The sequence below is a fragment of the Algibacter pacificus genome (genome assembly GCF_008033385.1).
Classification (GTDB): Bacteria; Bacteroidota; Bacteroidia; order Flavobacteriales; family Flavobacteriaceae; genus Algibacter; species Algibacter pacificus.
In genome coordinates, this window is record NZ_VOGY01000009.1 from 57,672 (window position 1) to 115,342 (window position 57,671).

The 57,671-nt window shown below is 32.2% G+C and carries 56 protein-coding genes and 1 tRNA gene (2 of these 57 cut by a window edge); 43 read left to right on the forward strand and 14 right to left on the reverse strand.

What is annotated here, in order from left to right; all coding sequences use genetic code 11:
- The 4 genes in view from FQU21_RS13685 to FQU21_RS13700 are tightly spaced (at most 46 nt apart) and all read left to right on the forward strand, a layout consistent with a single transcriptional unit that may run on beyond the window.
- On the forward strand, nucleotides 1–422 hold the end of the coding sequence (locus tag FQU21_RS13685) for a DUF6268 family outer membrane beta-barrel protein (RefSeq protein WP_147678575.1). 466 nt of this gene lie to the left of the window's left edge; 422 of the gene's 888 nt are visible here — the last part of the coding sequence; its start codon lies beyond the left edge, outside the window; its stop codon occupies nucleotides 420–422.
- 2 nt (nucleotides 423–424) lie between these two features.
- On the forward strand, nucleotides 425–1,588 hold the full coding sequence (locus tag FQU21_RS13690) for a sigma-54-dependent transcriptional regulator (protein ID WP_147678576.1): 1,164 nt from the start codon (nucleotides 425–427) through the stop codon (nucleotides 1,586–1,588).
- A 46-nt stretch (nucleotides 1,589–1,634) separates the two neighbouring features.
- The gene (locus tag FQU21_RS13695) at nucleotides 1,635–2,501 is read left to right on the forward strand and encodes a PPK2 family polyphosphate kinase (protein WP_147678577.1); all 867 of its coding nucleotides are present in this window, start codon (nucleotides 1,635–1,637) and stop codon (nucleotides 2,499–2,501) included.
- 34 nt (nucleotides 2,502–2,535) lie between these two features.
- Complete coding sequence (locus FQU21_RS13700; protein WP_147678578.1) at nucleotides 2,536–3,084, forward strand: hypothetical protein; 549 nt, start codon at nucleotides 2,536–2,538, stop codon at nucleotides 3,082–3,084.
- Nucleotides 3,085–3,170: 86 nt separating this feature from the next.
- Here FQU21_RS13700 and FQU21_RS13705 read toward each other — a convergent pair whose 3' ends face one another.
- Both FQU21_RS13705 and lysA read right to left on the reverse strand, forming a co-directional pair.
- Entirely contained in the window at nucleotides 3,171–4,109 is a 939-nt protein-coding gene (locus tag FQU21_RS13705; RefSeq protein WP_147678579.1) for a sterol desaturase family protein, read from the reverse strand.
- A 134-nt stretch (nucleotides 4,110–4,243) separates the two neighbouring features.
- Nucleotides 4,244–5,479, reverse strand: a complete 1,236-nt coding sequence (gene lysA, locus FQU21_RS13710; protein ID WP_147678580.1) for a diaminopimelate decarboxylase — start codon at nucleotides 5,477–5,479, stop codon at nucleotides 4,244–4,246.
- A 194-nt stretch (nucleotides 5,480–5,673) separates the two neighbouring features.
- Between lysA and sucC the strand changes: the two genes are divergently transcribed.
- A complete protein-coding gene (gene sucC, locus FQU21_RS13715; protein ID WP_147678581.1) occupies nucleotides 5,674–6,864 on the forward strand; it encodes an ADP-forming succinate--CoA ligase subunit beta in 1,191 nt (396 codons plus the stop codon).
- Nucleotides 6,865–7,094: 230 nt separating this feature from the next.
- Nucleotides 7,095–8,057 carry a D-2-hydroxyacid dehydrogenase gene (locus FQU21_RS13720; protein WP_147678582.1) on the forward strand — a complete coding sequence of 321 codons (963 nt, stop codon included), beginning with the start codon at nucleotides 7,095–7,097 and terminating at the stop codon, nucleotides 8,055–8,057.
- 25 nt (nucleotides 8,058–8,082) lie between these two features.
- Here FQU21_RS13720 and FQU21_RS13725 read toward each other — a convergent pair.
- Together FQU21_RS13725 and FQU21_RS13730 are read right to left on the reverse strand one after the other, a co-directional pair.
- Nucleotides 8,083–8,168 (reverse strand) — tRNA-Leu (locus tag FQU21_RS13725).
- 69 nt (nucleotides 8,169–8,237) lie between these two features.
- Entirely contained in the window at nucleotides 8,238–8,633 is a 396-nt protein-coding gene (locus FQU21_RS13730) for a hypothetical protein (RefSeq protein ID WP_147678583.1), read from the reverse strand.
- 123 nt (nucleotides 8,634–8,756) lie between these two features.
- Here FQU21_RS13730 and FQU21_RS13735 point away from each other — a divergent pair, with 123 nt between their 5' ends.
- The 3 genes from FQU21_RS13735 to FQU21_RS13745 all read left to right on the forward strand — a co-directional run bounded on the left by FQU21_RS13735 (nucleotide 8,757) and on the right by FQU21_RS13745 (nucleotide 10,426).
- Nucleotides 8,757–9,197, forward strand: coding sequence for an Lrp/AsnC family transcriptional regulator (locus FQU21_RS13735; protein WP_147678584.1), 441 nt, complete (start codon nucleotides 8,757–8,759; stop codon nucleotides 9,195–9,197).
- 93 nt (nucleotides 9,198–9,290) lie between these two features.
- A complete protein-coding gene (locus FQU21_RS13740; RefSeq protein ID WP_147678585.1) occupies nucleotides 9,291–9,809 on the forward strand; it encodes a DUF4252 domain-containing protein in 519 nt (172 codons plus the stop codon).
- Between the two features lie 8 nt (nucleotides 9,810–9,817).
- Complete coding sequence (locus FQU21_RS13745) at nucleotides 9,818–10,426, forward strand: DUF1684 domain-containing protein (RefSeq protein WP_147678586.1); 609 nt, start codon at nucleotides 9,818–9,820, stop codon at nucleotides 10,424–10,426.
- 148 nt (nucleotides 10,427–10,574) lie between these two features.
- On the opposite strand, the gene FQU21_RS13750 is transcribed toward FQU21_RS13745, so the two are convergent.
- Nucleotides 10,575–12,440, reverse strand: a complete 1,866-nt coding sequence (locus FQU21_RS13750) for an ABC-F family ATP-binding cassette domain-containing protein (protein ID WP_147678587.1) — start codon at nucleotides 12,438–12,440, stop codon at nucleotides 10,575–10,577.
- Nucleotides 12,441–12,523: 83 nt separating this feature from the next.
- Between FQU21_RS13750 and FQU21_RS13755 the strand changes: the two genes are divergently transcribed.
- The 25 genes from FQU21_RS13755 (at nucleotide 12,524) to FQU21_RS13875 (ending at nucleotide 41,250) form a co-directional block, all read left to right on the forward strand.
- On the forward strand, nucleotides 12,524–13,348 hold the full coding sequence (locus tag FQU21_RS13755; RefSeq protein ID WP_317130667.1) for a polysaccharide biosynthesis/export family protein: 825 nt from the start codon (nucleotides 12,524–12,526) through the stop codon (nucleotides 13,346–13,348).
- A 3-nt stretch (nucleotides 13,349–13,351) separates the two neighbouring features.
- A complete protein-coding gene (locus FQU21_RS13760) occupies nucleotides 13,352–15,739 on the forward strand; it encodes an exopolysaccharide transport family protein (RefSeq protein ID WP_147678588.1) in 2,388 nt (795 codons plus the stop codon).
- Between the two features lie 100 nt (nucleotides 15,740–15,839).
- On the forward strand, nucleotides 15,840–16,712 hold the full coding sequence (locus FQU21_RS13765; RefSeq protein WP_147678589.1) for an ABC transporter permease: 873 nt from the start codon (nucleotides 15,840–15,842) through the stop codon (nucleotides 16,710–16,712).
- A 1-nt stretch (nucleotide 16,713) separates the two neighbouring features.
- Nucleotides 16,714–18,006 (forward strand): ABC transporter ATP-binding protein, encoded by a 1,293-nt coding sequence (locus FQU21_RS13770; protein ID WP_147678590.1) that lies wholly within the window; start codon nucleotides 16,714–16,716, stop codon nucleotides 18,004–18,006.
- Nucleotides 18,003–18,662, forward strand: coding sequence for a class I SAM-dependent methyltransferase (locus FQU21_RS13775; RefSeq protein ID WP_147678591.1), 660 nt, complete (start codon nucleotides 18,003–18,005; stop codon nucleotides 18,660–18,662). Before FQU21_RS13770 ends, FQU21_RS13775 begins: the two co-directional genes overlap by 4 nt.
- A complete protein-coding gene (locus tag FQU21_RS13780; RefSeq protein WP_147678592.1) occupies nucleotides 18,655–19,578 on the forward strand; it encodes a glycosyltransferase family 2 protein in 924 nt (307 codons plus the stop codon). The genes FQU21_RS13775 and FQU21_RS13780 overlap by 8 nt, the downstream gene beginning before the upstream one ends.
- Nucleotides 19,579–19,698: 120 nt before the next feature.
- Nucleotides 19,699–20,643 (forward strand): glycosyltransferase family 2 protein, encoded by a 945-nt coding sequence (locus FQU21_RS13785; RefSeq protein WP_147678593.1) that lies wholly within the window; start codon nucleotides 19,699–19,701, stop codon nucleotides 20,641–20,643.
- Nucleotides 20,644–20,675: 32 nt separating this feature from the next.
- Nucleotides 20,676–21,854: a glycosyltransferase family 4 protein gene (locus tag FQU21_RS13790; RefSeq protein WP_147678594.1), complete on the forward strand. Its 1,179-nt coding sequence runs from the start codon at nucleotides 20,676–20,678 to the stop codon at nucleotides 21,852–21,854.
- Between the two features lie 3 nt (nucleotides 21,855–21,857).
- On the forward strand, nucleotides 21,858–23,012 hold the full coding sequence (locus tag FQU21_RS13795; protein ID WP_147678595.1) for a glycosyltransferase family 4 protein: 1,155 nt from the start codon (nucleotides 21,858–21,860) through the stop codon (nucleotides 23,010–23,012).
- Complete coding sequence (locus FQU21_RS13800; protein ID WP_147678596.1) at nucleotides 23,009–23,887, forward strand: glycosyltransferase family 2 protein; 879 nt, start codon at nucleotides 23,009–23,011, stop codon at nucleotides 23,885–23,887. The genes FQU21_RS13795 and FQU21_RS13800 overlap by 4 nt, the downstream gene beginning before the upstream one ends.
- Nucleotides 23,888–25,324 (forward strand): MBOAT family O-acyltransferase, encoded by a 1,437-nt coding sequence (locus tag FQU21_RS13805; RefSeq protein ID WP_147678597.1) that lies wholly within the window; start codon nucleotides 23,888–23,890, stop codon nucleotides 25,322–25,324. It abuts the gene before it with no gap.
- A 2-nt stretch (nucleotides 25,325–25,326) separates the two neighbouring features.
- Nucleotides 25,327–26,226 (forward strand): hypothetical protein, encoded by a 900-nt coding sequence (locus FQU21_RS13810; RefSeq protein ID WP_147678598.1) that lies wholly within the window; start codon nucleotides 25,327–25,329, stop codon nucleotides 26,224–26,226.
- Nucleotides 26,227–26,312: 86 nt separating this feature from the next.
- On the forward strand, nucleotides 26,313–27,467 hold the full coding sequence (locus tag FQU21_RS13815; RefSeq protein ID WP_147678599.1) for an acylneuraminate cytidylyltransferase: 1,155 nt from the start codon (nucleotides 26,313–26,315) through the stop codon (nucleotides 27,465–27,467).
- Between the two features lie 4 nt (nucleotides 27,468–27,471).
- Nucleotides 27,472–28,356, forward strand: coding sequence for an N-acetylneuraminate synthase family protein (locus tag FQU21_RS13820; protein ID WP_147678600.1), 885 nt, complete (start codon nucleotides 27,472–27,474; stop codon nucleotides 28,354–28,356).
- A gap of 11 nt (nucleotides 28,357–28,367) precedes the next feature.
- Complete coding sequence (locus FQU21_RS13825; RefSeq protein ID WP_147678601.1) at nucleotides 28,368–29,768, forward strand: glycosyltransferase family protein; 1,401 nt, start codon at nucleotides 28,368–28,370, stop codon at nucleotides 29,766–29,768.
- A complete protein-coding gene (locus FQU21_RS13830) occupies nucleotides 29,759–30,904 on the forward strand; it encodes a glycosyltransferase family 4 protein (protein ID WP_147678602.1) in 1,146 nt (381 codons plus the stop codon). The genes FQU21_RS13825 and FQU21_RS13830 overlap by 10 nt, the downstream gene beginning before the upstream one ends.
- The gene (locus FQU21_RS13835; protein WP_147678603.1) at nucleotides 30,901–32,451 is read left to right on the forward strand and encodes a glycosyltransferase family 2 protein; all 1,551 of its coding nucleotides are present in this window, start codon (nucleotides 30,901–30,903) and stop codon (nucleotides 32,449–32,451) included. The genes FQU21_RS13830 and FQU21_RS13835 overlap by 4 nt, the downstream gene beginning before the upstream one ends.
- Nucleotides 32,444–33,475: an exostosin domain-containing protein gene (locus FQU21_RS13840; RefSeq protein WP_147678604.1), complete on the forward strand. Its 1,032-nt coding sequence runs from the start codon at nucleotides 32,444–32,446 to the stop codon at nucleotides 33,473–33,475. Before FQU21_RS13835 ends, FQU21_RS13840 begins: the two co-directional genes overlap by 8 nt.
- On the forward strand, nucleotides 33,475–34,479 hold the full coding sequence (locus FQU21_RS13845) for a glycosyltransferase family 2 protein (protein WP_147678605.1): 1,005 nt from the start codon (nucleotides 33,475–33,477) through the stop codon (nucleotides 34,477–34,479). The genes FQU21_RS13840 and FQU21_RS13845 overlap by 1 nt, the downstream gene beginning before the upstream one ends.
- Nucleotides 34,480–34,489: 10 nt before the next feature.
- The gene (locus FQU21_RS13850; protein WP_147678606.1) at nucleotides 34,490–35,278 is read left to right on the forward strand and encodes a hypothetical protein; all 789 of its coding nucleotides are present in this window, start codon (nucleotides 34,490–34,492) and stop codon (nucleotides 35,276–35,278) included.
- 8 nt (nucleotides 35,279–35,286) lie between these two features.
- The gene (locus tag FQU21_RS13855) at nucleotides 35,287–36,405 is read left to right on the forward strand and encodes a glycosyltransferase family 4 protein (RefSeq protein WP_147678607.1); all 1,119 of its coding nucleotides are present in this window, start codon (nucleotides 35,287–35,289) and stop codon (nucleotides 36,403–36,405) included.
- Nucleotides 36,405–37,481: a glycosyltransferase gene (locus FQU21_RS13860; protein WP_147678608.1), complete on the forward strand. Its 1,077-nt coding sequence runs from the start codon at nucleotides 36,405–36,407 to the stop codon at nucleotides 37,479–37,481. The genes FQU21_RS13855 and FQU21_RS13860 overlap by 1 nt, the downstream gene beginning before the upstream one ends.
- A 2-nt stretch (nucleotides 37,482–37,483) precedes the next feature.
- Entirely contained in the window at nucleotides 37,484–38,839 is a 1,356-nt protein-coding gene (locus FQU21_RS13865; protein WP_147678609.1) for an O-antigen ligase family protein, read from the forward strand.
- A complete protein-coding gene (locus FQU21_RS13870; RefSeq protein ID WP_147678610.1) occupies nucleotides 38,793–39,803 on the forward strand; it encodes a glycosyltransferase family 4 protein in 1,011 nt (336 codons plus the stop codon). Before FQU21_RS13865 ends, FQU21_RS13870 begins: the two co-directional genes overlap by 47 nt.
- Before the next feature lie 55 nt (nucleotides 39,804–39,858).
- On the forward strand, nucleotides 39,859–41,250 hold the full coding sequence (locus tag FQU21_RS13875) for an exopolysaccharide biosynthesis polyprenyl glycosylphosphotransferase (protein WP_147678611.1): 1,392 nt from the start codon (nucleotides 39,859–39,861) through the stop codon (nucleotides 41,248–41,250).
- A gap of 27 nt (nucleotides 41,251–41,277) precedes the next feature.
- On the opposite strand, the gene FQU21_RS13880 is transcribed toward FQU21_RS13875, so the two are convergent.
- Nucleotides 41,278–42,444 carry a lipoprotein N-acyltransferase Lnb domain-containing protein gene (locus FQU21_RS13880; protein WP_147678612.1) on the reverse strand — a complete coding sequence of 389 codons (1,167 nt, stop codon included), beginning with the start codon at nucleotides 42,442–42,444 and terminating at the stop codon, nucleotides 41,278–41,280.
- 12 nt (nucleotides 42,445–42,456) lie between these two features.
- Complete coding sequence (locus tag FQU21_RS13885; RefSeq protein ID WP_456236601.1) at nucleotides 42,457–43,527, reverse strand: putative type IX sorting system protein PorV2; 1,071 nt, start codon at nucleotides 43,525–43,527, stop codon at nucleotides 42,457–42,459.
- A 154-nt stretch (nucleotides 43,528–43,681) separates the two neighbouring features.
- Here FQU21_RS13885 and FQU21_RS13890 point away from each other — a divergent pair, with 154 nt between their 5' ends.
- The 3 genes from FQU21_RS13890 (at nucleotide 43,682) to FQU21_RS13900 (ending at nucleotide 46,196) form a co-directional block, all read left to right on the forward strand.
- Nucleotides 43,682–44,440, forward strand: a complete 759-nt coding sequence (locus FQU21_RS13890) for a CDP-alcohol phosphatidyltransferase family protein (RefSeq protein ID WP_147678613.1) — start codon at nucleotides 43,682–43,684, stop codon at nucleotides 44,438–44,440.
- Between the two features lie 14 nt (nucleotides 44,441–44,454).
- Entirely contained in the window at nucleotides 44,455–45,339 is an 885-nt protein-coding gene (locus FQU21_RS13895) for a DUF808 domain-containing protein (protein WP_147678614.1), read from the forward strand.
- Between the two features lie 122 nt (nucleotides 45,340–45,461).
- Nucleotides 45,462–46,196: a hypothetical protein gene (locus tag FQU21_RS13900; protein WP_147678615.1), complete on the forward strand. Its 735-nt coding sequence runs from the start codon at nucleotides 45,462–45,464 to the stop codon at nucleotides 46,194–46,196.
- 9 nt (nucleotides 46,197–46,205) lie between these two features.
- On the opposite strand, the gene lptB is transcribed toward FQU21_RS13900, so the two are convergent.
- The 4 genes from lptB to FQU21_RS13920 all read right to left on the reverse strand — a co-directional run bounded on the left by lptB (nucleotide 46,206) and on the right by FQU21_RS13920 (nucleotide 49,108).
- Nucleotides 46,206–46,946, reverse strand: a complete 741-nt coding sequence (gene lptB / locus FQU21_RS13905; RefSeq protein WP_147678616.1) for an LPS export ABC transporter ATP-binding protein — start codon at nucleotides 46,944–46,946, stop codon at nucleotides 46,206–46,208.
- Between the two features lie 71 nt (nucleotides 46,947–47,017).
- A complete protein-coding gene (locus tag FQU21_RS13910; RefSeq protein ID WP_147678617.1) occupies nucleotides 47,018–47,374 on the reverse strand; it encodes a carboxymuconolactone decarboxylase family protein in 357 nt (118 codons plus the stop codon).
- Complete coding sequence (gene tatC, locus FQU21_RS13915; protein ID WP_147678618.1) at nucleotides 47,358–48,191, reverse strand: twin-arginine translocase subunit TatC; 834 nt, start codon at nucleotides 48,189–48,191, stop codon at nucleotides 47,358–47,360. Before tatC ends, FQU21_RS13910 begins: the two co-directional genes overlap by 17 nt.
- Entirely contained in the window at nucleotides 48,191–49,108 is a 918-nt protein-coding gene (locus FQU21_RS13920; RefSeq protein WP_147678682.1) for a KpsF/GutQ family sugar-phosphate isomerase, read from the reverse strand. Before FQU21_RS13920 ends, tatC begins: the two co-directional genes overlap by 1 nt.
- Before the next feature lie 257 nt (nucleotides 49,109–49,365).
- On the opposite strand from FQU21_RS13920, the gene FQU21_RS13925 reads away from it, so the two are divergent.
- From FQU21_RS13925 to FQU21_RS13945, 5 genes are all read left to right on the forward strand, one after another.
- Nucleotides 49,366–51,570 (forward strand): ATP-dependent DNA helicase RecQ, encoded by a 2,205-nt coding sequence (locus tag FQU21_RS13925; RefSeq protein ID WP_147678619.1) that lies wholly within the window; start codon nucleotides 49,366–49,368, stop codon nucleotides 51,568–51,570.
- 133 nt (nucleotides 51,571–51,703) lie between these two features.
- Complete coding sequence (locus tag FQU21_RS13930) at nucleotides 51,704–52,636, forward strand: peptidylprolyl isomerase (RefSeq protein WP_147678683.1); 933 nt, start codon at nucleotides 51,704–51,706, stop codon at nucleotides 52,634–52,636.
- Between the two features lie 204 nt (nucleotides 52,637–52,840).
- Nucleotides 52,841–53,260 carry a hypothetical protein gene (locus tag FQU21_RS13935; protein WP_147678620.1) on the forward strand — a complete coding sequence of 140 codons (420 nt, stop codon included), beginning with the start codon at nucleotides 52,841–52,843 and terminating at the stop codon, nucleotides 53,258–53,260.
- 21 nt (nucleotides 53,261–53,281) lie between these two features.
- Complete coding sequence (locus tag FQU21_RS13940) at nucleotides 53,282–53,827, forward strand: YfiT family bacillithiol transferase (RefSeq protein ID WP_147678621.1); 546 nt, start codon at nucleotides 53,282–53,284, stop codon at nucleotides 53,825–53,827.
- Between the two features lies 1 nt (nucleotide 53,828).
- Complete coding sequence (locus FQU21_RS13945; protein ID WP_147678622.1) at nucleotides 53,829–54,314, forward strand: GNAT family N-acetyltransferase; 486 nt, start codon at nucleotides 53,829–53,831, stop codon at nucleotides 54,312–54,314.
- On the opposite strand, the gene FQU21_RS13950 is transcribed toward FQU21_RS13945, so the two are convergent.
- A complete protein-coding gene (locus FQU21_RS13950) occupies nucleotides 54,311–54,871 on the reverse strand; it encodes a thioredoxin family protein (RefSeq protein ID WP_147678623.1) in 561 nt (186 codons plus the stop codon). The genes FQU21_RS13945 and FQU21_RS13950 overlap by 4 nt on opposite strands.
- Nucleotides 54,872–54,918: 47 nt before the next feature.
- Here FQU21_RS13950 and FQU21_RS13955 point away from each other — a divergent pair, with 47 nt between their 5' ends.
- Nucleotides 54,919–55,254, forward strand: a complete 336-nt coding sequence (locus tag FQU21_RS13955) for a tRNA-binding protein (RefSeq protein ID WP_147678624.1) — start codon at nucleotides 54,919–54,921, stop codon at nucleotides 55,252–55,254.
- A 204-nt stretch (nucleotides 55,255–55,458) separates the two neighbouring features.
- Here FQU21_RS13955 and FQU21_RS13960 read toward each other — a convergent pair whose 3' ends face one another.
- Both FQU21_RS13960 and FQU21_RS13965 read right to left on the reverse strand, forming a co-directional pair.
- The gene (locus tag FQU21_RS13960) at nucleotides 55,459–55,854 is read right to left on the reverse strand and encodes a PUR family DNA/RNA-binding protein (protein ID WP_147678625.1); all 396 of its coding nucleotides are present in this window, start codon (nucleotides 55,852–55,854) and stop codon (nucleotides 55,459–55,461) included.
- Between the two features lie 138 nt (nucleotides 55,855–55,992).
- A protein-coding gene (locus tag FQU21_RS13965) for an ABC transporter ATP-binding protein (protein WP_147678626.1) crosses the window boundary here: on the reverse strand, nucleotides 55,993–57,671 show its 3' portion. Its footprint extends 79 nt past the window's final position; the window shows 1,679 of its 1,758 coding nt (coding positions 80–1,758); its start codon lies beyond the right edge, outside the window — the gene reads right to left on this strand; the stop codon is at nucleotides 55,993–55,995.

Consider the following 57,671-nt stretch of genomic DNA (forward strand, 5'->3'; position numbering starts at 1 on the left):
TAATTTTAGGTTTAACTTATAACGCCACCACAGGATTACCTTTTCCGTTACCTTTTATTAGTTATTTCAGGAAAATTGACGCCCATTGGACGTATACGGCTGGAATTCCAAAATCGAATATAAAGTATATTTTCAACGAAAAAAATAATATTCAAGTGTTTACTGGGCTTGATGGGTATTTGGCGCATCTTCAAAAACCATTGGTTATAAAGGGAAAAACAGCCGATCATATTTCGCTATCGGTTGCTGTTAGTGGGCTTGGCTACGAATATTGTTTTACCAAACATTTAGTCGCTTATCTTTACACAGGACATACCGTGCGATTAAATAATGTGATAAGGGATAAAAATAGAGATGAAATTTTTAAATTAGACGATATTAATGCGTTCTATTTAAGAAGTGGACTAAAATTTAAAATATAAAAATGCCAAAAATATTAGTAATTGAGGATGAAGCAGCAATTAGACGAGTGCTTGTAAAAATCCTTTCAGAAGAAAATAATACCTACCAAGTAGATCAAGCTGAAGATGGATTAGTAGGTATTGAAAAGATTAAAAATGAAGATTATGATTTAGTACTTTGCGATATTAAAATGCCTAAAATGGATGGTGTTGAAGTATTAGAAGCGACTAAAAAAATTAAACCCGAAATACCAATGGTGATGATTTCTGGGCATGGCGATTTGGATACCGCCGTAAATACCATGCGTTTAGGGGCTTTCGATTATATCTCGAAACCACCAGATTTAAACCGTTTACTAAATACGGTTCGTAATGCTTTAGATCGAAAAGAACTGGTTGTAGAAAACAAAATTCTAAAGAAAAAAGTAAGCAAGAAATATGAAATGATTGGCGAAAGCGATGAAATTTCACAAATTAAAGCCATAATAGATAAAGTAGCGCCTACCGATGCGCGGGTTTTAATTACAGGGCCAAACGGTACAGGAAAAGAACTTGTGGCGCACTGGTTACACGAAAAAAGCGACCGTGCAAAAGGCAGTTTAATAGAAGTGAATTGTGCAGCTATCCCGAGTGAGTTGATTGAAAGTGAGTTGTTTGGCCACGTAAAAGGGGCGTTTACAAGTGCAAATAAAGATCGTGCTGGTAAATTTGAAGCGGCTAATGGTGGCACTATTTTTTTAGATGAAATAGGCGATATGAGTCTTTCGGCGCAAGCCAAAGTATTACGCGCCTTACAGGAAAGTCGTATTCAACGTGTAGGAAGCGATAAGGATATAAAGGTAAATGTACGGGTAATAGCAGCAACCAATAAAGACTTAAAGAAAGAAATTGAAGATGGTAATTTTAGAGAAGATTTATACCATCGATTAGCGGTTATTTTGGTTAAAGTTCCTGCATTAAATGAGAGACGTGATGATATTCCTTTACTTATTAAACATTTTTCGGCTAAAATATCTAGAGAACAAGGCACTGTAGAAAAAAAGTTTACCGATAAAGCTGTAAAATTATTACAAGAGTACGATTGGACAGGTAATATTCGTGAGTTACGTAATGTGGTGGAACGCCTTATTATTCTTGGTGGATCTGAGGTTAGCGAACAAGATGTTAAGTTATTTGCCAGTAAATAATTTGTAAATTTTTCAGCCAAGACGGTCATTTTAAATATAAAAGCAGATGAAAAAGATAAAGATTTCCGACTATAAAGTCACTTCAGAAATAGACTTAAAAAATTCAGTAACAAAAGAAGTTTATTCCGATGCTAAAAAAGAGCTAAAGGATATTCGAAAAAAACTAGGCGAATGGCAAAACATGATGTATGCCCATGATAAGTACGCCGTTTTAGTATGTTTACAAGGCATGGACACGTCTGGTAAAGATAGTTTGGTGCGCGAAGTTTTTAAGGAATTTAATGTGCGTGGTATAGAATGCCATAGCTTTAAAGTCCCAACAGATTTAGAGCGTGGTCACGATTATTTATGGCGTCATTATTTAGTGTTGCCACCACGTGGTAAGTTTGGCGTGTTTAACCGTACGCATTATGAAAATGTTTTGGTAACCCGAGTGCATCCAGAATATATTTTAGGCGAAAATATACCGGGTATAAATGCTGTTGAGGATGTAAATGAAGCCTTTTGGGATAAACGTTTTGAGGAAATAAATAATTTTGAAAAGCATTTGGCAAATAATGGCACTATCATTTTTAAGTTCTTTTTAAACTTATCTAAAGAAGAACAAAAAAGCAGATTGTTACGCCGATTGGATAAACCTTCCAAAAATTGGAAATTCTCTCCAGACGATTTAAAAGAACGTAAACTTTGGGATCAATATCAAAATTGTTATCAAGAGGCTATTAATAGAACCTCGAAACTGCATGCGCCATGGTTTGTTATTCCGGCGGACGATAAACCCACAGCTAGATTATTGGTGGCAAAAATTTTATATGATAATCTTATGGCACATACGGATATTCAGGAACCAGAACTAAGTGATAAAATTAAATCAAATTTAAAAAGTTATAAAGCACAGCTTGATAACGAGTAACTTATAGTAATATTAATGTTAAACTCTACTAAAAATGAAGAAACTAGTTGTTATTCTTGTACTTGTAATGTCGAATGTAATAGAGGCACAAAAAGAAAATTTGCCATATTATGAGATTCCAAAATTTGCAGAAAATTATACGGCCGGTAGTGTTGCTTCTCGGATGGTTGATGCTTTAGGCTTTAGATATTATTGGGCAACCGAAGGATTAACCAGTACAGATTTGAGTTATAAACCGAGTGAATCTGCTAGAACAAGTGAAGAAACTATTGAGCATATTTATAACTTGTCTCGATCTATTTTAAATGCGGTTTCAAAAGATAATAAAAACGATGGTACTAAACTATCATTTCAAGAGCAAAGGAAACAAACCTTAAATTGCTTAAAAAAAGCGTCAGATATTTTAAGAGCCTGTGAAGATATTTCACAATACGATTCGGGGAATCGATCCTTTTGGTATATGATAAATGGGCCTATTTCTGATGCTATTTGGCATTGTGGTCAACTGGTAACTCTGCGCCGAGCTTCTGGAAACCCTATCCATCCTAATATAAATTTCTTTACCGGAAAGGTGAAAAAATAATTATTAATTTAGAAATTAGGGCATAAAAAACGGCTATTCTTTTGTCAAAATAGCCGTATAAATTCGAGTAAAAATTTAACAATAAGTTAAGCGCTCAAGCCTTGTTTCTTTAATAGTTTTCGTTGTTGTTTTATGGTGAGTGTACTACCATCATGACTCCAACCAGGCGCTGCAAAAGCGTACATGAATTTGTGATACCAGTTTTTAGATTTTTTCATGTCGTTCCAAATATCTTTGTATTCATGTGTTAAAATCACCAAGGGATTGTATGAATTTGGTGCATGAGTTACTCCATATTTAATTTCAATAGTTTCATCGAGTTCTTTCCAAGTTCCAAACATTTTGTCAAAAATATTTAGAAAACCTCCATGGTTTTTATCCATATACTCAAAGTTTTGAGCATGATGAACTTGGTGCATGGTGTGTGTATTCATAAATTTTTCTAGAAACCCTAGTTTTGGTATGTAAACAGAATGTAATTGAAATTGCCAAAGCGCTTCAATACCTAAACAAACCACTAGCATTTCTGGTGGAAACCCAATAGCGACAATCCACATATAAAAAAATGGTTTGTATAAAATAGTAAACCAACCATTTCTTACGGCAGTTCCTAAGTTAAAGTTGTCGGATGAATGATGCACAATATGTGCCGCCCATAAAAAGCGCACATTGTGGTTTTGGCGGTGAAACCAATAGTAACTAAAATCGTCTAATAATTGACAAATTATCCAAACATACCAAGCATATCCAAAAGATTCGTAACCCATAATATTAGTGCGAACACCATCGACTATAGGGTTAAAAACCTCATATACATAATTAAAAAGTACAATAGCTGCAATGGTTTTTGTTAGCGGTGCTAACAAAGCGGAACCAATACCCATAGTTAAGCTGGCTGCTAAATCTTTCCAGTTGTATAATTTCTGACTTCGTTCTTCTTTACGATGCTTGCTGTATGAGAGTTCTAATAATATGAGTCCTAAAAAACAAGGAACGCCATATACTAAAGGGTTTGTAAAATCCATTAAAAATATTTGTTTGTCTCCAAAAATACCTTGATTTTGCTCGAAAACCTTAATAAAAAGAGTTTTTTTGAATAAAAAAATCCGTTTTAAGATAATTTTACCTTAAAACGGATTTAAATTTTATTAAAAGCAGCTTATTTAGTAGCTACAGCTTCTTTTTTTGTTGAAAAATCGACAGCTATTTGATTGTTTAAAATATCATCAAAAGTTTCTCTTTTTCTAATTAAATGGGCTTGGTCGTTATACCATAAAACTTCCGCAGGGCGTAAACGTGAGTTGTAATTACTCGCCATAGAGAAGCAGTAAGCGCCTGCATTTTTAAACGCTAAAACATCCCCTTCATTAATTTCATTTATTCTTCGGTTGTTTCCAAAAGTATCGGTTTCACAAATATAACCTACAACCGTATAAAAACGCTCACGACCTTTTAAGTTAGAAATGTTGATAATATCATGATGCGACCCGTAAAACATCGGGCGAATTAAATGATTAAATCCAGAATCTACCTGTGCAAAAACCGTTGAAGTGGTTTGTTTTACAGCATTGACTTCAGCTAAAAAATATCCAGATTCACTCACTAAAAATTTACCAGGCTCGAAAGCTAAGGTTAATTCTTTTCCGTAATCTTTACAAAAATCGTTAAATCGTTTTGAAAGTTTTTTGCCTAATTCTTCAATATTAGTTTCTATATCACCTGGCTTGTAGGGCACTTTAAAACCAGATCCAAAATCGATAAATTCTAAATTATCAAATTGTTTTGCTGTTTCAAATAAAATTTCACTTGCATAAAGAAACACTTCAATATCTAAAATGTCGCTTCCGGTGTGCATGTGAATGCCGTTAATATTCATTTTAGTATTTTCAACAATACGTAAAATATGAGGGATTTGGTGAATTGAAATTCCGAATTTAGAATCAATATGTCCCACAGAAATATTAGCATTTCCGCCAGCCATCACATGTGGGTTTATACGAATACAAACGGGTGTGTTTGGGTGTTTCGTTCCAAATTGCTCTAAAATAGACAAGTTATCAATATTAATTTTAACACCTAATTGCGCGGCTTCTTCAATTTCATTTAAAGACACACCATTTGGAGTAAAAATAATTTGCTCTGGTTTAAAACCTGCAGCCAACCCTAATTGCACTTCTTGTATAGAAACGGTATCAATACCAGAACCTAAATTATGTAAAAGCTTTAAAATAGAAATATTCGATAATGCTTTTACCGCATAATTAATTTTTAATTTCTTTACATTTTTAAATGCATTTGTAAGACGATGATATTGGTTTTCAATTTTATGACCGTCATAAACATATACAGGGCTGCCAAATTCGTTGGCAATTTTAAGCAATTGACTCTCTTGCATGGTTTTTTAATTTTTGTCAAAGATATTTTTTTTGCTTCAATAAAAAATAAATAAAGCAAAAATTATACACATTAAACATTTTGTTAATTATTTAACACGATCTAAATGTTAATTCATAATTTCAACTTAAAATAAATTAGTGTAATTACTATCGATTATTTACATTTGTAGCACTTAAAATTATCAAGCAGATTATGAATTTACACGAATATCAAGGTAAAGAAATATTAAGCAGTTTTGGCGTGCGTATCCAACGTGGTATTGTTGCTCAAAATGCACAGGAGGCAGTTGCTGCCGCAAAACAATTAACTTCTGAAACAGGAACTAGCTGGCACGTGATTAAAGCACAGGTTCATGCAGGTGGTCGTGGAAAAGGTGGCGGCGTAAAATTGGCTAAAAATCTTCAAGAAGTTGAAGATATTGCAGGACAAATTATTGGGATGGACTTAGTAACACCTCAAACTTCTGCTGCTGGTAAAAGAGTACACCAAGTTTTAGTTGCCGAGGATGTTTACTATCCAGGTGAAACTGAAACTAGCGAGTTTTATATGTCCGTTTTATTAAATAGAGGAACAGGACGTAACATGATTATGTATTCTACCGAAGGAGGAATGGATATTGAAACGGTTGCTGAAAAAACACCTCATTTAATTTTTACTGAAGAAGTAGATCCTACAACTGGATTATTACCTTTTCAAGCGCGTCGTGTAGCTTTTAATTTGGGATTATCAGGATTGGCATTTAAAGAAATGACAAAATTTGTTACAGCTTTATATACGGCTTACGTAAAATCTGATTCTTCTTTATTTGAAATTAATCCCGTTTTAAAAACGAGTGATAATTTAATTATGGCGGTTGATGCTAAAGTGACTATCGATGATAATGCCCTTTACAGACATAAAGATTACTTAGCTTTACGTGATACTCGTGAAGAAAGTGCCATTGAAGTAGAAGCTGGAGAACTTGGCTTAAACTATGTTGATCTTGACGGAAACGTTGGTTGTATGGTTAATGGTGCTGGTTTAGCAATGGCAACTATGGATTTAATTAAGCAAGCCGGAGGAGAACCTGCTAACTTTTTAGATGTTGGTGGTACGGCCGATGCAGCTCGTGTTGAAGCGGCTTTTAAAATTATATTGAAAGATCCAGCGGTAAAAGCGATTTTAATTAACATTTTTGGGGGTATCGTGCGTTGCGATCGTGTTGCTCAAGGTGTTATTGATGCTTATAAAAACATGGGAACTATTAACGTGCCAATTATTGTACGTTTACAAGGAACCAATGCGGATATTGCAAAAGAATTAATTGATAATTCTGGTTTAGCGGTAATGAGTGCTACAGAATTCCAAGAGGCTGCAGATAAAGTTCAAGAAGTTTTAGCTTAAGCTTTTTCTAAAATATATATTGAAAAGAGCAGCACGAAAGTGTTGCTCTTTTTTTTGTGATTTATTTAGAATTTACATAGCTTTATAGTTGAAGGTCTTTAGGGAATTGTTTTTTTTGATATTGATATATTTTAGAAAAAATGTGTCGATTTAAAACACAAAACAGAAGCTAATTAATATTCCTAATGTCACGCTGAGCTTGTCGAAGCACCATAAAAAAACATAAGAAAATGAAAATAGTAGTTCTAGACGGATACACATTAAACCCAGGAGATTTAAGTTGGAAGGGAGTTGAAGCTTTCGGAGTATTAAAAGTACACGAAAGAACCGCTTTTGATAACGACACCATTATTAAGAATATTGGTGATGCTGAAATGGTTTTAACCAACAAAACACCATTACCAAAGGCCGTTTTGGAAAACGTACCTAATCTTAAATATATAGGTGTTTTAGCTACGGGTTACAATATTATCGATGTTGATACTGCAAAAGATTTAGGAATTGTTGTAAGTAACGTTCCTATTTATGGCACACAGGCCGTTGGGCAATTCACCATGGCGCTTCTTTTAGAATTGTGTCATCATGTTGGGGATCATAATACAGCGGTTAAAAATGGCGATTGGACTAATTCTAAAGATTTTTGTTTTTGGAATTCCCCGCTCATCGAGCTATCTGGGAAAACCCTTGGCATTATTGGTTTTGGACGAATAGGGCAGGCGACAGCAAAAATAGCAAAGGCTTTCGGGTTACATATTTTAGCTTATAACCGAAGTCAAGATTTAAGATTAGAATCTGAAACTTTAAAGTATGTGGCGTTGGATGAACTTCTTGAGCAATCAGATTTTGTGAGTTTACATTGTCCGCTAACGGAAAGTACCGAAGGATTGATAAACAGTAAATCTATAGCCAAAATGAAGGACGGCGCTTTTCTGATAAACACATCAAGAGGCGGATTAATAGTTGAAGACGATTTAAAAAAGGCACTTAACTCTGGAAAACTAGCTGGAGCAGCAGTGGATGTGGTGTCTACCGAGCCTATAAAAAGAGATAACCCATTATTAGAAGCCGATAATATCATTATCACGCCGCATATTGCTTGGGCATCAAGAGAAGCTAGAGCGCGATTAATGCAAACAACTGTGGAAAATATTGAAGCCTTTTTGGAAGGGCAACCCATCCATGTAGTAAATTAAAAAGGTTGGTAGAAAAATTATAAAGTGCGCACGAGAAGATTCGAACTTCCACATCCTAAAACGGATACTGGCCCCTCAAGCCAGCGCGTCTACCAATTCCGCCACGTGCGCATTTAAGGTTTTAAATCGGGCGTAAATATAATGATGTCTTTGTGAACTAAAAATATAAAAAGCAAATAATTACAAGGTAAGCAACCAACTGCGTTGCAATTTTTTAAATTTTCTTAATTCGCTACGCAGAATAGGTAAAAAATCTTTCCCGTTGCTGTTCGATTTTTCTAAGCGGTAGGCGTTTTTATAAAGTCTATTTGTTAATCGTTTTAAAGAAGCAATATGTTTGTGTTTTCTTTCGGAATAACGCTCTAATTCTGCATTTACAATTTCAGGAACTAGTGATACAGATTGTTGGATAATATCGCCAGAAAAATAAATATCAGCATCTTCTGTACCATCAGCTTTTAAACCCGATAAATCATGATTTAAATAGGTAGAAATCCTTTGAGATAGTGATAAAATCTCAATGGCTTTTTTATAAATCGGTAATTCCGATAGGTTTGGTGGGGTATTTGGGTTCATTATTTTTTTTCTCTAGCAATTTGATCAAATTTAGCGACAAGAAATTATATTTCGCTTTAGATTTTAAAGTAAAAACGTATATTTGCTTTAAATGTTATGTTTTTGTGCTTAAAATTCTTTTAAATGAAACTAGATGTACTTAATTCTAAGATTTTGAAATGTTTACAGGAAAATGCGCGTATGTCTAATGCGGAAATTGGTAGGCAAGTTGGTATAACATCGCCTGCAGTTTCCGAGCGGATAAAAAAAATGGAAGACTTAGGTATTATTGAAGCATACAAGGCTATTGTTTCTCCTTTTGAAATTGGCTATCAGCTAAAAGCCATCATTACACTTCGTGCTTTTATGGGCAAGCTAAAACCCTTTTTAGACAAAGTTAAAACTTATGATGAGGTGGTAAACTGCTACCGTATTACTGGCGATGAAAATATTGTTATGGAAGTGGTTTTAAAAAACCACAAGCATTTAGAAACCTTTATCGATCAGTTGATTAGTTACGGAGAATCTAAAACAAATATTGTGCTTTCTCGTGTTGTAAAACAGAAGGGAATTAAGCCCATTTAATGGTCTTAGGTAATTAATAAAGCTTTAGTTTTTCCGTTTTTATTTGATCTAAAATTTTCTTAAGTTGTATTTTTGAAATGAAATAATTTACGGATGAAGAAAATATATATAAGTTTTAGTTTGTGTTTTTTGCTGTTATCTTGCGGCAGTAGTTTTCAAGGGTTTTATAACAATCATAAAGCAGATATGGGGACAACCTCTTTTCAAGTCCCTAATTTTATGAAAGCGCTTTTAAGTCAAATTTCACCTGAAGTAAAATATACTATAGGTAATATTTCGGATTTAAAATATATTAAGTTTGATGCGCTTAGTAAATTTAAGCAAGAAAGTTTAATAGCCGAAATGAACGCGGTTACTAAAAATGGTTATACCGATATTTTTAGAAAGAATGATGTGGATAATACCCGGATAATTTCGGTTAAAGAATTAGGAGCATTGGTAACCGATGCTATTATATTTAACAGTAGTAAAAACGAAACAACGGCTTATTATTTACAAGGCCGCTTTGATCCAGAAAAAATTAAATCATTTTCAGACGAAGATGTTTTTAATCAGTTTTCAAGTAGTTTAATGCAATCCTATCAATCCAATACTAATCCATCTTTTAATTGAGAAAAGTAATGAAACATTTTATTTTAATAACCATTCTATTGGTTTCCGTTTTAAGTTGCCAACAAAAGAAACGTCCCATAAAAGGAGAAACTGCATTTCAGAAAACGATAAATGCAGAATATAAAGATGCTTCTACCTCGCCATTAAAAGATGAAGACAGAAAGGTGTTTGAAGGCTTAGAGTTCTTTAAATTCGATTCTACTTATGTGGTTACAGCAGAATTAAAACGTGTTGAAAATTCTAAATGGTTTAATATGAAAACAACCACAGATAGAGTTTCCAAAGAGCGTGTTTTTGGTGTTTTAAGTTTTGAATTAAAAGGAGAAAAGTACAGTTTACAAGTATATCAAGGTGAAGAATTAATGCAGAAAGCGGGTTTTGAAGATTATTTGTTTTTACCTTTTTTAGATGAAACGAATGGTTTAGAAAGTTATGGCGGTGGACGCTATATCGATTTAAGAATACCCGATGCCGATACTTTAATAATTGATTTTAATAAAGCGTATAATCCGTACTGTGCTTATAATAGTAAATATTCTTGCCCTATTGTGCCACGACGAAATTATATAAAAACACGAGTAGAAGCTGGAGTAAAAGCTTTTGGAAAGCATGAGTAGTCACTAATTTATAATGCCGCCTAAAAAGTATTTATTTTATGCTCTATTGGGCTTGTTAGAATGTTTTAATTTACAGATAATCTATATCGGTTTCGACAAACTCAACCGAATAAATAAAATATAATAGATTTTTAGGCAGCCTTTAAGTTTAATCCTCAAGTTTTGCTGAAAGTTCAAGCCAGCGCTCTTCTTTTTCATCAATAGTATCAATAATAACTTGAAGTTGTTCCGATAGTGTGTTTATTTCCTCGGGTGTTAAATCGGGATTATTAAATTTTTCTTCTAATTCCTTTTTATCAAAATTTAAAGATTTTATCTTGCTTTCAATGTTATTTAATTCTTTTTCTTCATTGTAAGAAAGTTTTTTAGCATCGTTTTTTTTCCAAGCATTTTTGTCTTTTTTATCTTCAGTATCAACTTCAGAAATCACGTCTTGACTATCTTCATAAATACGATAATCGGTGTAGTTTCCAGGGAAATCCTCAATTACACCTTCACCTTTAAAAACAAATAAGTGGTCGATAACTTTATCCATAAAATACCTATCGTGTGTTACCACAATAACGCAGCCAGGGAAATCTAAAAGGAAACTTTCTAGTACGTTTAGAGTTACAATATCTAAATCGTTAGTCGGCTCATCGAGGATTAAAAAGTTTGGATTCTGAATTAAAACGGTACATAAATACAATCGTTTTCGTTCGCCACCACTTAGTTTTTCAACAAAATCATATTGTTTTTTTCTACTGAATAAAAAGCGTTCTAATAACTGTTGAGCGGATATTTGACGTCCTTTTTTAAGAGGGATATAATCGCCAAACTCACGAATAACATCGATAACTTTTTGTTCGGGTTTTATCGTAATGCCGTTTTGAGTGTAATAACCAAATTTAACAGTTTCCCCTTTGGTGACTTTACCAGAATCGGGAGCTGCTGTTTGGGTTAAAATATTTAAAAATGTGGTTTTTCCGGTTCCGTTTTTTCCAATAATACCTACACGTTCTCCTTTTTGGAACATGTAACTGAAATTATCGAGAATGGTTTTGTCTTTAAAGCGTTTTGAAACTTTATGAAATTCTAAAATTTTACTTCCCAAACGTTCCATATTCAATTCTAATTGAACTTCATGGTCGTTACGGCGTTGGTGAGCACGATGTTTTATATCGGCAAAATCGTTAATTCTAGATTTCGATTTGGTAGTTCTTGCCTTGGGTTGACGGCGCATCCAAGTTAGTTCTTTTTTAAAAAGTTGCTTGGCTTTATTGGTTTCTATAGCCTCATTTTCTATACGCGCTTCTCTTTTTTCTAAGTAATACGAGTAATTTCCTTTATAATTATAGATTTGTCCTTCATCGAGTTCTATAATTTCGTTACACACACGTTCTAAAAAATACCGGTCGTGAGTCACCATAAAAAGTGTAATGTTTTCTTTGGCAAAAAAGGACTCTAACCATTCTATCATTTCTAAATCTAAATGATTGGTTGGCTCATCTAAAATAAGTAAATCCGGTTTGTTTATAAGCGCGTTAGCTAATGCTAAACGTTTTATTTGTCCGCCAGAAAGGGCGCTTACTTTTTGAGATAAATCTTCCAGTTTTAATTTGAAAAGTATCTGTTTGTAAAGCGTTTCAAAATCCCAAGCATGATGACGTTCCATAGCATCAAAAGCAGTTTGGTAAGCATCTGTATCATCCGGGTTTAAAAGCGATTTTTCATAATTTGAAATGACTTTTAAAATGGGGTTTTCACTGGCTAAAATGGTTTCTTCAATAGTTAAACTATTATCAAAATTAGGGTCTTGAGATAAAAAGGAAATAGCAATGCCTTTTCGGAAAATTACGCTGCCTGAATTGGGTTCGTCTTTTCCTGAAAGAATGTTTAAAATTGAGGTTTTTCCTGTACCATTTTTAGCAACGAACGCTATTTTTTGGTCTTTGTGGACACTAAAAGAGATGTCGCTAAAAAGTTCAAGTTCTCCGTAAGATTTTGATAAGTTTTCTACTGTTAAATAATTCAAGGTGATTTCTTTTTTACAAAGAACGGATAAAAAACCAAAAAAACAGGTATAAGTTTTATTCTTCATAACGAAAACTTATATTTGTGGCTAATCTACTGACCTATATGTTAAAACAATTTGTCATTTTAATATTTGCCCTAGTTTCTATTTGTAATATTTCTTGTATTACAAATAAAGATGTGGTTTATTTACAAGATAAAGGCACGGCTGTTAGCGATTCGTTGCAAATACAGGCCTTAGCTAAGCCATACCGGGTTCAAATTAACGATATTTTAAGTATAAATGTTAAGGCATTAGATAAAGAATTAGTCGATATTTTCAACCCAACATCTGGTGGTACAAATGGAAATAATCAAAGAAATCAAGAATCACTTTATTTTACAGGATTTACTGTCGATTTACATGGCAATATCAAGTTTCCTATTTTAGGAGATATAAATGTACTTGGTTTTACCGTTAAAGAAATAGAGGCTAAGGTGAAACGCGAACTTTTACAGCAATATTTTAAAGAAACGGCTCAAATATTTGTAACGGTTAAACTGGCAGGATTAAAGTATACCACTGTTGGTGAAATTTCGACTAAAGGTGTACAGGTTATATATCAAGACCGCGTTAATATTATTGAAGCCATAGCCAATGCTGGAGATATTATGCAAACAGGAGACCGTGCCGATGTTTTAATTGTTAGGCAATATCCTAATGGGCAAAAAATTCATCATATAGATTTAACCGATATTGCTGCAATGAAATCTGAGTTTTATTATATTCAGCCCAACGATATTATTATGGTAAAACCATTAAAACGTAAGGCATTAGGAGCCGGAGAAACAGCTACCGAAACCTTAACCACAATTGCTAGTATATTTTCAGTGCTAGTTAGTACTTATTTTTTAGTTAAGAATTTGTAGAATATGGAAGATGAGTTGGGTTTACAAAATAGTCAAAATTTTGATTTTAAGGACTTTCTTTTTCGTGCTTTAAGTTATTGGAAGTGGATCGTGTTAGGTTTGTGTATTGCATTTTATGTGGTTTACCATCAAAACATTAGGCGTGAATTTCCTTATACTTTAGGGGCGTCGATTACAGTTCAAGATGATAAAAACCCGTTGTTTACTTCAAATACGAGTTTAGTTTTTAACTATGGGGGTATTTCAGGGAAAGTTCAAGAAGTTTTATTAAATCTAACATCTAGAAAACACCATGAGAAAGTTGTAGATAGTTTAAATTTATATCTAACTTATTTAAAACAAGGACGTTTTTATAAAACAGATATATACAAGCAAGCCCCATTTGAATTTGAAATTAATCATGATGGTTATCAAATAATAGGTCACCCTTTAAAAATTACACTTTTAAATGAAAATACGTTTCAATTAACTTACACTTTTGGAGAAGAAAAAGAAATTGCAGTACAAAATTTTAAGGATAAAGATGTTAAGTCGTTGATTGTTAGCGAAAAAAAGCTATCCAGAATTTACCAATTTGAGGAAGCGATAGATTTACCATTTTTAAAAGGCAGACTTGTTAAACGAGATGGTTTGCGCCTTGTTCCACAATCGGAATATTTTATTCAGTTTAATAATTTTAATGCAACAGTCTCGAGTTTTATTAAGGCTTATTCAGTTCGAAATGAAGCTAACTCACCTTTATTAACCGTGAAATTAACCGATAAAAATAAAGATAAAATAGTCGATTATATCAATACATCAGTTTTTATTCTAGATCGCGATCAACTGCAACGTAAAAATCAATACGCTATTAATACGATATCCTTTATTGATAAGCAGTTAGCACGAGTTAAACGAGAGCTGACAAAAAAAGCCGACTCTTTAAACGATTTCAGAAAAACAAATAAGTTATTTAATATAGAAGAAGAGCGTACATTACTTAATACTAAAATTGAAGATTATAGTGGACAAAAAGAATCGTTAAATGAGCAGATTTTATCTTTAGATTTATTGAAAAACTATTTAATAACCAATAGTGATTATAGTAATTTACAGGCACCTACAGCGATAGGAATTGCCGATGGAAATATAGGGAGTAATGTGTCTAAAATAGTGTTGTTATCGGCCGAAAAATCTAAATTAGCTTATTCAGTGCGGGATGATGCTTCTGTTTTTGATGATTTAAATCGACAGATTACTGCTTTAAAACAAGTGGTTTTAGAAAATATTACTTCTGCCAAATCGAATTTGAAATCACAGATAAAAGTGCTAGATTCTAAGATTTATAATTCAAAACATAAGTATTCTGTAATACCTGAAAGTCAACAAAAATTAGAAGGTATAGAACGCGAATATTTATTAAGTCAGAGTACATATAATTTATATTTAGCAAAACGAGGCGAAGCCGATTTAATCAAAGCTTCTAATGTTTCGGATATTGTTTTAATAGAACCAGCAAAAGATACAGGGCAAACACGAAATACGGTTAATTTAAATACACGATATATATTTGCTTTTTTTACGGTATTAATCCCGGTATTTTTAATTGCATTTATTGTTACATTTTTCGATACTAAAATTCATACGCCTGCAGATTTAGAAAAATTGAGCAGTATTCCATTATTAGGTGTTATTGGGCAAAATGATTTAGCTAACAACTTAGTCGTTATAAATAAATCTCAGTCTGCTATTGCAGAAGCGTTTAGGGGGGTGCGATCGAGCTTACAATTTATATATAAAAAATATGATTTGGCTGGAAGCAAAACGGTGTTAGTAACATCGTCTATTAGTGGAGAAGGAAAAACTTTTACAGCTATAAATATAGCATCGGTTTTTGCATTAAGTGGTAAGCGCACTGTTTTGGTTGGGTTAGACTTAAGGAAACCTAGGATTTTTGATGATTTTGGACTAAAAAATAACATTGGAGTGGTTAATTATTTAATTGGTCAAAATTCATTAAACGACATTGTTCAAAACACTAGTGTTGAAAATTTAGATGTTATTACTTCTGGTCCAGTACCGCCAAATCCCTCTGAGCTTTTGATAAATGAAACAATGGATAAATTTATTGATGAACTAAAAGCCACATATGATTATATCGTTCTGGATACACCTCCCGTAGGGTTGGTAGCTGATGCTTTGGAACTTTTAGAATATGTAGATGCATCGCTTTATGTGATTAGGCAAGATTATACGCAAAAAGATATGCTGGCCTTAATTAATGACAAGTATAAAAATGGTGTGGTAAAAAATATAAGTTTTATATATAATTTCTACAATGTAAAAGGCAAGCATGGTTATGGCTACGGCTATGGATACGGCTACGGCTACGGAGATTATCATGATGAATGATAAGTAAAATATTAGAAAAAAATAAATTTAGTAAATCAAAATAGTAGCTTAATATAGCGGGTTTGTCTATATAAATGGATAATAATTAATTGAATAAAAATTGAATAAACAAGATACAAATTGGCTTTATACTATTTCTCCTAAGAAAAAACTGATAGATCTAAATTTTAAAGAAATTTGGCGTTATCGAGATTTGTTGTTTTTGTTTGTAAAACGTGATATTATTACGCAATACAAGCAAACCATTTTAGGCCCTTTATGGTATTTTATTCAACCCTTGTTTACAAGTGTTATATTTACTTTAATTTTCAATAATTTAGCAGCTATACCTACTGGTAATGGTATCCCGTCGTTTTTGTTTAATCTAGCAGGGATTACCTCTTGGAACTATTTTAGCTCATGTTTAACAGGTACTAGTGATACTTTTAAAGCAAATCAAGGTATCTTTGGTAAAGTTTATTTTCCAAGAGTTATTACCCCGTTATCTGTGGTGTTTTCAAATTTAATTAAGTTTGGGATTCAACTTTTAGTATTTACTTTTTTTTATATTTATTTTGTGTTTTTTACAGATTCAGCTTATAGTGCTTTGCCACAATTCTCCTTACTTTTATTACCCGTTTTAGTAGCTTTTATGGGACTGTTTGGTTTAGGATTTGGGATGGTTATTTCGTCTATGACTACTAAATATCGTGATTTAACTTTCTTGGTTAGTTTTGGTGTACAGCTTTTAATGTACGCATCGGCTGTTATGTATCCTCTATCTTATTTTCAGGAAAAAATACCGGAATATTCATGGATTATAGAATATAACCCAATGGCAACTATTATTGAACTCTTTAGGTATATGACTTTAGGTGTAGGAGATTTTTTGTTTTCTAGATTTTTATATGCTGGAATTGTGAGTGTCGTATTTTTTTTGGTAGGATTAGTTATATTTAATAAAACTGAAAAATCATTTATAGATACGGTTTAATATGGGGAATAAAGATATTATTTTAAAAGCCGAGAATATCTCAAAACAATACCGTTTGGGGCTTGTTGGTACAGGAACTATTAGTCACGATTTAAACCGCTGGTGGTCTAAAATACGAGGGAAAGAAGATCCTTATTTAAAAGTAGGCGAATCTAACGATCGAAGCACTAAAGGAAATTCTGAATATGTTTGGGCATTACAAGATATTAATTTTGAAGTTAAGCGCGGCGAAGTTTTAGGAATTATTGGTAAAAATGGCGCTGGGAAATCTACGCTTTTAAAAATTCTATCTAAAGTTACTGGACCAACCACTGGAGAAATTAAAACTAGAGGACGTATCGCGTCTTTATTAGAAGTTGGTACAGGGTTTCATGGTGAAATGACTGGGCGTGAAAATGTTTATCTTAATGGTGCTATTTTAGGAATGACTAAAAAAGAAATAGCATCCAAAATTGATGAAATTATAGAGTTTTCTGGTTGTCAACGTTATATAGATACTCCGGTAAAACGCTATAGTTCGGGTATGACGGTGCGTTTGGCCTTTGCAGTCGCTGCTTTTTTGGAGCCTGAAATATTGGTGATTGATGAGGTCCTTGCTGTAGGAGATGCTGAGTTTCAAAAGAAGGCTATTGGGAAAATGCAGGATATTTCACGTGGTGAAGGGAGAACGGTGTTGTTTGTTAGTCATAATATGGCGGCGGTGAAGAATTTGTGTACTAGGGCAATTGTTTTACAGCAAGGTAGAATTGTTTTTGATGGAGGTCAAAATGAAAGTGTCGATTATTATTTCTCAAATACAAGAGAAATTAATAAAAATTATGTTCTATTAAACGATGCGCACAGAAGAAAAAGCAGATCAAAAGAAAGTATACTGAAAAGTGTAAAATTGATATCTAAAGAGTCATTGTTAAATAAAGTAATAGAATTAGAAATTGTTTTGAAAACAATTAATTTTGTTAATAACATGGTATGTGTAACAGGTACTATTTGCAATAGTAAAGAAGAAATACTTGGTTCTTTTTTCTCAGACTCTTTTCGCCTTCACAAAGGTGAAATGAAAATAAACCTAACAATATTAAATTCAAATTTAGCTTTAGGAGAATATTATATGAATTTTTCTATTTCAAAAGGACGCTTTAGAGAAAATAACCTTGAAATGTTGGATAATGTATATGAAGCCATTGGATTTGATGTTTTTAATGAGATTAATTTAGAAGGAGGGAATACTTATAAATGGGATAATTCTTGGGGCAATTTTCATTTTAAATCTATAATAAAACAAGAAAATAATTGAAAAATTTTAATCAATCTTATATAGGACTCAGGTCAGACTTAATAAAATATATTTCAGGTAAGAATAATAATGTACTTGATGTTGGCTGTGCTAATGGAACTAACGGAAATTATTTGTTGGAGAATGATATTGCGGAAATTGTATATGGAATTGAGTTTGATAAAGAGATGTCTGCAGTTGCAGAAAATAATTATTCCAAAGTATTTGCAGGTGACCTAAACTCTAAATCTTTTAGAAGTGACATTTTAAAATGTAATATTAAGTTTGATTATATTTTATTTGGAGATATTCTTGAGCATTTATTAGATCCATATGCTGTTTTAAAAGAATTAAAAACGTTATTAAAACCTGATGGTAAAATCATAATTTCATTACCCAATATAGCTCATGTAGAAACATTTATACAATTATTTGTAAAAGGAACTTGGCCTAAAAATTCCAGAGGAATATTTGATGCAACACATTTACGTTGGTTTACAAAAAAAGATGTAGAAAGTTTAGTAGCTCATAGTGAATTAAATTTGGATGTTTATGAGGCCAAATTAAGAGCCAGAGATGCTATTGGATCTAAATTTAATTGGAAGTATAATATTATTAAGAAAATTAATAAAGAGTGGGTTACATTTCAACATATAATAGTCTGTTCGCATGTGTAATAAATATGATAAAATTTATATTGTTATTGTTACCTACAATGGAATGCCATGGTTGCAAAAATGTTTAGACAGTTGTAAAGATTACCCTGTTATAGTTGTTGATAATAATTCTAAAGATGGAACCGTTTCTTTTATTGAAAATAATTATTCAAAAATAAAACTATTTAAGCAGAGTTTTAATTTAGGATTTGGTCAAGCAAATAATCTAGGGATTTCTTTTGCGTTGAAACATGGAGCTAATCATGTTTTTTTACTAAATCAAGACGCTTATATTGTTGATGATTGTTTAGCAAAGTTAGTTTGGCATCAAAAAAACAATCCGGAATATGGAGTTTTAAGCCCAATACATCTTAATGGAGAAGGGAGTAAATTAGATAGGTTGTTTTCACATTATTTAAGTTATGATTATAATGAAACCTTTTATTTTGATGCAATTAAGAATAAACTATACCCAATATATCAAGTTCCTTTTGTTAATGCCGCAGCTTGGCTATTATCAAAAAATACACTAGATAAAATTGGGGGGTTTGATCCTTTGTTTTTTCATTATGGAGAAGATGTTAATTACTGCCAAAGGTTAAATTATCATGGTTTTAAAGTAGGTGTAGTAACTAGTACATTTATTATGCACGATAGAGAGCGTGTTTTAGATCAAAAAAATGTAGATTATAATAGTATAAAGGAAAAAGAAAAACAGTACAAAATTAGATGGGCCAATGTTAATATTGAAAGTCAAACTTTAATCTATAATAGGATTGAAGTGCTAAAGAAAAGACTTTTTAAATCATATTTAAAATTTAGTTTTAAAATCGCTAATAACTGTAAGGCAGAACTTAGGTTAATAAAAAGAATAAAAGAGGGTATATACATTAGTAGAACTATAAACAAGAAACTAGGAAAGCACTATATTGAGTGAGGTAATTTTTGTATAATTATTTAGAATTGTACTAAATGTAATTATTTCAACCTAGAAACATCAAGGTTGGATAGTGTTAAATTGATATTTTATGTTTTAAAAATAATATAATTTGGATAAATGGTATCAATAATAATTCCTACATATAATCGATCGCATGTAATTGAAAATGCGCTTCAATCTATCTTAAAGCAAACTTATTCTAATTGGGAATGTGTAATTGTTGATGATGGCTCTATAGATAATACTTTACCGGTTTTAAAGAAATACACAGAAAAAGATGCTCGTTTTAAAGTATTAAGTCGCTCTTCAGATATCACCAAAGGAGCGTCGTCTTGCCGAAATATAGGATTGTTTTTTTCTAAAGGCGATTATATCATTTTTTTAGATTCTGATGATTATCTTATGGAAACCTGTTTAGAAAATAGAGTACTTGAATTTGAAAGAAATCGGGATAAAGATTTTTTAGTTTTTCCCATGGCAATAAAAAAAAAGGGAGAAATTATTGACTATAAAATCCCGGAAAGTGAATCTTATCTAAACGATTTTTTGAATTACAAATTGCATTGGCAAACCATGTGTCCTATTTGGAAAAAAGAATTTATACAAAACCTAAAAGGGTTTAAAGCCAGTTACCCAAGACTAAATGACCCAGAGTTAATGATAAGAGCTTTGCTTGTGCCAAATGTAAAGTTTAAGGTTTTTACCAAAGCTAATTATGATACCGTTTATAATATGAATGTAATAAATTGGGTGGCATTAAAAGATAAATACTACCAAAGTTTGATACTATTTATTCCAGAAGTAAGTCAAAGCTTAGAGGAGGTAAACAAAACAGATTTAAAAAAGTATTTAAGCCGTTATTTAAAAGTTTGGTTTAGAGATTTTATGTTTCCAAGCCAATTAAATTTAGTAAAACAGAATAACACGTTAATTAATTTGTTTTATAAACATCAAATAATTTCAATATTTAAAAAGTTTAAACTAAAGGGGTTGTTATTTGTTCATAATGTGTTTTATTATTTGAAAAGAAAGCTAAAAGATTTAATTATAAACTTAACTTAGTTTTTACTAATAAAAAAAACGCCTATTTAAAAATGATTAAGTTTATAAAGTGGATCATTAAAGTAATTCAAGGTTATTTTAATTATTTAAAATTCAGAATTACTGAAACAAAAAAAATAAAACAAGCCCATATTGTTTTTATTTTACCATACTATCACACCGGAGGTGCCGAAAAAGTACACCTTAACATTGTTAAAGCATTAAGTCATCAAAAATGTTGTGTTATTTTCACCCATTTATCGGCAACCACTAATTTTTATGATGCGTTTAAAAAGCATGCCGAAATTGTTGAAATAAATAGTATTAGAAATAAAAAATCTTATTTTTTACAAAAGCGTTTAGACAAAAACATAATTAAAACCATAAATAATAGTAATACAATACATACTGTTTTTGGCAGTAACACAAATTATTTTTATTCGGTAGTAGCCAAGTTTGATAACCATTTAAAAAAAATAGATTTAATTCATGCCATAAGCCCAAACGATGAACGTGCATTAACATTTGCAAAAACGGCTAAAACCATAAGTTATAGAGTGTGTATTAATCAAAAAGCAAAAAACGATTTAATTTTAATTTATAAACAAAATAATATTAATAAAACTTATACTGAAAGGATTAAAATAATAGAAAATGGTATTAATATTATTGAAGCCGATACAGAAAAAAATCAATCTAAAACCAATATTACATTTGGATTTGTTGGCAGATGGTCTGAAGAAAAACGGCCTGAAATTTTTCTAGCCGTAGCCAAACAAATAAAAATAAAATATCCTAAAGTTCATTTTGTAATGGCAGGAACCGGAATGAAACCTAATATCAGGTTAATAAACAATTCAGGAGTTGAATATTTAGGTGAAATTACAAATTTTACTCAAATGAATAAATTGTATAAGAGCCTAACAGGAGTGGTAATAACATCTATTTCAGAAGGATTTCCAATGGTTTTTATGGAGTCTATGATATTTGGAGTAATACCTATATCGACTAATGTTGGTGGTATAAGTCAACACGTTAGTCATTTAGAAAATGGAATGTTAATAAATTCTAAATCTAAAGCAGTACTAATTGAAGAATTTGTTGAGAAAATTGAAGATTTAATTTGCGATAACTTATTGATGTCCAAATTAGCTTTTAACTCAAAAAAATATGCCACAAAACACTTTAATATTGAAAAATTCAATAAATCCTATCAAGACTTATTTTTGTAAACAATGAAAATACTAATGGTCGCCATACCAAATCATCATTTTTTTCAATGGATAAACCAGTTGAAAAACTCTGGATATCATGTGTACTGGTTTGATGTTACGGACGGTGGTCCTAAGTCGAAAAAAATAAAATGGGTCACCCAAATAAAAGGATGGAAATTGCGATGGGATTTTCCGTGGAGATCTTCAATTAAAAAGAATACTCCCAAACTATATAAGAGCATTCAAAGGTTTAATGAAAATTCAGTGCTTTCAACGTTTGAAAAAACGTTAAATGAAATCAAGCCAGATGTTGTACATGTGTTCGAAATGCAGCTGGCAGGATTACCAATTTTACCAATAATGCTAAAAAATAAAACCCCTTTAATTTATTCTTCTTGGGGTAGTGATATGTTTAACTATAAAGCTTTAGGGGTTGGTGAAATTGAGGTGAAAACATTTTTAGCTCGAGTAAACTATTTAATTACCGATTGCAAACGCGATTATAAAATAGCAATCCAAAATGGATTTAATTCTAGTTTTTTGGGGGTGTTCCCAGGTAATGGAGGTATAGACATTAATCAATCCAATATAGAAATAAGTGAAACAAGAAACACTATTTTAATAAAAGGGTATGATGATGGTGTTGGGAAAGCTTCAATCGTTTTAAAAGCTTTAGAGCTAGTTGATCAAGTTCTACTAACTAGTAAAAAGATAATAATTTATAGTGCCGATCGGGGGTTGAAACTCCAGATAGATCAATCTAAGTTTCTTTTAAATTTAAATATCAAAATCTATTATAGAACTGATTTTATCCCAAACAGAAACTTATTAGCTTTAATGGGAGCAAGTTGTATCCATATAGCAAATAGTATTTCCGATGGTATGCCAAATGCATTGTTAGAAGCAATGGGAATGGGAGCATTTCCTATTCAATCTAATCCAGGAGGTGTAGGGGATGAGGTTATCGAACATAATAAAAACGGTTTACTAATTGATAATCCGATAGATGAAAAAGTCATAGCTAAACTAATAGAACAAGCTTTGAAGAATGAAAAATTACGAAAAGAAGCTCAAAATTTCAATGTTAATTTTATAAACAGCAATTATAATAGAAGTAAATTGCTACCGCAAATTGTAAAGCTTTATAAAAATATAAAAGCAGAACCCTTTAAATGAAAATTTCATTTTTAATAGTTACTAAAAATAGACCAGAAGATTTGGTGTTTACATTGATGCGATTGAAAGCATTAATCGATTTGTCTATCCATGAAGTTTTAGTTTTTATCGATGGCTGCAGTAAAACGGAGCCTTTAGTTACACAATATAATTGGGTAAAATGGACGGTTGCTAAACCATCGGTAAGCGCTTCGCCAGCTCGAGCAGTTCTTTATAAAAAAGCAAAAGGCGATATTTTTATTGGTTTGGATGATGATTCACACCCCATATCGTTAAATTTTATTCAGGAGGTTGAAACCGTATTTCGTAAAAATAGCAATATAGGTATTATAGCTTTTCAGGAAGTACGAGGCTTGTTTTTGTCGGATGCAGAGGCTTTAAAACAATCAAAATATAGAGTTGCTCATTTTACAAAAGATTTTGTTGGTTGTGGGTTTGCCATTAAAAGGAAAGTGTATCAAGAAACCAATGGTTTTCCGTTATGGATTGATATTTATGGAGAAGAGCCCGCCTTGGCTTTAGAGGTTTTAGATTTGGGATATCAAATATTTTATCAACCCGATATAAAAGTGAATCATCGTATAGATATTGAAAAAAGAAAACTTCAAGGTCGAAATTATTTCCGTTTTGAGCATCAATTACAAAATGCTATAAGGTTTTATTTAGTTTATTATCCAACCCCCGTTTTTAAAATAATAAAGTTATTATTTCACAATTTTAAAAAATATGCGTTAAGTGATGTTCATTATTTTAAGTTGTTTTTCAAGGTGTGTTTTTCTACTTTAGTTAATTTGCCAGGGGTTTTAAAATATAGGAAGCCAGTAAAACCCGAAACCATAAAGCTCGATTTAAAACAATTAAACTATTCTGCATAAATGCTTTTTAACTCTTTAGATTTTGCCGTTTTTTTACCTGTAGTTTTTTTGCTGTATTGGTTTATAACGAGTAAAAATTTAAAACATCAAAACCTGTTATTAGTTGTTGCTAGTTACGTGTTTTATGGTTGGTGGGATTATCGGTTTTTAGCCTTAATTTTTTTGAGTTCTATAGTTGATTATAGTATTGGATTACAACTAAAAAAGGATAGAAAATCATCAAGAAGAAAACGACTCCTTGGGTTAAGTATAGTTTTTAATCTCGGCTTTTTAGGTTTTTTTAAATACTATAATTTTTTTGCAGATAATTTTGTTGAGGTGTTTTCATTTTTCGGGAAGCAAATTAGTTCAAATACGTTAAATATTATATTACCTGTAGGGATTAGCTTTTATACCTTTCAAACCTTAAGTTATACTATAGATGTTTATAAACGGAAATTAGAACCCACAACAGATTTTATTTCATTTTTAGCCTTTGTTAGTTTCTTTCCGCAATTGGTTGCAGGCCCAATAGAGCGAGCAACAAATTTATTACCTCAGTTTTATAAAAAACGGAAGTTTCAGTACAATAAAGCGGTAGATGGTTGTAGACAAATACTTTGGGGGTTATTTAAAAAAATTGTCATTGCCGATAATTGTGCCGAATATGCGAATCAAATATTTAATGATACAAACGAGTATTCGGGTAGTACGTTAGTTATTGGTGCCGTGTTTTTTACATTTCAAATTTATGGTGATTTTTCAGGATATTCCGATATTGCTATCGGAACCTCTCGATTGTTTGGTTTCAACTTAAAGCAAAATTTTGCAACGCCTTATTTTTCAAGAGATATGGCTGAGTTTTGGAGGCGTTGGCATATATCATTATCTACTTGGTTTCGTGATTATCTTTATATTCCATTAGGTGGAAGTAGAGGCAGTACTAGAGTTAGTGTACGCAACACCTTGATTATATTTTTAGTGAGTGGTTTTTGGCATGGAGCAAACTGGACGTATATTGTTTGGGGCTTTTTAAACGCGTTATATTTTTTGCCGCTTTTATTATGGCATAGAAATAGAATTAACACGAATATTGTTGCCGAAAACCGTAGTTTGCCTTCATTTATCGAGCTGTTGCAAATGGGGTTTACCTTTTGTTTGTCTGTTTTTGCTTGGATATTTTTTCGAGCTGACTCTATAGCACACGCCATGAATTTTATTTCTAGAATTTTTTCGAATACGTTATTTAAACTTCCAACGGTACGGCCAACCTATTTAATTGTAATTGTTGTGTTGTTTATTATAATTGAATGGTTGGGGAGACATGGTAAACATACATTAGAAACTTTGTTTTCTAATAACAGTAGAGCACTTCGTTGGGCTTTTTACATGGTTTTAATTGGGTGTATTTTTATTTTCAAGGGCGAAGAACAAGAATTTATTTATTTTCAATTTTAGGTATGAAAACATTTTTTAAAAATATAACATTTTTTGGCTCTGTTTTTTTTGTTTTAGCTCAGTGTAGTTATTTTATTTTAGATAGAGCTTCTAGTTTAGAGTATGATAAGCGTTTAGAGATGCTCATGGAAGGTGAGATAAATAAGGAGCTACTGGTTTTTGGCTCATCGAGAGGGAGTGGCAATATACTAGCGGCTCAATTAGAAAAGGAAACAGGGTTTTCATCGTATAATTTGTCTTATCAAGCAGCAAATTTATTATATCAAGAATTTATTTTAAAAACGGTTATTGCGTATAATAATCCGCCTAAAAAAATAGTAATGGCTATTGATAATCCTGCAGAATTTAATGGAAATACAGGAATGCGATTTAGAAACGATCGCTTATTCCCATTGTCTAAATATAATTATATTAATAGTGAATTAATTAATCAAGACAAGCGAACAGTTTTGTCTAAATTACTATACATAGATAGGGTTAGCACCAATATGTTTAAAACAACCAAGGTAAACCCGCCTAGTTTAAATCCTTTTGAGTCCTGTGGATCGCGACCTATTATATTGAAACCTAAAGGCGAGTTGGTTTATTCTAAGGTATTGCCAGATTATTCAATACATGTTGAGACGGCTAGTTATATTCAAGCCTTTAAAAACATGCAGTCCATTTGTAAAAAAAACAATATTCAAATTATTTTTGTGTTTCCACCAAATTTTATGGTTTTTAATTCTAATTTTTACAATAGATTTAAACAGCTTATGTTTCCAGAAAACAAGGTGTTTGTTTATGATACGTTAAATCCCGCGTATAAAAATGACAGGTACTTTTATGATGTTTCACATTTAACAAAAGATGGCGCTAAAATTTTTACGACAGAAATTAGTCAGTTTATAAAAAGTCTTTAAAGAGGCAAAAAAATGAAAGCTAAAAGTATTTATTCTCAGTATAAAAATATCTATATTTAGCACTTCGCCCTACAAACAATAATTCTATGAAAAAAATAGGCTTTATACCTCTAAGAAAAAACTCTAAAGGCATCCCAAATAAAAACAAACGAAAAATGGTTGGCCGACCATTATTTACATGGGTTTTATGTGAAGCTATTTTTTCTCATTTAGATGAAGTTTTTGTTTATACTGATGATGAAAATATTATTGATTTTATAGCTAAAGAATATCATTGGACTCATAAAGTAAAAGCTGTTTTAAGAAGTGACGAAAGTGCTACAGATACCGCTTCTACTGAATCTGCAATTTTAGAATTTTGCAAAAAAATAGATTATAATTTTGATGTGTTTTGTTTACTGCAGGCCACATCACCTTTTACTCAAAGAAGTGATATAAATACCTGTTTGGAAAAACTGAGTGCTAATTATGACTCTGCCTTAACTGTCGTGAATACCCATCGGTTTTTATGGAATAGTGACGGAACTCCGATAAATTACAATCCCCTAAAACGTCCAAGGCGTCAAGATTTTGATGGTTTACTAGTAGAAAATGGAGCTGTTTATACCATAACAAAAACGGCTTTGTTACAAAACCAAAATCGTTTGGGGAATAAAGTGGCAGTGGTTAAAATGAGTGAAGATTCTTTGATGGAAATTGATTCCGAAAGTGATTGGATCGCTATCCAACAATTATTAATTAACCGCCAGCAACGGGCAAAGGAATCTAAAAAAATAACCCATGTGGTGTTAGATGTTGATGGTGTTTTTACCGATGGTACTATTACTTATACTAAAGATGGTGAACACACAAAGGGCTTCGATATGCGAGATGGCATGGGCTTAGAAATTCTACGTCAGTTTAATGTAAAAGTCATGATTATGACTTCCGAAAACTCAGCACTCGTTGCGCGTCGTATGGAAAAACTTAAAATAGAAAATGTATTTCTTGGGGTAAAAGACAAATACACGCTGCTTCAAAATATTATATTAAAAGAAAATATATCAATTAATAATGTCGCTTATCTGGGAGATGATGTTAATGATTTAACCAATATATGTAGTGTAGGTTGGTCTTTAGCTCCCAACAATGCTACCGATGTGGTGAAGCAGAATGCCGACGTGGTACTATCAAAAAACTCAGGAGCAGGAGCCATTCGAGAGGCTTGCCAGTTTATAATGAATTATAACAAACGATTTTAACAATATGTCTCAAGTAAAATTATATAAAAAGCCATACATTATTGCAGAAATAGGGTGCAACCACAAAGGTGATATGGAAATAGCCAAAGAACTTATTAAAGTTGCCAAGATTTTTTGTAATGCCGATGCGGTAAAATTTCAAAAACGGCATAATAAGGAGCTTTTAACCGAGGAACAATACAACCAACCACACCCAAACCCTGCAAATTCATATGGCGATACTTATGGTGAGCATCGGGAATTTTTAGAGTTCAGCTTGACCCAGCATCAGGAATTAAAAACCTATTGCGAAGCGATTGGAATTACTTATTCAACCTCCGTTTGGGATGTGACATCAGCTAAGGAAATAACCGCTTTAAATCCAGAATTTATTAAGATACCTTCAGCCTGTAATAATAATATGGCTATGTTGGAATGGTTGTGTCAGAATTATAAAGGCGAACTGCACATTTCAACCGGTATGACAACCAAAAATGAAATTGAAGATTTGGTGTCACTTTTCAAAAAATACAGTAGGAATAAGGATTTAGTGCTTTATAATTGCACATCGGGTTATCCCGTACCATTTGAGGATGTTTGCTTATTAGATATTAATCTTTTAATAGAAAAGTATAAAGATGAAGTAAAGCATATTGGGTTTTCTGGTCACCATTTAGGGATTGCTGTGGATGTTGCTGCATATACTTTGGGTGCAAATGTTATAGAGCGCCATTATACCATAGATAGAACTTGGAAAGGGACCGACCATGCAGCGTCTTTAGAACCTATGGGTTTACGTAAACTGTCTCGAGATTTAAATGCAGTACATAAAGCATTAAGTTTTAAAAATCAAGATATTTTACCTATTGAACAGGTACAACGCGATAAATTAAAGAATCAAAAAGGATAGAAAACTTAATAATGAAGAATAAAATTTTTGTGTTTTTCCCCGATGGCGTTGGGCTAAGGAATTTTGCATTTACCGATTTTAAAAATATTGGAGAAAAAATGAGTTTCGATATTCATTATTGGAACAATACCATATTCTCTTTAAAAGATAATTTAGGGTTTAACGAAGTTAAAATTGAAAACCATAAAATTCATCCCTTAACGCCAATTTATTCAAGAATTAGAAAACGTATTGAACTTAATGTTTCAAGAGATAAATTTAATGATGAGGTCTATCCAACCTATAAATTTCCGTTAAGTTATAAAGGTTTAAAAAACAGTGTTAAAAGCAGTTATATTTCGCTTTTAATAGGTTTGAATTCTTCAGAAAAAGGGATTATTAAAATACGAAAAAAGATAAATACCTTAGAACGTTCCACCGAAAAATATAAGTATTGTAAAGCTCAATTACAGGAACATAAACCTAATTTGGTTTTTTGTACCACCCAACGTGCTACTCAATCGATAAGTGCATTGTTGGCAGCAAAAGATTTAGGGATTCCTACCGTAGCTTTTGTCTATTCTTGGGATAATGTGCCCAAAGCCATGCAAGTAGTAGAAACCGATTTCTATTTTGTTTGGAGCGATTTAATGAAGGAAGAAGTTTTAAAATATTATCCTTTTGTAAAGGAAGAACAGGTTTTTGTTACCGGTACACCACAATTTGAACCTCATTATGATACGCGTTTATTACAAACTCGGTCGGAATTTTTTAAAGAAAATAATTTAGACGAAAACAAAAAATATATCTGCTATTCTGGGGATGATGAAACGACTTCTCCATTAGATCAGTTTTATTTAGAAGATTTAGCAAACGCCGTACGTAGTTTAAACGGTAAAGGTTATAATTTAGGGATTATCTATAGAAAGTGTCCAGTAGATTTTACCACAAGATACGATGCCGTTATAAAAGCAAATAAAGATGTTATTGAAGTTATAGACCCCATTTGGAAACAGATTGGTGACCAATGGAATCAAGTGTTACCAGCAAAGGAAGACTTTAAAATGCTGTATAATGTTTGTGAACATTCGGAATTTGTAACCAACGTCTGTTCGTCCACAGTATTCGATTTTGTAGCGCATAACAAACCGTGTATTTATTATAATTATGAACAACCACAACTTAAAAAGGGCATTCGAGACATTGGGCAAAATTATAAATATGTGCATTTTAGATCCATGCCAAGTGATAAAGCAGCAGTGTTTTGTACAGACAAAACACAACTAGAGGGTTTAGTTAAGCAAATTTTGGATGGACAGTTATCTAATGTCGAAGAAGGCAAAAAATGGTACGAGATTATTGTTGGTAAAACGCCAACGAAAGCTTCTGAGAAGATTTGGGAGGCTATAAATAAAATTATATCATGCACGTAGGCTACATCACGTCCGAATATCCACATCCGAAAGTAACCCATGCAGCCGGTATTGCAACCAGTATTAAAAATCTAGCCATCACTTTAGTAAAAAAAGGTATTGATGTTACAGTCTTTGTATATCATCAAAATGAAAATGCTGTTTTTGTAGATCAAGGTGTGGAAATTCATCTTATAAAAAAGAAAAATTACAAATTATTTACATGGTTTTTCTATAGGAAACACATTCAGAATTATGTCAATAAAATTGTTAATAAAAAGCAAATTGATATTTTAGAAGCCCCAGATTGGACGGGGATTACAGCATTTATGCGTTTAAAAGGGCCATTGGTTATTCGGTTTCATGGCAGTGATGCTTATTTTTGTAAATTGGATAAACGTAAACAAAAATTCAAAAATTTTGTTTTTGAAAAATGGGCCTTACTTAATGCTGATGCTTATATTGCTCCAACCACTTTTGCGGGTGAAGAAACGGCTAAAATATTTGGTTTAAACCGAAAAAAAATAAAAACGATTCATTACGGGTTGCAACTGGATCATTTCGAAAATGAAAATCCCGAGGTTTACCAAGATAAAACTCTACTTTATATAGGGACTATGATTCGTAAAAAAGGCGTTTTAGAATTGGCTGAAATTTTCAATAAAATTATAGAAGCAGAGCCTGATGCAAAATTAAAATTAATTGGAGGCAATGCGCCTGATATAAAAACAGGATCAACGTCAACCTATGCATTAATGCAAGATTTGTTTTCTGAAAAAGCAAAAAGCAATGTTGAGTATTTAGGACAAATTCCATATTCCGAAGTTAAAAATCAAATAAAACAAGCACATGTATGTGTGTTTCCGAGTTTTGCAGAAACCTTAGGTATGGTAACTATAGAAAGTATGGCTTTACAAAAACCTGTAGTTAATACTAGTATAGGTTGGGCGCAAGAATTAATAGACGATGGTATTAATGGTTATTTAGTTCATCCCTCAAATATTGAAAAGTATGGTCAACGCATTTTACAACTTTTTAACGATAAAGAGTTGTGTTTGCAAATAGGGGGGAAGGCAAGAGAAAAAGTCGAGTCCACTTTTGATATTAATACTAATGCAGAAATTAATATAGCATATTATAAAACGATTCTTGCATGATCATTTTAGTCCATGATAATACTAAAACAGTACAGCTTTTAAACTTTGATTTGGAGGTAATAGAAGTGTCTTTGAATAAGCAGATTCCAATTGCATTAATTGAAGTATCAAAACAATTTCCTGAGACTTTAATTATTTGGTGTCACGAAGCTTTTGTTAATAGTATTAATACAGCAGCTCTTTCATCTATTTTTCATCATAAACGGATATTGGCCAGCTACAATCCTTCTTTTGTTAATTATTTACCAAATCAAATAGGATATATCGATCGAGAGTTTTTCTTGAAAATAAAGACATCAGTAAGTTATCCTACTTGGTTAACAAGTAGTAATATTGGAGGTGTATATTCTAGTGTTATTAATTCTTTAGTAAATCAGTTGAATCCTAAAGTAAGCTTCGATTATTTTTTAAATTCCTTAGCTAAACGGGCTATGGTAAATGGTTTATTCTGTTACTCAGAACCTAAATTATTACAAGAAAACACTTCGGTTATAGTTGAAACGCAACAAGCTTCAATATCTGATTTATTTCTATTTGTAAAGCAACATTATAAATGGGTTTGGGTGTTTTTTTTATCAATAAGTTATTTTGTTTATGAAAAGAAAATAGTATTATTTCCTTTACTAAAAAGTTTGTTTTTTAAGCAGTTATCAACGGATTTAAACTTGGAAGCCATACCTGTAAAATCTACTAAAACAATAATTGATACTAAAACAATAGATGTTATTATCCCAACCATAGGCCGTAAACAATACTTATATGATGTTTTACAAGATTTAGCAGCACAAACGCTCTTACCTAAAAACGTTATTATTGTAGAACAGAATCCTTTACAGGAATCGGTGTCTGAATTAGACTATTTAAAAACTGAAAATTGGCCATTTATTATTAAACACACCTTTACGCACCAATTAGGTGTGGTCAATGCTCGTAATATGGCATTGTCTCAAGTCACTAGTGAATGGGTGTTATTGGGGGATGATGATAATAGATTTAATGAGTTTTTAATAGAGGAATTATTGGATCGTATTTCATGTTTTGGAGTTGCTTCTGGTTTGACTGTATATTTACAATCACATGAAAAACAATCCTTTTTTAAAACGGGACAGACTTCTATTTTCGGAGGGGGAAATGCTATTATAAAAAGCAGCTTGCTTAGTACTGTTTTTTTTAATTCAAAGTATGAGTTTAATTATGGAGAGGATACCGATTTTGGAATGCAAATTAGATTGTCTGGAGAGGATGTTATTTATTTTTCAGATATAAAAATAGATCATATTAAAGCGCCAATTGGTGGGTACCGCACTAAAGTGAAACAGCCTTGGGCAGATGATGCTATTCAGCCTAAGCCATCTCCAACTATTATGCTTTTGAATGAAACATATTTTACAAAGGAACAACTTTTAGGCTATAAATTATTGCTAGGTATCCGTAACTTTAAACATACTAAAACTAAAAACCCTCTTAATTATATAAAGAGTTATAATAAACAATGGAGACAGAGTCAATTATGGAGTTCTAAACTGAAGTCTAAAACAAATGCTTAAACTATACACAAAAAAAGAATTTCTAACAGAAACGTATCGACGTCAAGTCTTTCCGTTGTTATTCGATTTGGTATTTTTGAATAATAAAACTCTTTTAGAGCATTATAGAATAGTGGATACTGTTTCGGATGCCGATATTGTTGTGTTTCCTGTTGATTACGGCATGTTTTTAAAACAAAATGCCGCATTTATAAGTTTACTTCAATTAGCAAAGCAACATCAAAAACCAATATGGATTTATACGGCTGGCGATTATGGGTTTTCTACTTATATAGCCAACAGTTATACTTTTAGGTTAGGCGGTTTTGATAGTAAATTAGATCGTACTACCAATATTATCCCTTCTTTTATTAATGATCCTTATGCCGTATATTTACCTAATGGTTTTTTACCTTTAAAAAAAGAAAATAAGCCCAGTATTGGCTTTGTTGGTCATGCACAATCTGGACTTTTAAAATATTTTAAAGAATATACCAATCATTTAAAATATCAAGTAAAAAGAATCTTAAACAGGTTGCTCGCTGATAAGCAATCCTTTTATCCTTCCAGTATCAAACGTGCAAATTATTTAAGTAAATTAGCCTCAAAAGACAGTTTAAAAACAGAATTTATATTACGAAACAAATACAGGGCGGGATCACATACGGTGCAGACGCAAAAAGAAAGTACGCAACAATTTTACGATAATATTTTCAATAATGCATATACATTTTGTAGTCGAGGAGTGGGTAATTTTTCAGTTCGTTTTTATGAAGCTCTAGCTGTAGGACGGATCCCGATTTTATTAAATACAGATTGTCGTTTGCCTTTGCATAATAGTATGGATTGGTCAAAGCATATTTTAATTTTAGATGAAACTAAAGTTGAAAGTATTGAGGAGCAAATATTACAATTTCATAATAGTTTATCGGATTCAGAATTTGAAAACATACAAAAATCAAATCGTGAGTTATGGTTAACGACTTTAAGACGCGATGTTTATTATATAGAAATAGCTAAGCAGTTTAAAAAAATAAAACAATAATGAGTCCATCATTTTCATTAGTAATTTGCACATACATGCGGTCCAAAGCGATTGTTACGTTATTACAATCTGTAACTTTACAGACTTTGTATCCAGATGAAATTTTAATTATTGATGGTTCTACAGATAATAAAACGGAAACAGTTTTAAATAAAAATACATTTAAAAATTTAAGCTATTATAAAGTCGATGATGCTAATAGAGGCTTGACTAAACAACGTAATATTGGTATTTCAAAAGTATCTAACACATCAAATATCATCTGTTTTTTGGATGACGACGTGGTTTTGGAGCCTCATTATTTTGAACAATTATTATCCACTTACAAAACCCATCCAGAAGCCTTAGCAGTTGGTGGATATATTACAAACGAAGTTCAGTGGGAAGCATCAGATAATAAAAATAATCCATCAAAATTTTATTATGATGGTTGGATGAGAAATGAGCCATCTCGTTTTAAAATGCGAAAAAAACTAGGTTTACAACCTGATAAAGCTCCAGGGTTTTTGCCAACCTTTGCACATGGACGTTCCGTTAGTTTTTTACCGCCATCGGGTAAAATTTATGAAGTAGAACAAATAATGGGTGGAGTATCTAGTTATAAAAAAGAAGTGTTTCAGAAAATAAAATTCTCAACCTATTTTGAAGGTTATGGTTTGTATGAAGATGCCGATTTTTCTTTACGACTTGCTAAAATTGGAAAATTATATATTAATACTAAGGCTAATTTAGCGCATTATCATGATGGTTCAGGGCGCCCTAATCAATATCGTTATGGTAAAATGGTGGTTAGAAACAGTTGGTATATTTGGCGTGTAAAATATCCGAAACCAAATCTTAATGCACGATTTAAATTCCATGCTACATCATTATTATTAACTTTAATTAGGTTTGGAAATATTATAAATTCTAACCAGAAAAAAGAAGCCTTAACCGGTAGTCTAGGAAGAACTATTGGATGGTTGTTTTTACTGTTTGATAAACCGAAAATTTTAAGAGAATAAAACTATAAATATGAAATTAGCTTCTTTTTTTAATAAAAGTAATTATAAGCATTTTTACCATTTATTGAAACCTTATCCAAAAGGTGTGGGAAATAGTAAACCTGATTTTAGTTGTTTTCCAGACATACAATCTATTGTTAATTATTTAGAGGTTGAAAAATACAAATCAATAGTAATTGTTGCTACTGGTCCATCATCTCGAAGTTTGAATTACAATAAAGAAAATTTATACTTTTGTACTAATAGAGCTTTGTATTTGATGAAGAATATGCCTTTTGTATATTTAGTAAATGACGGATATTGTTTAGTCAAATACTTGAAGAAATTTAAAAGTCCCTCAAATTGGAAAGGGACGTTTTTTTGGTATTTTACAACAAAAACAAGAAAAAATAGTAGAGAGTTTGATTTGTTGAATACGTATATTAAAACAAAAACCAGAAGTAAAAAAGAAGCTATTATAACAAATACAAATGAGCATCATGTATTAAATCATATACATAACGAATTAATAGATTTTTTAAAAAAAGAATTAGAAATTAATTTTTTTGGTGTGAATTCAGGTTATGTGCTTTTAGTTTTTACATATATAATAGCTTATTATGGGAAGAAACCAATTGAAATTTACGGATTGGATTTAGGAGAAAAAGAAGAAGCATATTTTAATAAAACTGTAGAGTTGGGGAAAACTATTAAAAGTGATTTTACAAAAAAACATTTTAAACAATTTTATGATGTGATTTATAATAATGACAAGATTAATGTAATAAATCATTCTTTTTTTATGACAAAAACTCATTAATTAAAATAATGGTAAAATTTTTAATAATAACTCATGTCCTACACAAATCAAATGCCAAACAATGGTACGCTTACGCACCCTACGTACGCGAGATGAATTTATGGCTAAAACATATAGATGAGGTTGAGATTGTAGCCCCAATAATTGATACGTCAATTTCAGAAATAGATATTGCATATCAACACGATAATATTAAATTCACGCAAATACCAGCCATTGCTTTTATCAATTTTAGCAGTGGTTTAAAATCATTATTAGCCATACCGTTTATTTTGTTTAGATTATTTCGAGCGTGTAAACGTGCCAATCATATCCATCTGCGCTGCCCCGGAAATATTGGTTTATTAGGGTGCTTCGTTCAAATATGTTTTCCGAAGAAAATAAAAACGGCAAAATATGCGGGCAATTGGGATCCAAAAGCTAAACAACCTTTAAGCTATAAATTTCAGAAATGGATTTTAAGCAATACGTTTCTAACTAAAAACATGACCGTTCTTGTTTATGGGGAATGGGAACATCAAACCAAAAATATTAAACCTTTTTTTACGGCGTCTTTTAAAAACTCAGAAAAAGAAGATGTTGAACGTCGGAATTATAAAGCGGTGTTGAATTTTGTTTTTGTAGGGAGTTTAGTGTCAGGTAAACGTCCAGAGTTAGCTATTAAAATAGTTGAGGGTTTAGTCGGCAAAGGTGTGCAAGCTAAATTAACGTTGTATGGGGATGGAATTTTAAAAGAGTCATTGATAAATTATGTTAATGTCAATAATTTAAATTCATTTATTGTTTTAGAAGGAAATCAACCCCTATCAGTTATTAAGGAAAACTTAAAAACAGCTCATTTCTCATTATTACCATCAAAATCTGAAGGCTGGCCAAAAGCGGTTGCCGAGGCCATGTTTTTTGGAGCTATTCCTATTTCAACAGCGGTATCTTGTGTGTCTAATATGTTAGATGATGGGCGTAGAGGGATTCTAATTGAAGCTGAGGTTGATAGTGCTGTTAATAAAATTATAAGTGTGCTAGATGAAAAGGATTTAAATAAGATGTCTAAATTAGCGGCTCAGTGGTCTCAAAATTATACCTTAGATTATTTTGAATCGGAAATTAAAAAATTACTCACTAAATAATGCGTGTACTTCAATTAATTGATAGTTTAGAAGCTGGAGGCGCAGAACGGGTTGCGGTAAACTTAGCGAATAGTTTGGTGCCCGAAGTTGAAAAATCGTATTTATGTGCCACTCGAAAGGAGGGTTTACTAAAAAATAGAATTAACAAAGACGTTGGGTATTTGTTTTTAAACAAAAATTCAACTCTAGATTTTAAAGCTATATTTCGGCTACGGGGCTTTATTAAAAAGCATAAAATTTCTATTATTCACGCACATGCATCTTCCTTTTTTTTAGCAACACTAATAAAAATTTTAAATACAGAACTAAAATTAGTTTGGCATGACCATTACGGCGATAGTGATTTTTTAACCCTAAGACCTAAACGTATTTTAAAGTTATGTTCTTTCTTTTTTAATCATGTGTTTTGTGTAAATACAAAATTGAAAGTTTGGGTAGAGCAGGAACTAAATGCTAAATCGGTAAGTTATTTACCTAATTTTGCAACAGTGAAAAATACGGTACAAGAAACCCTGTTAAATGGTATGGCGGGTAAACGTATAGTCTGTTTGGCTAATCTACGACCTCAAAAAGATCATTTAAATTTATTAAAGGCATTTAAATTGCTTATTAAAATAGAGTCCAATTGGAGTTTACATCTTGTTGGGAAAAATTTTAATGATCGTTGTTCTGAAGCCGTTTTTCAATTTATAAAAAACGAAAAACTCACCAAACATGTTTATTTTTATGGAACATGTAACGATGTTTCCGAAATATTAAAGCAAAGTGATATTGGTGTTTTGGCATCAAAATCAGAAGGCTTACCTTTGGCTTTGTTAGAATATGGTTTAGCAGGTTTACCTGTGGCTGTAACTCATGTTGGAGATTGTGCAAAAGTTATAGAAAATAAGAGTTTAGGGGTACTAGTTAGTCCTGAAAATGAAAATTCACTTTATAACGGACTCCTAGATATAATTAAAAACAAGGCTGAAAGTCTTCTTATGGGGAAAGCTTTAAGAAAACAGGTGGAATCTCATTTTTCTAAAATATCTGTTATACCTCAAATAATTGCCGTTTATAAAACTATTACTCGCTAGTAATGAAAAACTCCTATTTTAATATATTAGGCTTACATATTTTAATTGGTGTGTTTTTATTCCTGTTCAGAGGGTATGGTAATTTATTTTTATTTGGTATTGTTGGCTATTTTTTACTAAGAATAATAAATGCGCCTCAAAAATTAAAAGCGTTTGAAATATTAAAAGCAGGTAGTTATGTTATTGGGGCAGAGGTGGTCCTTAGAATGTCTGGCGGTATATTGTTTTATGAAGCAAATAAATACATAATAATTTTGCTTGCCATTATGGGACTTATGCACCATGGGTTTAATAAAAAGGCGAGTGTTTATTTACTATATATTGTTTTACTAATCCCTAGTATTTATGTGTCTTTAGAGTTGTTAGATGCTGATATTAATATAAGAAAGGCCATTGCCTTTAATTTAAGTGGTCCGGTTTGTTTGGCAATTGCAGCACTGTTTTGTTTTGGTGTAAAAATTACTAAAACACAATTGGAAACTATTTTTAATTATGCCATTTATCCCTTGGTAAGTACATTAGTTTATATTTTTTTATATAATCCTAATGTATCTGATGTTGCCACAGGAACAGCTTCTAATTTTGCCTCGTCGGGAGGTTTTGGCCCTAACCAAGTAGCAACGGTTTTAGGTTTAGGTATGTTTTTGGTGGCGGCTCGGTTTTTCTATTTTTCAACAACCAAATGGCATAAATATTTAGATTTACTCTTAATTTTTTTGTTTGCATTTAGAGCCATTGTAACGTTTAGTAGAGGCGGTGTAATTACCGCTGTTCTCATGATTTTTGCTTTTATGTTTTTCCAGTTTAGAACAATGAAAAAGCATGAACGTAAAGGTTTGGTTTTTTCTGGATTTGTTTTTTGTATCATAGCAGGAGTTACTGTGTTATTTTCGTCCATTCAAACCAATGGGTATATTGATAAGCGATACGCTAATCAAAACGCTATGGGGCATGAAAAAAAGGATGTTACTACAGGGCGGGGCGATTTATTTTTACTAGAAATTGAAGAGTTTTTTAATAACCCTTTTTTTGGCATAGGCGTTGGGCGAGCCAAAGAAGTGAGGTTTCAAAAAACGGGTATCCATGCGGCATCACATAACGAAGTCAGTCGGATCATTGCAGAACATGGCTTATTTGGTATTTTAGCCTTTTTAGTTTTATTATTAGCCCCACTTTTTTTAAGATTAGGGAATAAATCTAATGTGTTTTTTTATGCCTTTTACCTATTTTGGTTATTAACAATTAACCATTCCGCTATGCGAATTGCAGCACCAGCGTTTATTTATGCTTTAAGTTTATTAGATATTGTAAATGAAAAAAATCCTGTACATAGGAAACAAGTTATCGCAAAAAGGTAAAACGGATTCCACGATCGACACTTTGGGAAAAGGGTTGGAAGAATTGGGGTTTCAGGTTGTCTATGCATCAAGCTATAAATCTATTTTACTTCGATTTATTGATATGATTTGGGCGGTTTTTAAGTATCGTAAAACCACAGATTATGTTTTAATTGATACCTACAGCACGTTAAATTTTTATTATGCTTTTGCAGTAAGTCAATTATGCCGATTGTTTCATTTAAAATATATACCAATATTACATGGTGGTAGCTTACCTACTAGGCTAAAAACATCACCTAAATTATCAAAAGCTGTTTTTAATTATTCATATAAAAATGTGGCACCTTCATTATATCTAAAATCGCATTTCGAAACAAATGGTTATACTAACATCCTATTTATACCTAATGCTATTGCGCTAAAAACATATCAATTTCAAACAAAAAACTATGATACAGTTAAAATGCTTTGGGTGCGCTCATTTTCAGTAATATATAATCCTTCACTAGCCGTTAAAATTTTAAAAGCTTTAAAAGATGAAAATATAAAAGCCGAATTATGTATGATTGGTCCAGAAAAAGATGGTAGTATGAAAACCGTTAAAAGTTTAGCACAAAAACTACAAGTTGAGGTTGAGTTTCCAGGACGGTTAACAAAAAAACAATGGCATAAAAAAGCACAAGATTTTAATATTTTTATAAATACAACAAATATTGATAATACTCCCGTAAGCGTTATTGAAGCCATGGCTTTAGGTTTGCCAGTGATATCAACACATGTAGGGGGAATGCCTTTTTTAATAAAAAATAATATAGATGGGGTATTAGTAAAGGCAAATAGCGTAGATGCCTTTGTTTTGGCTATTAAAAAAATGATGATTAATAAAGATAATACCTACAAAATTGCTAATAATGCAAAGAGAAGGGCGGAAGATTACGATTGGGATAAAGTTAGGCTAAAATGGTGCAATCTGTTAAGATGATTAAGTCTGGTTTGCTATACTTTTATATCTTTACAGCACCCTAATTTACTTAAAAATGTCCAAATTTAGTATCCATTTTAATATTTCGGAGCGCAAGGTGCTTTTGAAGGTATTAGATATTTTATCTGTATTATTGGTTTTATATGGCGTTAGCCATATTTTCGAATTTAATTATTTTGTAATAAATAGAGCAAACTGGAAAGGCATAGTTATACTCGTTATTTATTTAGCTTTATTTGGAGCTATTTTTGAACTTTACGACTTGCAAAAGGCGAGTAAAATTGATAAAACCTTTGCAAATATTGTGCTTACGGTTTCTACGACCGTATTGTTTTATTTATTAACCCCTTTTTATTCGCCATTTTTACCCGATAACCGTTTGCAAATTCTATATTTTTACGGGTCTATATTATTAGGCTTATTTATCTGGCGGTGGATGTATATTAGCTTTATTGCCTCACCCAGGTTTTATAAAAAAGCTTTAGTTGTTGGGGAGTTTTCTAACATAAAAGCGGTTGTTGCAGAATTTAAAACTTCCGATCCAAATTATCATATTGTTGGGTTTGTAAACACAGAAATAGATCGAGACAACGGTATAAAATTTGACGGTTTAAAAGAATTTAATCCAAAGGATATTTGTCAGGTTGTTGAAGAAGAAAAAATATCAGAAATTGTTATAGCAAGTTATCACCCAGAAGCTATTACCGTTGAAATTTATCGTGATTTAATTACTTTGTTGGAAAGCGGTTTCCCTATTAAAGAGTACACCCAAATTTATGAGGAAATGACCCAAAGTGTGCCCGTACAATTTATAGGAAAAGATTTTTATAAGTACTTTCCGTTTAGTAGAAATAACCAAAATAAGTTGTATTTGTTTTTTAGACGCCTGTTCGATATCATTATTTCAGTAATTGGCATTATTGGGGGAGGCATTCTGTTGCCTTTAATTTTAATAGGGAATATAATAGGGAACCGAGGTAAACTATTTTACAAGCAAGAACGCGTAGGTAAAAATGGAAGGTTATTTCAAATGATAAAATTTAGAAGCATGATTAAAAATGCAGAAAAAGATAGAGCCGTTTGGGCAGAAAAAAATGATGTTAGAATAACACCATTTGGGCGGTTTTTACGCTATTCAAGGTTAGATGAAATACCACAATTTATCAATATTTTAAAAGGCGAAATGAGCTTGATTGGGCCACGACCAGAACGCCCTCCTTTTGTAAAAGAGCTGTCTGCACTAATACCTTTTTATGAAACAAGACACATGGTAAAACCAGGGCTTACCGGTTGGGCACAGGTAAAAATGAAATATGGAAATTCTACCGACGATAGTTTATTAAAACTACAGTACGATTTGTTTTATATTAAATATCGTAGCTTTTTTTTAGATTTTAATATTGTAGTAAAAACAATAAGTACCATTATTTTTTTTAGAGGACAGTAGGCTTAAAAGCTTTTAAAAAAGGAGGTTTTAGTTATAATGTTTTATCAAGAATATATATCGGATAAATAGCGCTATTAAAAGCGGGATGAGTCCAATAGCAAAAACTTGAACACCAATAATCCAATGCAAGGTAAGTAAGCATAGCATAATGACTAAAAGTTTTAAATATTTACCAAACCAAGCACTTGGCGTATCTTTAAAAAATTGCCCAATTACAAAAATATTTAGAACAAACGCCCAGAGGAGATTGTAATTTTGGTGTGTTCCCGTGTGGTCTGTAGCAAACCAAAGTAGTAAAATAATAATACCGATAACGCCGGTAATAACAGATAAACTTACATCTAACCAGTTGCTTCGGGTTTGGTTTTTATAGTCTTTATAAGTGATGAAAATAATAAAGCATCCTATAAGTCCTATTATAAATAACGGACTCGCTAAAAATGAATTAGAAACGAATTTGTCTTTTTTTTTGAATAAAACCTGGCTTTGCAATACTAACGGTGTCTCTCCATTATTTATAGTGGCTACTTCAAAGAATTTATAAATATTTTCGGGTAGAAACATGTGCTCTTCAGGCGTTGCTTGTCTATCAATTACGGAGCCTAAAGCCAAATCGATACCAAAACTCCCCCAAGAATTTTTGTTTACATTTCCATAAATTAAAGTTCGAAATGTAGCATCTTCAAAATCTTTTGGTTTATTAAATGTAAGCGTGTTGTTTACAGCTATATTGGTAACATCTTTTATTCTAGTGGCGCAATTATCAAAAAAGAACTCGTATAAATAGCGTCTGTTTTCGGGTTTATAATTATTAATTAGAAAATCGTAAAGCTTTTGTTTTTCAGTTTGAGATAAATTTAAAACTTGCGATTTTATAGTGCGATTATAGTAAACGTAAACTTGATAAAATCTATTAAATTCTGTTTTACTAATTAAATAATCTAATTTGCCTTGAGCGAATTTTAAATAGAAATTAGGCGAATCAAAATCGTATTCACCATAGCCATAAACTACATCTAATCCTTTCGAAGTATCTTTTATTCTGAAGGCACTATGTCCAAAAGCATCATTTAATTCAGTTCCGGGACCAACGGTAAGCACGCTAATTTCAGCAGTATTCGATAGTAGGTTTTCTTGTGCTTGTATAAATTCAAATGAAAATATTAGAAGCAGTAAAAAGCATATTTTTTTCATGAATATTGAATATTATCTAAAGACGCTTAAGTCTACTTTTAATGAAAATACATTAGAATATAATGCCACACTTTGGTCGCCAATATCGGTAAAAGCATAATCTATTTGGATGCCACGGTATTTAAAACCAACACCAAAACTAGGCTGAAAGCTTAATTGTTCTGTATTATCAATTTGTAACTCATTTTGAAAATTTCCCATGCCACCACGTAAATACACCATGTCGATATACCCAAATTCAAAACCTAAAGCAGGGTTTATACTCGCCACCGATGTGGATATAATATCGTTGTTTTCAGCAAACCTGATATTCAAATTAACGGCAGTTAATAGGGTATAATCATAGTGGAAATCAATAAGTTTTGAAATTCCTATTTGTAATTTAGGAATGGTGATTTCGGTAGTTTCAGGAAGTTCTTGGTTTTGTCCTTCAACGGCATCTTGTACCGTTGCAAATTCTTCTTCATCTATAGCCCAAGCATTAAATGTGGTAGTAATATCGCGAGCCATAATTCCGAATTTCCAATTATTATTGGTTTCAAATTGCATTCCTACATCGAAACCAAAACCCCAAGACGATGCAAATTCACCAATAACTCGGCGAATAACTTTGGCATTTACGCCGTAATTTAAACCTTGTACTGGTAAGGCATGTGCGTATGAAAAGGTTAAACCATAATCGGCGGTAGAGAACAAACTTATTCTGTCGTAATTAATATTGCCTTGTGCATCAATAAGCTGCGTGGTGTTTAAAATATCGTCTACCGCAAAGCGAATTAGCGAGATGCCAATAGCACTTCTATCATCCAAAGGCATAGCAAAAGCGGCATAATCGTAATTTGCAATATTAGCAAAGTAGCTCGAGTGCATTAAGGACAGTTGATTGTCTTCTAATTTTAAAAGCCCTGCAGGATTCCAATAACCGGAATTAACATCGGAAGTTTGAGCCGTTACAGCGCCACTCATACCTAAAGCTGCTGCATCTACACCAATATTCATAAATTCATTGGAGTATTTTCTAACCGTTTGGCTAAATACTGACATACTAAGGGTGAAAAATAAAAAGCTAAGAAATGGTTTCAATCGATTTTTTTTTACAAAGATGCACATTATACCCATTTAATCATAAAATTAAAATTGAAACTTCAACTTATTTAAGTTTATAAACTTGAAATTATTAGAGATATTGTTTTAGACGAAAATTGTTTGCTATTTTTACAACTTTAAATAATTTTATATGAAAAGGCACATTCCAAACGCGATTACACTTTTAAATTTACTGAGTGGTTGTATTGCTGTAATTTTAGCTGTAAATAACGATTTTGTTGCCGCAGCTTTATTTGTGTTTTTAGGTATATTTTTCGATTTTTTTGATGGTTTTGCTGCTAGGAAATTAAAGGTCTCTAGTCCGTTGGGTTTACAGTTAGATTCTTTGGCCGATATGGTAACTAGTGGTTTGGTTCCGGGTGTTATTATGTACAAATTGTTACTTATGGCCACGGGTGGTTTTGAAACTTATACCGAAGCTTCTCATTGGCAAGAACATTCAAATTGGATGGACACAAAGTTAGAAATTTTGCCGTTAATGGGGTTGTTAATTACTTTAGCATCGGCATATAGATTAGCAAAATTTAATATAGATGAAGATCAGCAAACTTATTTTAAAGGCTTGCCAACACCAGCTAATGCTTTATTGATACTGTCGTTGCCTCTTATTATTGAATTTCAAAATAGTGATGTTATAAATGCTATTATTTTAAATCCATGGTTTTTAATAATACTCACTTTGGTAAGCTGTTATATATTAAACGCTAACATAAAACTATTCGCATTAAAATTTAAAAATTATGGTTTTAGCGATAATGTTATGCGCTATGTTTTTATAATTTTATGCGTTGTGCTTTTAATCGTTTTACAGTTTGCAGCAATACCATTAATCATATTATTATATATAGGCATGTCTGTTTTAGATAATGTGATTCCAAAAAAACAATAATTTAAAGAAATATTATGGCCTCAGGATTTTTTGCGTTATTCGATGATATTGCTGCACTCATGGACGATGTAGTGGTAATGAGTAAAATTACCACCAAGAAAACGGCTGGGATTTTAGGAGACGATTTGGCTGTAAATGCTGAAAAAGCGACTGGGTTTGTGTCTTCTAGAGAATTGCCCGTATTATGGGCTATTACAAAAGGATCGTTTTTAAATAAACTCATTATTTTGCCCATTGCTTTTTTACTCAGTTACTTTTTGCCTTGGGTTGTGACTTTAATTTTAGTTTTAGGAGGTGTTTATTTAGCTTATGAAGGTGTAGAAAAAATAGTTGAATATTTTTTTCCACATGAGCTTGAAGTTAAAAGTGTTATAGAGGCACCACTTTCAGAAGAAGCCCTTTTATTAAAGGAAAAAACAAAGGTGAAATCGGCTATATTTACCGATTTTATTTTATCCATAGAAATTGTTATTATTGCTTTAGGAACCGTAGTTGGAAAGCCGCTTTTGTTTCAGGTATTAGTCGTGTCTATTGTGGCTATTATTGCCACTATTGGCGTGTACGGTATTGTGGCTTTAATTGTTAGAATGGATGATATGGGCTATCGTTTAATAAAAAGCAGTAAGGACGGAAAGGGGTTTTTAGCAAGTATAGGTCATGTTTTGGTAAAAGCGCTTCCAATTATTATCAAGAGTTTGTCTGTTATAGGAACTATTGCGCTCATATTAGTTGCGGGTGGTATTTTTACGCACAATATTGAGTTTTTGCATCACTATTTAGAGACATTAGAATCCATTCCTGCATTTGTAAAAGATGCGGTTATTGGTTTAGGAGTTGGCTTAGTAGTTTTGTTACTAGTGAAATTATTTGGAGCTATTTTAAAAGCATTTAAGAAATAATGGGGTAATAACACAAAAAAACTACATGTTTTATGGTATCTTTTTGGTTATTAGTTAAATAGGTTGTGTTGTTTTTGAAAAAATGAGTATATTACGGATTTGTAAGAATTTAAAACTTTATTATGAAGCATCTAAAAATATTATTTCCACTATTTTCTTTTTTATTGTTTAGTAGTACACTTTTTAGCCAAATAAAACCTGTAAAAAAGGAGTTGAAGGTTAATAAAATTGTAAAAACAGATATTAAATTGCGTTCTTTTACCATAAATAATAGCGCATTAAAAGTGGATAATATAGAAGGGATGACTGTTTCTGAAATAAGTGGTTTAAGTATTCCTAAATTAGAGCCTATAGCTTTGGAGGTTTTAAATTCTTTAAATACACCGGAGTCTGAGGTTATAGATTCTACTTCTGAAAAAAACTCATGGGAAATTACTCCAGGACAATTAATTGATGATGATTTAACTTTTGTTTCGTTAGATGGGAAGTATATTTATGATACCTCTTTTGAGTTATTACCTAAATCTTATCAATATGATCATAATGCTGTTTTATCAGGTAATCTTAGTTGTAGTTTTAAATCAGTAACAGACGATTTGTATTTGCTAGAAATTCGAATAAATACTATAAACACAAATTATAGAATGAGAGCGTTAAAAACTGTTTATGTTGGTATATCTGGACAATATCAGGAGCATGAAATAGTGGATGATAAAGTGATTATTGTTTTTAGTGCACCTAGAAGTATTACGCGTATTGATATAAAACAAGCTATTCCTTATACTTACGATTTAGTAACGAAATTATCATGTGTTGATCGCGTTACATCCATTAAAATTAGAAATATTACAGAATAGAATTAATTATTATTCTCTAATATTTTTTTTACGTAACTCGAAGTTTTGGCCTAAATATACTTTACGTACCATCTCGTCATTAGCTAATTCTTCGGGTTCTCCTGCTTTTAAAATACTGCCTTCAAACATTAAATAGGTTCGGTCGGTAATAGCAAGGGTTTCTTGTACGTTATGGTCTGTTATTAAGATGCCGATATTCTTTTTAGTTAGTTGGGCAACAATACGTTGGATATCTTCTACGGCTACGGGATCTACTCCCGCAAAAGGTTCATCTAACAAAATAAAACTCGGGTCGGTTGCCAAGGCCCGTGCAATTTCTGTTCTACGGCGTTCTCCACCCGATAATAAATCGCCACGAGATTTTCTAATGTGGCCTAAACCAAACTCTTCAATAAGCGATTCCATTTTATGCATTTGTTCCTTTTTACTTAGTTTAGTAAGTTGGAGCACGCTTAAAATATTATCTTCAATACTTAATTTTCTAAAAACCGATGCTTCTTGTGCTAAATAACCAATGCCATTTTGTGCACGTTTGTACATAGGGTAGTTGGTGATTTCTTGGTTATCAAGAAAAATGTGTCCGCCATTGGGTTTTACTAAACCAACAATCATGTAAAACGAGGTGGTTTTTCCAGCACCATTGGGGCCTAATAATCCAACAATTTCACCTTGATTTACTTTTAGGGAAACATCTTTTACCACTTTGCGTCCGCTGTAGGACTTCATTAAATTTTCGGCTTTTAAAATCATATCTTTGTAATGAAGGTTAAAAATAGTGAAATCATATACACTTTTTTAACAGTTGTTGGTTTTTTATGTTTTTATTGGGTTTTATGGTTGGCTTCCAGCTCGTCCCAAAATTCATACGCTCGGCGTAAATGCGGAATAACAATCGTGCCGCCTACTAAGGTTGCAATACTTAAAGCTTCTACAACTTCGTCTTTTTTTAATCCTATTTTATAGCTGGTTTCTAAATGGTATTTTATACAATCGTCGCAGCGTAAAACAGCCGAAGCTACCAAGCCAAGTAATTCTTTGGTTTTTACATCTAGAGCACCTTCCGCGTAAGCGTTAGTGTCTAAATTAAAAATGCGTTTTATAATTTTGTTGTTATCGGCTAAAATTTTATCGTTCATTTTAGCACGGTAATCGTTGAAAGCTTTAACGGACTCTGACATCTTTTTTCTCTTTTCGTTTTTGATTTCTAACTACTATTTTAGAAATAGTAATACTTATTTGATATAAAATTAGAATGGGGATAGCTACAATAACTTGACTTGCAATATCTGGCGGCGTAATGACCGCCGATAAAATAAGGACAATTACCATGGCATATTTTCTGTATTTTTTTAGAACTTCGGGAGTTACCAAACCTACTTTTGTTAAAAAATAGATAATTATGGGGAGTTCGAAAATTAAGCCCGAAGCCAATGCCGAAGCTCGTACTAAGGCAATGTAGGAGCTAATGTCTATTTGGTTATCTACCATGGTAGAAATACTGTAATTTGCTAAAAAGTTAATGGATAGCGGGGTGATGATGTAGTAACCAAATAGCACGCCTATAAAAAACAGAATAGAACAGATAATGATGAAGCCACGAGAATGTTTGCGCTCATTGCTATGTAATCCTGGACTAATAAAGCTCCATAGTTGGTAAATAACATAGGGGAATGAAATTACAAAACCAGCCAAAATAGCCGTCCAAATATCGGCAGAAAATTGCCCCGCCATGGTTCTGTTTTGTAGTATTAGTGGAATTTTGTCGGCACAAAATGTGGTGTCTACTTCTAAAAACTGAGCCACCTTACATAAAAAATCGTAAGTTGGAAAATCCATGTGTAGTGGCGCAAAAATAATTTGATCGAAAATAAAACGACTAAAAATGTATGCTAATGTTGCTACTATCATTACCGCCGAACAAATTCTAATTAAGTGCCAGCGTAAATCTTCAAGATGGTCTAGAAAAGACATCTCGTTAATATCTTTCTTTGCCATTATATAATACCTTCTTTTATTAAATCGTGAATGTGTACTACGCCTGCATATTTGCCGTTTTCTTCAACTAAAAGTTGCGAAATATCGTTAGCTTCCATTAGCTCTAAAGCATCTATAGCCATAGCGTTTGCTTCTATACGTTTTGGGTTTGCACCCATAATGTCGCTAGCGGTAAGTTTAGAGAAATCGTCAACTTTGGTTAACATTCTACGTAAATCACCATCGGTAATAATGCCTATAATTTTGTGGTTATCAACTACAGCTGTAACACCTAGCATTTTTTTTGTAATTTCTACTATAACTTCTTTAATGGTAGCTGTACTTTTTACCGCAGGTTTTTCGTTGGTAGAAGAAATATCTTGAACCTTTAAATATAGTTTTTTGCCTAAAGCTCCACCAGGATGGTACTTGGCAAAATCGGTGCTAGAAAAGCCTCGTAAGTTTAACAAGCAAACCGCAAGAGCGTCTCCAATAACCAGTTGAGCTGTAGTGCTTGTTGTTGGCGCCAAGTTATTTGGGCAAGCTTCTTTTTCAACATAGGCATTTAAAACATAATCGGCATGTTCCGCTAAGAACGAATTGGTGTTGCCTGTAATGGCTATCATTTTATTGTTAGCCCGTTTTATTAAAGGGATAATCACTTTTATCTCCGGAGTATTTCCACTTTTAGATAAACAAATAACAACATCGTCTTTTAAAATTAAGCCCAAATCACCATGGATAGCATCGGCAGCATGCATAAAAATAGCGGGGGTTCCTGTAGAGTTTAAGGTTGCTACAATTTTATTTCCAATAATAGCGCTTTTACCTATGCCAGTAATAATTACACGTCCTTTAGATTTGTAAATAAGTTGTACCGCTGCAGAAAAATCATCTGTGACTAAACTAGACAAATTTAAAATGGCTTTACTTTCCATTTCAATAGTTTGCCTTGCGGTTTTAATAATAGAATTTTCTTTACTCAAAATTTATTATTTTTTTATAGGTTAACCATTAAAGATTTTATTATCTTTAAACTTGATAACCAAATTTAATTTTATTTTGACTTATACTTTTCGTTGCAAAACTAACGAAAAAAAGAATGAGACACTCTAAATACGGAATGAAATTGACTGCAATTAACAGTCTTCGTACATGGGCATTCTAAGTAAGTGAAAAGTAATTTATACCATTCATGTTGACAATAAAAAACGAGATTCATAGTGCCTTAAAAAAATATTTTGGATTTAATCAATTCAAAGGCCTACAAGAAGATGTAGTAACAAGTATTATTTCTGGAAATCATACATTTGTGATTATGCCTACCGGAGGCGGTAAATCTTTATGTTATCAATTACCGGCGTTAATGAAAGAAGGTACAGCCATTGTGGTGTCTCCTTTAATAGCATTAATGAAAAATCAGGTCGATGCCATTCGTGGGATTTCTAACGATGAAGGTGTGGCACACGTGCTAAATTCATCTTTAAACAAAACCGAAGTTAAGCGAGTAAAAGAAGATATTATTAACGGGGTAACCAAACTGTTATATGTTGCTCCCGAGTCGTTGACAAAAGAAGAAAATGTTGAGTTTTTGCGTACGGTAAAAATATCATTTATGGCCGTTGATGAGGCGCATTGTATAAGTGAATGGGGACATGATTTTAGACCAGAATATCGTAATTTAAGACATATTATTGGGCGTATAGGTGATAATATTCCAATAATTGGTTTAACGGCAACCGCGACACCAAAAGTTCAAGAAGATATTATTAAAAATTTAGGTATTTCTGGGGCAACCACTTTTAAAGCTTCGTTTAATAGACCTAATTTATATTATGAAGTACGTCCAAAAACTAAAAATGTAGATGCCGATATTATTCGGTTTGTAAAACAAAATGAAGGCAAATCGGGTATTATATATTGTTTAAGTCGTAAACGTGTAGAGGAATTAGCCCAAGTATTACAAGTTAATGGTGTAAATGCATTGCCTTATCATGCCGGTTTAGATGCTAAAACAAGATCTAAACATCAAGACCTATTTTTAATGGAAGATTGTGATGTTATTGTGGCAACTATAGCTTTCGGGATGGGAATAGATAAGCCAGATGTACGGTTTGTAATTCATCACGATATTCCAAAAAGTATCGAAAGTTATTACCAAGAAACCGGTCGTGCAGGTCGCGATGGCGGAGAGGGTCATTGCTTAGCATACTACGCTTATAAGGATATTGAAAAGTTAGAAAAATTTATGTCGGGTAAACCCGTAGCCGAACAGGAAATTGGGCATGCTTTGCTTCAAGAAGTAGTTGCTTTTGCGGAAACATCTATTTCGCGGCGTAAGTTTATTCTACATTATTTTGGTGAAGAATTTGATACGGAAACTGGAGAAGGCGGTGATATGGATGATAATGTTAGGCATCCAAAAAAGAAAGTTGAAGCTAAGGATGATGTGAAATTATTACTTGAAATTATATCCAAAACTAATGAAAAGTATAAGTCTAAAGATTTAGTAAATGTATTAACAGGTAAAGAAAATGCCTTAATAAATTCTCACAAAACAAACGAACAAGAGTTTTTTGGCAAAGGAAAACATAAGGATAATAAGTATTGGATGGCACTATTACGTCAGGTGTTAGTTTTCGGTTTCCTTAAAAAGGATATCGAAACCTATGGTGTCATAAATATAAAAGATTCTGGAAAGGCGTTTATGGAAAACCCAGTATCATTTATGATGACGGAAGATCATATTTTTGATGGAACACAAGAAGATGGCTCTGTAATTACAGCAGCCAAAGGAGCAAATGCCGTTGCCGATGCTGCTTTAATGCGCATGCTTAAAGATTTACGAAAAAAGAATGCCAAAAAATTAGGTGTGCCACCATTTGTCGTATTTCAAGATCCATCGCTCGAAGATATGGCGTTAAAATATCCGGTAACTATTGCCGAACTTGGTAATGTACACGGTGTTGGAGATGGGAAAGCTAAAAAATACGGAAAAGATTTTGTAGCACTTATTGCTCAATATGTAGAGGATAATGATATTACACGTCCAGATGATTTGGTTGTGAAATCGACGGGGACAAATTCGACCAATAAACTCTATATTATTCAAAATGTCGATAGGAAATTACCGTTAGATGATATTGCATCGTCTAAAGGCATGTCTATGGAAGATTTTATAAAAGAAATGGAGGCTATTGTGTATTCTGGAACCAAATTGAACATCGATTATTGGATAGATGATATTTTAGATGAAGATCAGCAGGAAGAGATACACGATTATTTTATGGAATCTGAAAGCGATAATATAGACGAGGCGATAGAAGAGTTTGATGGTGATTATGACGATGAAGAGCTACGGTTATACCGTATCAAATTTATAAGTGAAGTTGCTAATTAATATAGCCTTTTTATAGAATTGCATTTTTGGTTTTAAAAGCTTCATATTTTCTATGTAACCGAAAAAACAAAGCACAAGATTCTTAACTACAAACTTACTTCCTTATATTTGCACTTTCTTAAAAATAACAATGATGCAAGACGGATTATACGCAAAATTTAACACCACTAAAGGAGAAATTCTAGTTGGTTTAGAGTACAAAAAAACACCAGGAACAGTAGGGCATTTTGTAGCTTTAGCTGAAGGAAACCTTGAAAACAAAGTAAAACCACAAGGAACACCTTATTACGATGGATTAAAATTCCACCGAGTTATTGAAGATTTCATGATTCAAGGGGGATGTCCACAAGGAACAGGAGCAGGAAACCCAGGTTATAAATTTGATGATGAATTTCATCCAGATTTAAAACACGACGGACCAGGCGTATTATCTATGGCCAATGCAGGACCAGGAACCAATGGAAGTCAGTTTTTTATTACCCATGTTGAAACAGCTTGGTTAGATGGTAAACATACCGTTTTTGGAAAAGTGGTTGAAGGACAAGATGTGGTAAATACTATTGCTCAAGGAGACTTAATAGATCGTTTAGAAATTATTAGAGTTGGTGCAGAAGCAGAAGCTTTTAATGCGGTAGAATCTTTTAGAACTTTTGAAGGATCTCGTGCAAAACGAGAAGCAGAAGCTAAGGCGGCAGCCGAAGCAGAACTGGATAAATTAGCATCTGGATTTAATAAAACTGAAAGTGGTTTACGTTACCAAATTTTACAAGAAGGTAATGGAGTAAAAGCTGAAAAAGGTAAAACGGTTTCTGTTCATTATAAAGGACAATTATCTGATGGTACAGTTTTCGATTCTTCATACAAACGTAATGCTCCAATCGATTTTGCTATTGGCGTAGGACAAGTTATTCCAGGATGGGATGAAGGTATTGGCTTATTAAAAGTTGGAGATAAAGCCCGTTTAGTAATTCCTAGTCATTTAGGATACGGAAGCGCTGGTGCTGGTGGAGTAATTCCTCCAAATGCAACTTTAATTTTCGATGTAGAACTTATGGCTGTAAAGTAAGCAGAGAACAACTTTTTTTGAAAAAAAAAGTTAGTGAATCGCTTATGCCGAGTGAAACTTCAATATTTAGAATATATCATGGAAAAGCACCTCTTATAGAGGTGTTTTTTCTTTTAATCGTTTTCTTAATACCAACAAACTGGTGATGTTTTTAATTTATCGAATTTATTCTTCCCAAAGTACTTTAAAATATACTTTTGCAACATGAATAGTATAGTTGAAACAAGTTTTTATCCTCAAGTGTTAAAGGAGTTTAATTATCCGTTTGGAAATGTTTTTATTTTCGACAAATTTGTTCTTTCTGAAATTGACGAAGGTATCGATTTTGGTTGGGATAATGGACGAACTATTATACAGGATGTTTTTGGTTTTCTTGGAACATCCAATGGTGCGACTGTTAATTTTATTTCTAATAGGGTAAATTCATATTCTGTTATAGCCACCGATTGGATAAAATTTTTTAATAATAATTATCTCTTAAAATCTTATATTGTGGTGTTTGATAAATCTAGATTTTCTAATTTGGAGATAGAAAAATTGTTTTTTAAAGGGAATATAAAACATTTTACAGCGTTAGATATAGCTGTTAATTTTGTCGAAAATGATATGGTAGAAATGATCTAGTATTGTTTTATATTTGTTTCCATGACAGATAAAGAACTTCAAAAACTTAAATACCCCATAGGTCAATTTATTTGTCCAGAAAAAATTACTTTACAACATCTTGAAAGTTGGATTTCAATATTAGAACACTTCCCTGATAGATTAAATCATTTAGTAAAAGGATTAACAAACCAGCAGCTAGATACTCCATACCGACCAGAAGGTTGGACTATTAGGCAGGTGGTTCATCATTTATCCGATAGTCACCACCACAGTTACACCCGTTTTAAATGGGCTTTAACAGAAGATAAGCCTGTAATAAAAGCTTATTTTGAAGAACGTTGGGCAGAATTAATAGACTCCAAATCGGCACCGATAGCTATGTCTTTAGCACATTTACGTGCCATTCATTTTAAATTAGTGTATTTACTAAAAACCTTATCGGAAGAAGATTTACAAGTTTGTTTTATTCATCCGGAAACCCAAAGTGAAGTGCCGTTAAATTATAATATTGGCAACTATGCTTGGCATAGCAATCACCATTATGCTCATATTGAAAATCTAATGAAATTAAAAGGCTGGATTTAAAATGATAAGAAAAGCAACGCTTACCGATGCTAAGGCACTTTTAGAAATTTACAACTATTATGTTATAAATACCGTGGTTACTTTTGATGAAACCCCTATATCTTTAAGTGTTTTTAAAGAAAAAATAGCACTTATTTTAAAAGGTTACCCTTTTTTCGTCTATGAAGAACATAATGAAATTTTAGGCTTTGCCTACGGTAGTAAATTCAGACCAAAACCCGCTTATAATTACACTGTAGAATCTACGGTTTATGTTAAAAATGGAGCGCATGGCAAGCAAATAGGATCTAAATTATACGCCGAGTTAATAGCAGGTTTAAAGCAACAAAAATTTAAATCGGTTTTGGGCGTTTTAACCATACCAAACCCAGCGAGTGTTAAGCTGCATGAAAAGTTTGGGTTTACTCAAGTTGCCCTTCTAAAAGACGTTGGTTTTAAGTTTGACACTTGGCTAGATGTTGGTATTTTTCAATTGAAACTTAATTAAGCTTTTTTCCATTTAATACCACAACCTATGCTCGGTTTTTGTGGGCTATCATTATCTATATTACTAATTAAGCAATTTAATGCGTGGCGTAAATCTTTACCTGTAACGGGAATGTTATTGCCAGGTCGCGAATCGTCAAGTTGTCCTCTGTAAGTTAATTCAAGATTTGAATTGAATACATAAAAATCAGGGGTGCAAGCAGCATCGTAAGCTTTTGCCGTTGCTTGGCTTTCATCATATAAATAAGGGAAGGGGTAGCCTTCATTAAGGGCATGAATCTTCATTTTTTCAGGGCTGTCTTGCGGGTAATTAACACTATCGTTACTGGAAATAGCGATACAGGTAATACCTTTTTCAGAATAATCATTAGCCAGTCGAACCAATGCTTCATTTACATGAATTACAAATGGACAGTGGTTGCAAATAAACATAATAATAGTGCCAACTTCACCCTTTAAATCATTAAGGTTTAAAGTTGTTCCAGAAACCGTATCGGGTAATGAAAAATAAGGTGCTTTTGTTCCTAAAGGCAGCATATTTGATGGGGTTTGAGCCATAAATAAAATTTTTATGCTAAGTTCGCAATTTTTTGTATTTTTAAAAAATGAACGAACTAATAACTTTTGAAGATTTTTCTAAAGTCGATTTACGCATAGGAACCATAATCAAAGTGAACGATTTTCCTGAGGCTAGAAAACCAGCTTATCAATTAACTATCGATTTTGGGGATTTAGGCGTTAAAAAAACATCGGCACAAATAACTACACTTTACAGAAAAGACGATTTATTGGAAAAACAAATTGTGGCTGTTGTTAATTTTCCGAAGAAACAGATCGCCAAATTTATGAGTGAGTGCTTGGTTGTAGGCGCGGTAAAGGCTAAAGATGTTATGTTGTTAAACCCAGAGCACAAAGTGAAAAACGGAACTCCTGTTTTGTGATTTTAAGACGTTTTAACCGATGTGAACATTAATATTATATGTAGTGTGTTTGGTGCTGTTTAACTCGTATTACCGTTAACCATTGTAAATTTATTGACTCCCTATGTATGGGAGTTAAAAGTATGTTTGTGCTTGCTTTATTAACCACAAGGGCATAAAAAAAACCGTTACAATTTTATGTAACGGTTTTTTTTATTTAATCTATTAAATATCGTCAAAGTTAATATCCGTAAAACTTTCTGGAGTTTTTAAATCGGCTTCGGTAACTCGCGAACTATTATCTTCACTGGAATCATATTCTTTTTTGAAATCTTTTTGATGACGCTCACTAATCACTTCATCACCTTTTTCTTTTATGATATAATCGGTCATTTCGCTTAGAATATCTTTAAACTCAGTAAAATCTTCTTTATAAATATAAATTTTATGTTTTTTGTAATGAAAGGAGCCATCATCATTCGTGAATTTTTTACTTTCAGTAATTGTTAAATAATAATCTTCTGCTTTTGTTGCTCTTACATCAAAAAAATAAGTGCGTCTTCCTGCTCTCAATACTTTTGAAAAAATCTCCTCTTTCTCCATCATACCATTATTGTTCATAATTATATAGAAATTTGTTTTTTATTCTAGTGTTTCAAAAATCTAAAAAAAACCTAAGTAAACCAACATTTTAATGAGTTTCTTTTAAAAAAGTGAAATTTAATTACCGAAAGAATCGATTAATTTGTTGTAAGTGTTTTATTTTGAGGTTGTTTCGCTAAGTTGCTTTAAATATAAATGTTGATAATAGCCATCGATATCAATAAGGGTGTCGTGTGTGCCTTGCTGAACAATTTTACCATCTTCCAAAACTATTATTTTATCTGCGTTTTTAGCCGATGATACGCGGTGACTAACTATAATTGTGGTTTTTCCTTTGGTAAGTTTGTTTAAGTTTTTAAGGATTTTCTCTTCGGTTTCGGTGTCGACAGCCGATAAGCAATCATCGAAAAGTAATATTTTTGGTAGCTTTATAATAGCGCGGGCAATGGAAACTCGTTGTTTTTGTCCTCCGGAAAGGGTAATACCACGTTCGCCTAAAATGGTATCGTAGCCATTATTAAATTTCATAATGTTTTTATGAACTTGTGCGTTTTTCGCAGCTTGAATCACTTCGTCATCGGTAGCATCTTGTTTTCCGAATTTAATATTGTTTTTTAAACTATCGGAAAACAGGAAAGCTTCTTGTGGAACATAACCAATAGCGTCTCGTAAATTTGTTAAGTTTACTTGGTTAATTTCTTGTTTGTTAATGGTAATGCTTCCTTTATCTATATCGTAAAGGCGACCAATTAAGTCTAAAATGGTTGTTTTTCCAGATCCGGTTTTACCAATAATAGCAAGTGTTTCTCCTTCGGTGATATTAAAGCTAACATCATGTAAAGCTTGAATATTAGTGTCATCATAAGTAAAGGATACATTTTTAAACTCGATATCACCAGTGATTTCTGTTTCAGTTTTAACCGTGTTTTTAATTTCTGGTTCTGTTTGCAAAAATTCGTTAATTCGTTTTTGCGAGGCTTCTGCTTGTTGCACAATAGAGGTTACCCAACCTACAGTCGCTACGGGCCAAGTTAGTAAGTTTACATAAATTATAAATTCGGCAATGGTACCAATACTTTCAATTTCACCATTAATATATTGCATGCCACCAATGTAAATTACAATAAGGTTGCTAATGCCAATTAATAAAAGCATCATAGGGAAAAACCAGGCTTGTACTTGGGCTAAGCTAATTTGTTTTTCTTTGCTTTTTTTAGCCAGAATCGAGAAGTTTTCTGCCGTTTGTGGCTCAATGCCATAGGCTTTTATTACTGAAATTCCGCTAAAAGATTCCTGAGTAAAGGTGGAAAGTTTGGATAAATATTCTTGTACAATAGTGCTTCGTCTATGTATTTCTTTACTTAATTTATAAATAACAATGGATAGAATTGGCAAAGGAATAATGGTGTACATTGCTAACGACGGCGATTCCTTAAACATATAAATTAGGGCAATAACAAAAAGGGTTATTGTGTTTATACTGTACATTATGGCTGGGCCAGCATACATACGAACACGCCCAACATCTTCGCTAATCCGGTTCATTAAATCACCGGTTCTATTTTTTTTATAAAAATTTAAAGATAGTTTTTGGTACTGTTCGTAGATTTCATTTTTTAAATCGAATTCAATATATCGCGATACATTAATAATATATTGACGCATAAAAAAAGTAAGGATACCGCCAATAATAGCGGCACCAATAATGTATAGAATCGTTTCAAAAAGTTCCGCCTTAAAATCTTCAATAGGAATATTGCCGTTAAAATATTTTTCGATGACAATAAATATTTTTTTTACATAACGAGGTGTAAAAAGCAAAAATATTCGGGCTA

Coding starts and splice junctions, on each gene's coding strand:
- FQU21_RS13850 (WP_147678606.1), top strand. CDS start 34,490: ATGAAATTAGCTTCTTTTTTTAATAAAAGTAATTATAAGCATTTTTAC.
- FQU21_RS13890 (WP_147678613.1), top strand. CDS start 43,682: ATGAAAAGGCACATTCCAAACGCGATTACACTTTTAAATTTACTGAGT.
- FQU21_RS13820 (WP_147678600.1), top strand. CDS start 27,472: ATGTCTCAAGTAAAATTATATAAAAAGCCATACATTATTGCAGAAATA.
- FQU21_RS13865 (WP_147678609.1), top strand. CDS start 37,484: ATGAAAAACTCCTATTTTAATATATTAGGCTTACATATTTTAATTGGT.
- FQU21_RS13960 (WP_147678625.1), bottom strand. CDS start 55,854: ATGAACAATAATGGTATGATGGAGAAAGAGGAGATTTTTTCAAAAGTA.
- tatC (WP_147678618.1), bottom strand. CDS start 48,191: ATGGCAAAGAAAGATATTAACGAGATGTCTTTTCTAGACCATCTTGAA.
- lysA (WP_147678580.1), bottom strand. CDS start 5,479: ATGCAAGAGAGTCAATTGCTTAAAATTGCCAACGAATTTGGCAGCCCT.
- FQU21_RS13810 (WP_147678598.1), top strand. CDS start 25,327: ATGAAAACATTTTTTAAAAATATAACATTTTTTGGCTCTGTTTTTTTT.
- FQU21_RS13840 (WP_147678604.1), top strand. CDS start 32,444: ATGCTTAAACTATACACAAAAAAAGAATTTCTAACAGAAACGTATCGA.
- FQU21_RS13830 (WP_147678602.1), top strand. CDS start 29,759: ATGCACGTAGGCTACATCACGTCCGAATATCCACATCCGAAAGTAACC.
- sucC (WP_147678581.1), top strand. CDS start 5,674: ATGAATTTACACGAATATCAAGGTAAAGAAATATTAAGCAGTTTTGGC.
- FQU21_RS13815 (WP_147678599.1), top strand. CDS start 26,313: ATGAAAAAAATAGGCTTTATACCTCTAAGAAAAAACTCTAAAGGCATC.
- FQU21_RS13855 (WP_147678607.1), top strand. CDS start 35,287: ATGGTAAAATTTTTAATAATAACTCATGTCCTACACAAATCAAATGCC.
- FQU21_RS13880 (WP_147678612.1), bottom strand. CDS start 42,444: ATGAAAAAAATATGCTTTTTACTGCTTCTAATATTTTCATTTGAATTT.
- FQU21_RS13945 (WP_147678622.1), top strand. CDS start 53,829: ATGATAAGAAAAGCAACGCTTACCGATGCTAAGGCACTTTTAGAAATT.
- FQU21_RS13910 (WP_147678617.1), bottom strand. CDS start 47,374: ATGTCAGAGTCCGTTAAAGCTTTCAACGATTACCGTGCTAAAATGAAC.
- FQU21_RS13705 (WP_147678579.1), bottom strand. CDS start 4,109: ATGGATTTTACAAACCCTTTAGTATATGGCGTTCCTTGTTTTTTAGGA.
- FQU21_RS13735 (WP_147678584.1), top strand. CDS start 8,757: ATGAAACTAGATGTACTTAATTCTAAGATTTTGAAATGTTTACAGGAA.
- FQU21_RS13700 (WP_147678578.1), top strand. CDS start 2,536: ATGAAGAAACTAGTTGTTATTCTTGTACTTGTAATGTCGAATGTAATA.
- FQU21_RS13745 (WP_147678586.1), top strand. CDS start 9,818: ATGAAACATTTTATTTTAATAACCATTCTATTGGTTTCCGTTTTAAGT.
- FQU21_RS13920 (WP_147678682.1), bottom strand. CDS start 49,108: ATGGAAAGTAAAGCCATTTTAAATTTGTCTAGTTTAGTCACAGATGAT.
- FQU21_RS13805 (WP_147678597.1), top strand. CDS start 23,888: ATGCTTTTTAACTCTTTAGATTTTGCCGTTTTTTTACCTGTAGTTTTT.
- FQU21_RS13785 (WP_147678593.1), top strand. CDS start 19,699: ATGGTATCAATAATAATTCCTACATATAATCGATCGCATGTAATTGAA.
- FQU21_RS13760 (WP_147678588.1), top strand. CDS start 13,352: ATGGAAGATGAGTTGGGTTTACAAAATAGTCAAAATTTTGATTTTAAG.
- FQU21_RS13900 (WP_147678615.1), top strand. CDS start 45,462: ATGAAGCATCTAAAAATATTATTTCCACTATTTTCTTTTTTATTGTTT.
- FQU21_RS13730 (WP_147678583.1), bottom strand. CDS start 8,633: ATGAACCCAAATACCCCACCAAACCTATCGGAATTACCGATTTATAAA.
- FQU21_RS13690 (WP_147678576.1), top strand. CDS start 425: ATGCCAAAAATATTAGTAATTGAGGATGAAGCAGCAATTAGACGAGTG.
- FQU21_RS13825 (WP_147678601.1), top strand. CDS start 28,368: ATGAAGAATAAAATTTTTGTGTTTTTCCCCGATGGCGTTGGGCTAAGG.
- FQU21_RS13780 (WP_147678592.1), top strand. CDS start 18,655: ATGTGTAATAAATATGATAAAATTTATATTGTTATTGTTACCTACAAT.
- FQU21_RS13870 (WP_147678610.1), top strand. CDS start 38,793: ATGAAAAAAATCCTGTACATAGGAAACAAGTTATCGCAAAAAGGTAAA.
- FQU21_RS13835 (WP_147678603.1), top strand. CDS start 30,901: ATGATCATTTTAGTCCATGATAATACTAAAACAGTACAGCTTTTAAAC.
- FQU21_RS13740 (WP_147678585.1), top strand. CDS start 9,291: ATGAAGAAAATATATATAAGTTTTAGTTTGTGTTTTTTGCTGTTATCT.
- FQU21_RS13790 (WP_147678594.1), top strand. CDS start 20,676: ATGATTAAGTTTATAAAGTGGATCATTAAAGTAATTCAAGGTTATTTT.
- FQU21_RS13720 (WP_147678582.1), top strand. CDS start 7,095: ATGAAAATAGTAGTTCTAGACGGATACACATTAAACCCAGGAGATTTA.
- FQU21_RS13845 (WP_147678605.1), top strand. CDS start 33,475: ATGAGTCCATCATTTTCATTAGTAATTTGCACATACATGCGGTCCAAA.
- FQU21_RS13955 (WP_147678624.1), top strand. CDS start 54,919: ATGAACGAACTAATAACTTTTGAAGATTTTTCTAAAGTCGATTTACGC.
- FQU21_RS13925 (WP_147678619.1), top strand. CDS start 49,366: ATGTTGACAATAAAAAACGAGATTCATAGTGCCTTAAAAAAATATTTT.
- FQU21_RS13950 (WP_147678623.1), bottom strand. CDS start 54,871: ATGGCTCAAACCCCATCAAATATGCTGCCTTTAGGAACAAAAGCACCT.
- FQU21_RS13800 (WP_147678596.1), top strand. CDS start 23,009: ATGAAAATTTCATTTTTAATAGTTACTAAAAATAGACCAGAAGATTTG.
- FQU21_RS13930 (WP_147678683.1), top strand. CDS start 51,704: ATGCAAGACGGATTATACGCAAAATTTAACACCACTAAAGGAGAAATT.
- FQU21_RS13875 (WP_147678611.1), top strand. CDS start 39,859: ATGTCCAAATTTAGTATCCATTTTAATATTTCGGAGCGCAAGGTGCTT.
- FQU21_RS13895 (WP_147678614.1), top strand. CDS start 44,455: ATGGCCTCAGGATTTTTTGCGTTATTCGATGATATTGCTGCACTCATG.
- FQU21_RS13940 (WP_147678621.1), top strand. CDS start 53,282: ATGACAGATAAAGAACTTCAAAAACTTAAATACCCCATAGGTCAATTT.
- FQU21_RS13860 (WP_147678608.1), top strand. CDS start 36,405: ATGCGTGTACTTCAATTAATTGATAGTTTAGAAGCTGGAGGCGCAGAA.
- FQU21_RS13695 (WP_147678577.1), top strand. CDS start 1,635: ATGAAAAAGATAAAGATTTCCGACTATAAAGTCACTTCAGAAATAGAC.
- FQU21_RS13770 (WP_147678590.1), top strand. CDS start 16,714: ATGGGGAATAAAGATATTATTTTAAAAGCCGAGAATATCTCAAAACAA.
- FQU21_RS13935 (WP_147678620.1), top strand. CDS start 52,841: ATGAATAGTATAGTTGAAACAAGTTTTTATCCTCAAGTGTTAAAGGAG.
- lptB (WP_147678616.1), bottom strand. CDS start 46,946: ATGATTTTAAAAGCCGAAAATTTAATGAAGTCCTACAGCGGACGCAAA.
- FQU21_RS13795 (WP_147678595.1), top strand. CDS start 21,858: ATGAAAATACTAATGGTCGCCATACCAAATCATCATTTTTTTCAATGG.